The 57671-nt window shown below is 57.2% G+C and carries 55 protein-coding genes and 1 tRNA gene (1 of these 56 cut by a window edge); 37 read left to right on the top strand and 19 right to left on the bottom strand.

Features of this window, described 5'->3' with window-relative positions:
• The 3 genes in view from TG4357_RS01435 to lptF are tightly spaced (each overlapping or abutting the next) and all read right to left on the bottom strand, a layout consistent with a single transcriptional unit that may run on beyond the window.
• Nucleotides 1-1528, bottom strand: partial view of an LPS-assembly protein LptD gene (locus TG4357_RS01435; protein WP_058261083.1) — the 5' portion only. The gene continues 638 nt to the left of window position 1, outside the view; 1528 of the gene's 2166 nt are visible here — the first part of the coding sequence; it begins with the start codon at nt 1526-1528; its stop codon lies beyond the left edge, outside the window.
• Nucleotides 1528-2625 carry an LPS export ABC transporter permease LptG gene (gene lptG / locus TG4357_RS01440; RefSeq protein WP_058261084.1) on the bottom strand — a complete coding sequence of 366 codons (1098 nt, stop codon included), beginning with the start codon at nt 2623-2625 and terminating at the stop codon, nt 1528-1530. The genes TG4357_RS01435 and lptG overlap by 1 nt, the downstream gene beginning before the upstream one ends.
• On the bottom strand, nt 2622-3752 hold the full coding sequence (gene lptF / locus TG4357_RS01445; protein WP_437438299.1) for an LPS export ABC transporter permease LptF: 1131 nt from the start codon (nt 3750-3752) through the stop codon (nt 2622-2624). The genes lptG and lptF overlap by 4 nt, the downstream gene beginning before the upstream one ends.
• A 129-nt stretch (nt 3753-3881) precedes the next feature.
• On the opposite strand from lptF, the gene TG4357_RS01450 reads away from it, so the two are divergent.
• Both TG4357_RS01450 and TG4357_RS01455 read left to right on the top strand, forming a co-directional pair.
• On the top strand, nt 3882-5351 hold the full coding sequence (locus tag TG4357_RS01450; protein ID WP_058261085.1) for a leucyl aminopeptidase: 1470 nt from the start codon (nt 3882-3884) through the stop codon (nt 5349-5351).
• Nucleotides 5352-5357: 6 nt separating this feature from the next.
• On the top strand, nt 5358-5819 hold the full coding sequence (locus TG4357_RS01455; RefSeq protein WP_058261086.1) for a DNA polymerase III subunit chi: 462 nt from the start codon (nt 5358-5360) through the stop codon (nt 5817-5819).
• An 83-nt stretch (nt 5820-5902) separates the two neighbouring features.
• Here TG4357_RS01455 and TG4357_RS01460 read toward each other — a convergent pair whose 3' ends face one another.
• Nucleotides 5903-6463 carry a lipid-binding SYLF domain-containing protein gene (locus TG4357_RS01460; protein WP_058261087.1) on the bottom strand — a complete coding sequence of 187 codons (561 nt, stop codon included), beginning with the start codon at nt 6461-6463 and terminating at the stop codon, nt 5903-5905.
• A 109-nt stretch (nt 6464-6572) separates the two neighbouring features.
• A complete protein-coding gene (gene hemB, locus TG4357_RS01465; protein ID WP_058261088.1) occupies nt 6573-7580 on the bottom strand; it encodes a porphobilinogen synthase in 1008 nt (335 codons plus the stop codon).
• Nucleotides 7581-7696: 116 nt separating this feature from the next.
• Here hemB and TG4357_RS01470 point away from each other — a divergent pair, with 116 nt between their 5' ends.
• Both TG4357_RS01470 and mfd read left to right on the top strand, forming a co-directional pair.
• Nucleotides 7697-8296 (top strand): component of SufBCD complex, encoded by a 600-nt coding sequence (locus TG4357_RS01470; RefSeq protein ID WP_074646791.1) that lies wholly within the window; start codon nt 7697-7699, stop codon nt 8294-8296.
• Nucleotides 8253-11711 carry a transcription-repair coupling factor gene (gene mfd / locus TG4357_RS01475; RefSeq protein ID WP_058261089.1) on the top strand — a complete coding sequence of 1153 codons (3459 nt, stop codon included), beginning with the start codon at nt 8253-8255 and terminating at the stop codon, nt 11709-11711. Before TG4357_RS01470 ends, mfd begins: the two co-directional genes overlap by 44 nt.
• Nucleotides 11712-11820: 109 nt before the next feature.
• On the opposite strand, the gene TG4357_RS01480 is transcribed toward mfd, so the two are convergent.
• The 3 genes from TG4357_RS01480 to TG4357_RS01490 are packed head-to-tail and all read right to left on the bottom strand — an operon-like array spanning nt 11821 to nt 13872.
• Complete coding sequence (locus tag TG4357_RS01480) at nt 11821-12972, bottom strand: HD domain-containing protein (RefSeq protein WP_058261090.1); 1152 nt, start codon at nt 12970-12972, stop codon at nt 11821-11823.
• Nucleotides 12969-13208, bottom strand: a complete 240-nt coding sequence (locus TG4357_RS01485) for a hypothetical protein (protein WP_058261091.1) — start codon at nt 13206-13208, stop codon at nt 12969-12971. Before TG4357_RS01485 ends, TG4357_RS01480 begins: the two co-directional genes overlap by 4 nt.
• 7 nt (nt 13209-13215) lie before the next feature.
• Entirely contained in the window at nt 13216-13872 is a 657-nt protein-coding gene (locus tag TG4357_RS01490; protein WP_058261092.1) for an alpha/beta hydrolase, read from the bottom strand.
• 159 nt (nt 13873-14031) lie between these two features.
• On the opposite strand from TG4357_RS01490, the gene iscR reads away from it, so the two are divergent.
• The 14 genes from iscR to TG4357_RS01560 all read left to right on the top strand — a co-directional run bounded on the left by iscR (nt 14032) and on the right by TG4357_RS01560 (nt 24957).
• Nucleotides 14032-14493: a Fe-S cluster assembly transcriptional regulator IscR gene (gene iscR / locus TG4357_RS01495; RefSeq protein ID WP_058261093.1), complete on the top strand. Its 462-nt coding sequence runs from the start codon at nt 14032-14034 to the stop codon at nt 14491-14493.
• A 106-nt stretch (nt 14494-14599) separates the two neighbouring features.
• Nucleotides 14600-15643 carry a cysteine desulfurase family protein gene (locus tag TG4357_RS01500; RefSeq protein WP_058261094.1) on the top strand — a complete coding sequence of 348 codons (1044 nt, stop codon included), beginning with the start codon at nt 14600-14602 and terminating at the stop codon, nt 15641-15643.
• A 27-nt stretch (nt 15644-15670) separates the two neighbouring features.
• Nucleotides 15671-17206 (top strand): Fe-S cluster assembly protein SufB, encoded by a 1536-nt coding sequence (sufB, locus tag TG4357_RS01505; RefSeq protein ID WP_058261095.1) that lies wholly within the window; start codon nt 15671-15673, stop codon nt 17204-17206.
• Nucleotides 17207-17227: 21 nt separating this feature from the next.
• Nucleotides 17228-18100, top strand: coding sequence for an FkbM family methyltransferase (locus tag TG4357_RS01510; RefSeq protein ID WP_058261096.1), 873 nt, complete (start codon nt 17228-17230; stop codon nt 18098-18100).
• Nucleotides 18097-18303: a hypothetical protein gene (locus TG4357_RS01515; RefSeq protein ID WP_058261097.1), complete on the top strand. Its 207-nt coding sequence runs from the start codon at nt 18097-18099 to the stop codon at nt 18301-18303. Before TG4357_RS01510 ends, TG4357_RS01515 begins: the two co-directional genes overlap by 4 nt.
• Before the next feature lie 4 nt (nt 18304-18307).
• A complete protein-coding gene (locus TG4357_RS01520) occupies nt 18308-18622 on the top strand; it encodes a heavy metal-binding domain-containing protein (RefSeq protein WP_058261098.1) in 315 nt (104 codons plus the stop codon).
• A 2-nt stretch (nt 18623-18624) separates the two neighbouring features.
• Complete coding sequence (locus TG4357_RS01525; RefSeq protein WP_058261099.1) at nt 18625-19224, top strand: class I SAM-dependent methyltransferase; 600 nt, start codon at nt 18625-18627, stop codon at nt 19222-19224.
• Nucleotides 19225-19256: 32 nt separating this feature from the next.
• The gene (gene sufC / locus TG4357_RS01530; protein WP_058261100.1) at nt 19257-20012 is read left to right on the top strand and encodes a Fe-S cluster assembly ATPase SufC; all 756 of its coding nucleotides are present in this window, start codon (nt 19257-19259) and stop codon (nt 20010-20012) included.
• On the top strand, nt 20012-21295 hold the full coding sequence (gene sufD / locus TG4357_RS01535; protein ID WP_058261101.1) for a Fe-S cluster assembly protein SufD: 1284 nt from the start codon (nt 20012-20014) through the stop codon (nt 21293-21295). The genes sufC and sufD overlap by 1 nt, the downstream gene beginning before the upstream one ends.
• Nucleotides 21295-21792, top strand: a complete 498-nt coding sequence (locus tag TG4357_RS01540; protein ID WP_058261102.1) for a hypothetical protein — start codon at nt 21295-21297, stop codon at nt 21790-21792. The genes sufD and TG4357_RS01540 overlap by 1 nt, the downstream gene beginning before the upstream one ends.
• Nucleotides 21779-22360, top strand: a complete 582-nt coding sequence (locus tag TG4357_RS01545; protein WP_058261103.1) for a Yip1 family protein — start codon at nt 21779-21781, stop codon at nt 22358-22360. Before TG4357_RS01540 ends, TG4357_RS01545 begins: the two co-directional genes overlap by 14 nt.
• 2 nt (nt 22361-22362) lie before the next feature.
• Nucleotides 22363-23583 (top strand): cysteine desulfurase, encoded by a 1221-nt coding sequence (locus tag TG4357_RS01550; protein WP_058261104.1) that lies wholly within the window; start codon nt 22363-22365, stop codon nt 23581-23583.
• A 110-nt stretch (nt 23584-23693) separates the two neighbouring features.
• The gene (locus TG4357_RS01555) at nt 23694-24707 is read left to right on the top strand and encodes a class I SAM-dependent methyltransferase (protein WP_058261105.1); all 1014 of its coding nucleotides are present in this window, start codon (nt 23694-23696) and stop codon (nt 24705-24707) included.
• A 173-nt stretch (nt 24708-24880) separates the two neighbouring features.
• Nucleotides 24881-24957: transfer RNA gene (locus tag TG4357_RS01560), tRNA-Arg, on the top strand.
• A gap of 91 nt (nt 24958-25048) precedes the next feature.
• Here the strand turns inward: TG4357_RS01560 and TG4357_RS01565 are convergent.
• The gene (locus TG4357_RS01565) at nt 25049-25786 is read right to left on the bottom strand and encodes a glutamine amidotransferase (RefSeq protein ID WP_058261106.1); all 738 of its coding nucleotides are present in this window, start codon (nt 25784-25786) and stop codon (nt 25049-25051) included.
• Between the two features lie 196 nt (nt 25787-25982).
• On the opposite strand from TG4357_RS01565, the gene TG4357_RS01570 reads away from it, so the two are divergent.
• A complete protein-coding gene (locus tag TG4357_RS01570; RefSeq protein WP_058261107.1) occupies nt 25983-27626 on the top strand; it encodes a tetrathionate reductase family octaheme c-type cytochrome in 1644 nt (547 codons plus the stop codon).
• A complete protein-coding gene (locus TG4357_RS01575) occupies nt 27619-28281 on the top strand; it encodes a cytochrome b/b6 domain-containing protein (RefSeq protein WP_058261108.1) in 663 nt (220 codons plus the stop codon). Before TG4357_RS01570 ends, TG4357_RS01575 begins: the two co-directional genes overlap by 8 nt.
• A 91-nt stretch (nt 28282-28372) precedes the next feature.
• On the opposite strand, the gene mepK is transcribed toward TG4357_RS01575, so the two are convergent.
• The gene (mepK, locus tag TG4357_RS01580) at nt 28373-28942 is read right to left on the bottom strand and encodes a peptidoglycan L,D-endopeptidase MepK (RefSeq protein ID WP_058261109.1); all 570 of its coding nucleotides are present in this window, start codon (nt 28940-28942) and stop codon (nt 28373-28375) included.
• 348 nt (nt 28943-29290) lie between these two features.
• On the opposite strand from mepK, the gene TG4357_RS01585 reads away from it, so the two are divergent.
• Genes TG4357_RS01585 through TG4357_RS01600 form a run of 4 tightly spaced genes read left to right on the top strand, consistent with a single transcriptional unit; the run spans nt 29291 to nt 33535 of the window.
• Nucleotides 29291-30910 carry a L,D-transpeptidase family protein gene (locus TG4357_RS01585; RefSeq protein ID WP_058261110.1) on the top strand — a complete coding sequence of 540 codons (1620 nt, stop codon included), beginning with the start codon at nt 29291-29293 and terminating at the stop codon, nt 30908-30910.
• A gap of 34 nt (nt 30911-30944) precedes the next feature.
• Nucleotides 30945-32036, top strand: a complete 1092-nt coding sequence (gene lpxD / locus TG4357_RS01590) for a UDP-3-O-(3-hydroxymyristoyl)glucosamine N-acyltransferase (RefSeq protein WP_058261111.1) — start codon at nt 30945-30947, stop codon at nt 32034-32036.
• 33 nt (nt 32037-32069) lie between these two features.
• The gene (locus TG4357_RS01595; RefSeq protein WP_058261112.1) at nt 32070-32330 is read left to right on the top strand and encodes an acyl carrier protein; all 261 of its coding nucleotides are present in this window, start codon (nt 32070-32072) and stop codon (nt 32328-32330) included.
• Nucleotides 32327-33535 carry a beta-ketoacyl-[acyl-carrier-protein] synthase family protein gene (locus TG4357_RS01600; protein ID WP_058261113.1) on the top strand — a complete coding sequence of 403 codons (1209 nt, stop codon included), beginning with the start codon at nt 32327-32329 and terminating at the stop codon, nt 33533-33535. Before TG4357_RS01595 ends, TG4357_RS01600 begins: the two co-directional genes overlap by 4 nt.
• Nucleotides 33536-33628: 93 nt before the next feature.
• Here TG4357_RS01600 and TG4357_RS01605 read toward each other — a convergent pair whose 3' ends face one another.
• A complete protein-coding gene (locus tag TG4357_RS01605) occupies nt 33629-34240 on the bottom strand; it encodes an invasion associated locus B family protein (RefSeq protein ID WP_058261114.1) in 612 nt (203 codons plus the stop codon).
• Between the two features lie 424 nt (nt 34241-34664).
• Between TG4357_RS01605 and TG4357_RS01610 the strand changes: the two genes are divergently transcribed.
• Nucleotides 34665-36215, top strand: a complete 1551-nt coding sequence (locus tag TG4357_RS01610) for a helicase HerA-like domain-containing protein (protein WP_058261115.1) — start codon at nt 34665-34667, stop codon at nt 36213-36215.
• Between the two features lie 94 nt (nt 36216-36309).
• On the opposite strand, the gene TG4357_RS01615 is transcribed toward TG4357_RS01610, so the two are convergent.
• From TG4357_RS01615 to TG4357_RS01640, 6 genes are all read right to left on the bottom strand, one after another.
• Nucleotides 36310-37614 (bottom strand): branched-chain amino acid ABC transporter permease, encoded by a 1305-nt coding sequence (locus TG4357_RS01615; protein WP_058261116.1) that lies wholly within the window; start codon nt 37612-37614, stop codon nt 36310-36312.
• Nucleotides 37611-38621 carry a branched-chain amino acid ABC transporter permease gene (locus TG4357_RS01620; RefSeq protein WP_058261117.1) on the bottom strand — a complete coding sequence of 337 codons (1011 nt, stop codon included), beginning with the start codon at nt 38619-38621 and terminating at the stop codon, nt 37611-37613. Before TG4357_RS01620 ends, TG4357_RS01615 begins: the two co-directional genes overlap by 4 nt.
• Nucleotides 38622-38623: 2 nt before the next feature.
• A complete protein-coding gene (locus TG4357_RS01625) occupies nt 38624-39448 on the bottom strand; it encodes an ABC transporter ATP-binding protein (RefSeq protein WP_074646792.1) in 825 nt (274 codons plus the stop codon).
• Nucleotides 39445-40227: an ABC transporter ATP-binding protein gene (locus tag TG4357_RS01630; RefSeq protein ID WP_058261160.1), complete on the bottom strand. Its 783-nt coding sequence runs from the start codon at nt 40225-40227 to the stop codon at nt 39445-39447. Before TG4357_RS01630 ends, TG4357_RS01625 begins: the two co-directional genes overlap by 4 nt.
• A gap of 115 nt (nt 40228-40342) precedes the next feature.
• Entirely contained in the window at nt 40343-41527 is a 1185-nt protein-coding gene (locus TG4357_RS01635) for an ABC transporter substrate-binding protein (protein ID WP_058261118.1), read from the bottom strand.
• Between the two features lie 578 nt (nt 41528-42105).
• Nucleotides 42106-43110 carry a GlxA family transcriptional regulator gene (locus TG4357_RS01640; protein ID WP_058261119.1) on the bottom strand — a complete coding sequence of 335 codons (1005 nt, stop codon included), beginning with the start codon at nt 43108-43110 and terminating at the stop codon, nt 42106-42108.
• A gap of 172 nt (nt 43111-43282) precedes the next feature.
• Here TG4357_RS01640 and TG4357_RS01645 point away from each other — a divergent pair, with 172 nt between their 5' ends.
• On the top strand, nt 43283-44650 hold the full coding sequence (locus TG4357_RS01645; protein WP_058261120.1) for a class II 3-deoxy-7-phosphoheptulonate synthase: 1368 nt from the start codon (nt 43283-43285) through the stop codon (nt 44648-44650).
• A gap of 134 nt (nt 44651-44784) precedes the next feature.
• Here the strand turns inward: TG4357_RS01645 and TG4357_RS01650 are convergent, their stop codons facing one another.
• Entirely contained in the window at nt 44785-45408 is a 624-nt protein-coding gene (locus tag TG4357_RS01650) for a PAS domain-containing protein (protein ID WP_058261121.1), read from the bottom strand.
• Nucleotides 45409-45676: 268 nt separating this feature from the next.
• On the opposite strand from TG4357_RS01650, the gene TG4357_RS01655 reads away from it, so the two are divergent.
• The 10 genes from TG4357_RS01655 (at nt 45677) to phoB (ending at nt 55217) form a co-directional block, all read left to right on the top strand.
• A complete protein-coding gene (locus TG4357_RS01655; RefSeq protein WP_058261122.1) occupies nt 45677-46555 on the top strand; it encodes a YicC/YloC family endoribonuclease in 879 nt (292 codons plus the stop codon).
• Nucleotides 46556-46565: 10 nt separating this feature from the next.
• Nucleotides 46566-47207, top strand: a complete 642-nt coding sequence (gmk, locus tag TG4357_RS01660) for a guanylate kinase (protein ID WP_058261123.1) — start codon at nt 46566-46568, stop codon at nt 47205-47207.
• Nucleotides 47204-47734, top strand: a complete 531-nt coding sequence (locus TG4357_RS01665; RefSeq protein WP_058261124.1) for a gamma carbonic anhydrase family protein — start codon at nt 47204-47206, stop codon at nt 47732-47734. The genes gmk and TG4357_RS01665 overlap by 4 nt, the downstream gene beginning before the upstream one ends.
• Nucleotides 47735-47741: 7 nt before the next feature.
• Nucleotides 47742-48785, top strand: coding sequence for an ATP-binding protein (locus TG4357_RS01670; protein ID WP_058261125.1), 1044 nt, complete (start codon nt 47742-47744; stop codon nt 48783-48785).
• 249 nt (nt 48786-49034) lie between these two features.
• A complete protein-coding gene (locus TG4357_RS01675) occupies nt 49035-50063 on the top strand; it encodes a substrate-binding domain-containing protein (protein WP_058261126.1) in 1029 nt (342 codons plus the stop codon).
• Nucleotides 50064-50142: 79 nt separating this feature from the next.
• Nucleotides 50143-51603 (top strand): phosphate ABC transporter permease subunit PstC, encoded by a 1461-nt coding sequence (pstC, locus tag TG4357_RS01680; protein WP_058261127.1) that lies wholly within the window; start codon nt 50143-50145, stop codon nt 51601-51603.
• Nucleotides 51600-52958 carry a phosphate ABC transporter permease PstA gene (gene pstA / locus TG4357_RS01685; protein ID WP_058261128.1) on the top strand — a complete coding sequence of 453 codons (1359 nt, stop codon included), beginning with the start codon at nt 51600-51602 and terminating at the stop codon, nt 52956-52958. The genes pstC and pstA overlap by 4 nt, the downstream gene beginning before the upstream one ends.
• A gap of 22 nt (nt 52959-52980) precedes the next feature.
• Nucleotides 52981-53778: a phosphate ABC transporter ATP-binding protein PstB gene (gene pstB / locus TG4357_RS01690; RefSeq protein ID WP_058261129.1), complete on the top strand. Its 798-nt coding sequence runs from the start codon at nt 52981-52983 to the stop codon at nt 53776-53778.
• A gap of 29 nt (nt 53779-53807) precedes the next feature.
• The gene (gene phoU / locus TG4357_RS01695) at nt 53808-54524 is read left to right on the top strand and encodes a phosphate signaling complex protein PhoU (protein ID WP_058261130.1); all 717 of its coding nucleotides are present in this window, start codon (nt 53808-53810) and stop codon (nt 54522-54524) included.
• Nucleotides 54525-54527: 3 nt separating this feature from the next.
• On the top strand, nt 54528-55217 hold the full coding sequence (gene phoB / locus TG4357_RS01700) for a phosphate regulon transcriptional regulator PhoB (protein ID WP_058261131.1): 690 nt from the start codon (nt 54528-54530) through the stop codon (nt 55215-55217).
• A 54-nt stretch (nt 55218-55271) separates the two neighbouring features.
• Here phoB and TG4357_RS01705 read toward each other — a convergent pair whose 3' ends face one another.
• Nucleotides 55272-56183, bottom strand: a complete 912-nt coding sequence (locus tag TG4357_RS01705) for a LysR substrate-binding domain-containing protein (RefSeq protein ID WP_058261132.1) — start codon at nt 56181-56183, stop codon at nt 55272-55274.
• Between the two features lie 103 nt (nt 56184-56286).
• On the opposite strand from TG4357_RS01705, the gene TG4357_RS01710 reads away from it, so the two are divergent.
• Entirely contained in the window at nt 56287-57507 is a 1221-nt protein-coding gene (locus tag TG4357_RS01710) for an acyl-CoA dehydrogenase (RefSeq protein ID WP_058261133.1), read from the top strand.
• The last annotated feature ends 164 nt before the right edge of the window (nt 57508-57671 follow it).

Below are 57671 nucleotides of genomic sequence, written 5' to 3' on the forward strand. Positions count from 1 at the left end.
GATACCGCGACAGCGCCAACAGGTTGCTTTCATCAAATTCGACCCGGGTGCTTTCCTCGTTGGGGACATTGGCGTTGGAACCGCCGGTCCAGCCCACCATCGCGACCGGTTCGATCACGTGGATGGAACCGTTTCGGGCGGCTTTCATCCACGGCCAGCGCAGCGTCAGCCGGGTTTGTGGCGTCACCACCGTGTCTTGATCGATCGAACTGCTGTCTTGTTCAACGTTAAAGGCATCAACCGCAACACCGGCGTAATATTCCATCCGCATACCTGCCGGTCCGGTCCAGGTGTTGCGCCAGCTCAGTTCAGTATCCGCCCGACTGATGTCGCGCCCGTCGATATCCAGATCGGAATAGCGGTAGTGTGAATGCGCCCCCAACGACAACCTCACTTCACCGCCGATTGATTTGGGGAAAAATCGCTTTTCGTATTCAATATCGCCGATGATTGTCGGCAGGGTGGAATTGTCTTCACCATCACGCAGCGTCTGGTACGAAGTCAACGCGGCGCGGACATATTCGTCGCGCCGGACCCGGGTCAGCGCGACCTCGCTCTCCAACCGGTCTTTGTCGGAATAGTCGTATTCCACCAGATAAGCGCGGTCGGTGACCGCTTCGACGTTGAAACTCAACTGGAAATTGCGTTTCAGATCGAACAGACCTTCACCGAACAGGTACCCGCGGCGGTCGGATTGAATCGAATCTTCGGACACCGCGCCGTTGAATTCGATCTTTCCATGGCGAAACGCCTGTCGATAGCGCAATTCCAATGTACGCGTTTCGGACGATAAATAGGGGGTCAGAGTCAGATCGCGATGATCGCCCATCTTGATGAAATAAGGCAGTTTCAATCCCAGCCCCAGCAGAGAATTTTGCTTCAGCGAAGGGATCATGAACCCTGTGGCCCGGTCCAGTGTCGGGTCGGGCAGCCGCAGCCGCGGCAGCCAGAACACCGGCACATTCATGATCCGCAATTGGGCGTTTTCGAAATAGAGCTGACGCTCTTCTTGATCATGCGTGGTTTTCGTGGCCCTGATCTGCCAAAGCGGCGGCGTATCGCTGTTACACACCCGGCACGAAGTCGCCGCGACCTTGTAAAGTTGTGAATAGCGCCCGCCGACGCGGCTGATCTGTGCGGCTGCCAATTGAACCTGCTGGTTCATGATCATCCGGGCCCCGCGCAACAACCCGTTTTCCATTTTGGCATCCAATTCACCGGAATCGGCCAAAACGATGGTATCTTCCCCGTCGCTGAGGATAATCGGCCCCTCGATGGTCAGTTTATCCTCGGCCCGGTCATAGATCACCCGCGCGGCCTTCAGGCGCATATCATCATAAAACGCTTCGACATTGCCGTCTGCTATCAGCCGGTTACGACCTTCGACCCGAAGATCGTCAGCGACCAGAACTGCGCTTTTAACCGCTTGTGTGGGCACAGGATTACCCTGCTGCTGCGCCGCGGCAGGCAGGGTATGGCCGGCACAAAGCAACACAACCAACAACAGCGAAGGAAGACGTCGTTTCATCACCCGTCCTCCATATGCAAAAGCAATCCAAGCGCAAGCAGAACCGACGCCGCAGGTGGCGCCCAAGCGGCCAGCATGATCGGTATTTGCCCATTTTCACCAAGAATTTGCGCGAAATTCCTAATGTAATACAGACTGAAACCCAGCATGATCGAAGCCAGAACAGCAATCCCGGTGCGGCCAGACCGGCTGTGGCGCATCGTGAAAGCCGAAGCGATCAATACCATCGCCATCAGAAACATCGGCCGGGCCAGTTCCATTTGCAGCCAAACAGCATGGCGACGGGCGGAAAATCCTGCTTCTTCCAATTGGGCAATATAGCTGGATAAATTCCAGATCGATATCGAACTGGGCAAACCGAAACTGTCGCGGATCCGTTCCCGGGTCAGGGAAGATGGTAGGGTCATGTCAGCGAAAGTTTCTGCAGCACCTTCGGGGTTTAGTTGAGGGTCAAGCGGCCAGACCTTGGCACGGGTCAGGGACCATTGACCTTCTCCTAACACAGCCATATCGGCTTCAATCCGACGCATTGGACCGCCTTCGGCGGAATAACTGAGAAAAGTCACGTCGAAAAACGAAGTGCCTTCGGGATTGGCCCGGGCGGCGCGGATCACCGTCTGGCCGTCTTTCCCGCCCTGACGCAGCCACAACCCTTCCTTACTGATCGAAAACGCGTTGGCCGATCCGCTTTGATAGGCTTCGAACAATTCGTGATACCGTTTCGAAGTTGCCGCGACGATCGGATTGAACATTGCCACGGTGAACGTCCCGATCATCGCCGCCACGATCAACGGCGAAAGCAGGCTGCGCAGGGCAGACCGCCCGGTAGCCCGCACCACCACCAATTCCGACGACCGGGCCAACCCCAAAAACAACGTGATCGTCGCCAGGATCATGACCAGAGGCAGAATGCTGTACAACCCTTCAGGCGTGTTCAGCAATGTCAGTTTGAAAATATCGGTCAAAGAGATACCGCTGGCGGAAAACCGGCTGATTTGTTCGACAAAATCAATCAAAAGCAACAGCAGAAAAAACACACCGGAAATTCCGGCGAAAATGGTGAAGAATTTGCGTGCGAAATAGAGGTCAAGCTTCATGCCGCTGTCGCCTTGCCGTGGGGCTGCCGCCGTCTGCGCGGTTTGGCGGCCCAGTAAAGCAACGTGACAGACATCATTGCGCCGGCCACTGAGGGTCCATACACCAACGGCCAAAGGTCGGCATTGGCGCGCACAGCATCCGTCACCAGCCCCTCGACCAGCTTGATAATCACCAACAGCACCAGAGCCGCCACGATCTGGCGCCAAACGCCAAAACGGGAAAAGCTACCCACCAACAGGGTGGAAAACCCAATCAATGCCGCGACCACACACAGAAACGCTTGGTTCACCCGGTAATGCAATTCTTCGATGGCGCGGCCGATGCTTTCGCCGGTTTCCGCCGCGATCGCCGCCGGTTCCCGTATCAATTCCCAAGTGGGACTGTTCCGGATTTGCCGGACATTCACGTCTGAAACACCGATCAAATCACTGATATCATATGTAAAATCTACAAAATGGGTGGTAAAAAGACGATTACCATCGCGCAAATAGCTTTGTGCCATTCCATCCACCATCACCAGCTTTGTCGCCCCGTCATCATTGATCAGATACGCGCGGTTCGCGGTATAGGTCATCGCCCGGTTGTCGCTGCGCCGATCCGACAGGAACACATCCTCCAGTGCACCATCCAAAGTGATGTCGCGAATATAGAAAGTGATGCCGTCGGCAGGATGTAAAAAGGTCCCTTCGGTCAGCAGTTTGGCTGTGATATTGCGGGATATTTCATTTTCACGCAGCTTCATCTGGCCCAGGCTAATCGGCACCAGAATGTGGGTCAGAATCGTCATCATCAGCCCCACGATCAGCCCGTAATACAGGACCGGGCGCGCCAATCGCCATGGGCTGAAACCGGTGGCCTGCATCACCACGAGTTCGGAATCGCTTGATAACCGGTTGGTAACATAGACAGATCCAGCAAAGACCGCCACCGGCAGCACCAGGCGGATCACATTGGGCAGGGTCAGCGCGGTGAATTCGATAAAGACAAAGGCCGATTGACCGTCACCGATCAATCGGTCGAACAGACGCACGGCCTGGTTGATCCAATAGATCGACACTAGCACCAGCGCGAAGAAGCCGAACAGCACCATTAGCTGCGACATCACATATCTGTCGAATCTGGACACGAGCCCCCCAAGGCAAAGCGCAATTTCAGCCGGACGTTACAAGATGTGGGCCGGGGGGGTAAACTGCTATCTGGCAATGTCGGCGAAGCGGCGCTAGGTATCAAGGCGTATCAACGAGGAGAGCACCAGATGACCGCGCCGATTTCCATCCGTTTTGTTGAAACCGATCTCGATACCATCGCGACCCAGAAAGGCCGGGTGGCGGTAATCGTCGATGGCGAAGGCAAACTGGATCCCGGCGCGCGCCGGGTGAACCGCCTGACCAAAGGGGCGCTGGCCCGCTTCGCTGGATCGGACCGGTTCGCAAAAATGAAGGACGGGCAGATCGCAACGATCGCTTTTCCGGTCGGAATGGAAGCCGAGGCTTTGGATATTTTGCGCCTGCCGCGCAATCCCCAGCCCGATCTCGCCCGCAAGGGCGGTGCGGCTTTGGCCAAAGCGAAAGCAAGCAAGGCACAGCTGATCCTTGCTGGCAATCTGCGCCGTGTCGATGATCTCGCCCTCGGTCTGGCGCTGCGCGGATATGCCTTCACCGACCACAAGACAGATAATCAAGACCCAATGGAAGCCACTGTAATCGCTTGTTCCAAACCGGACGAGGCAAGCGCGGCTGCCGCCCCCTTGCTCAGCGTTGCCGAAGGCGTGTTTTTCACCCGCGATCTGGTCAGCGAACCGGCCAATGTGTTGACGACTACCGAATTCGCCGACCGGCTGCAGGCAATGGCCGATCTAGGCCTGAAGGTGGAGATTCTGGAAGAGGACGCGTTGGAAAAACTGGGCATGGGCAGCCTGTTATCGGTGGGTCAAGGCAGCGTCAGCCCCTCCAAGGTGGTGGTGATGCAGTGGCAAGGTGGTGAAAAGGACGCGGCCCCCTTGGCCTTGGTCGGCAAAGGGGTGGTGTTCGATACCGGCGGGATCAGCCTGAAACCCGCCGCCGGCATGGAAGACATGACCATGGACATGGGCGGCGCGGGCGTGGTCGCGGGCGTGATGCGCGCGCTGGCCTTGCGCAAGGCCAAGGCCAATGTCGTCGGGCTGGTCGGGCTGGTGGAAAATATGCCTTCGGGCAATGCCACTCGTCCCGGCGACGTGGTCAAATCGATGAAGGGCGACACCATCGAAGTGATCAACACCGATGCCGAGGGCCGTTTGGTTCTGGCCGATGTGTTGTGGTATGCACAAGACCGGTTCAATCCGGCCGGTGTGATCGATTTGGCAACCCTGACCGGCGCGATCATCGTCGGATTGGGGCATGAAAATGCCGGCGTGTTTTCCAATGATGACGCCTTGTGCAGGGATTTTCTGAAAGCTGCCGAAGCCGAAGGTGAAGGCGCTTGGCGGATGCCGCTGGGCCAAGCTTATGACGACATGATCAAATCGCAAATTGCGGATATCAAGAATACCGGCGGACGTCCCGCCGGGTCGATCACGGCGGCACAGTTTCTGCAACGCTTCATCAAGGCTGACATGCCTTGGATCCATCTGGATATCGCCGGCGTGGCCAGCGTGAAGGCGGAAACGAAATATGCCCCCAAGGGTGCGACGGGCTGGGGCGTGATGGCGCTGAACCGGCTGGTGGCCGATAAGTTCGAGGGATAATCCCTTATGGGAGCTGCGTTTTTCTATCATCTGACCCGCGCACCGCTAGAAGCGACCCTGCCCATGTTATTGGGCAAATCGCTTGGGGCGGGTTGGAAGGTAGTGGTGCGCGGCCCCAACCGCGCCCGGATGGAATGGCTGGATCAGAAACTTTGGCTAGGGCCAGAGGATGCGTTTTTGCCGCACGGTTTATCGGGTGGGCCGCATGACGCGCACCAACCCGTGTTGTTGACGGTGGCGGGGGAAGCGGCTGGAAATAACCCGGCCTGCCTGATGGCGATCGACGGCGCAGAGGTCGCAACAAAAGAGGTGCAGACGTTGGAACGTGTTTGCATCCTGTTCGACGGCACCGACGAAGAGGCGGTGCAGGTCGCGCGCGGCCAGTGGAAAGCGCTCACCAGCGCGGGCTGTTCGGCGCAATACTGGTCCGAGGAAACGGGCCGGTGGGAGAAAAAAGCGGAAAGCTGAACCCTAAAAGGGCGGCACCGACAACCGTGTTATCCCGATCAGAAAACAGGGCGAAATCCGTGTCAGATTTCACCCATCAGATATCAGGGAATGATCCGCGTGTATTTCACGCCTTCCAAGGTCGCCCCGGCCATCAGCCCGGCTTGGCCAAAGATCACCGCCACGACCGGGCTGGACGATGTCGTGGTTTCGGCCCGCATGTTGCCGCCTTTGTCGTTCAGCGCATACTCCACATCGGCACCCGCCGCCCAGCCGGGGGAATGGCGAAACCGCGTCAGCGCATCTTCGGTCATGAAGAACAGAACATGCGCAAATTGCTGCGCCCCGATCTGCAACCCGATGCTGCCCTTGGTCGACGAATAATAATCCACCGTCACCCCATCGACGCGCAGCGCACCACGGCCATAGCCGCCGCCGATGCCGAAACCAGCCTCGGTAACCAGCGGCATCACCAGTTGTCCATTGGATTTGTCGGCCAGATCCCGTGTGTTGGGGTAAGTGGAATAGAGATAGTCTAGCGTCTTATCGACCCGTGCGTCGATCTTGGGGCCGGCGCTGCTGCCCACGCCATTCCCGCAAGCTGCGGTCACTCCTGCACCTGCCAAAGCCGCAAGCGTAAAGCCGCGTCGTGAAAACTGTGTCATGATATCGCCTGTTCATTGCCTGACTGCTGCCGACTATGCTGCCGGTTCCTGCGTTTAGTATAAACGCAGGAACGCGCCCTGTCACGTCCAACCCTCAAACGTCGGCAGGTTACCGCAGGCCGTGCAATTTCTTCGCAACCGCGGGAGCAAAATAAGTCAGGATGCCATCGCAACCGGCCCGTTTGAAGCACAGCAGGCTTTCCATCATCGCCTTTTCGCCGTCGATCCAGCCGTTCAGGGCGGCGGCCTGTATCATCGCGTATTCGCCCGACACCTGATAGGCATAGGTCGGCACCGCGAAACGGTCCTTCACCCGGCGGCAGATATCCAGATAGGGCATGCCGGGCTTGACCATCACCATGTCGGCGCCTTCGCTCAGATCGCGCTCGATCAGGCGCAAGGCTTCGTCGGTATTGCCGGGGTTCATCTGATAGGTTGTCTTGTCGCCCTTCAGTGCGCCACTGGCGCCCACTGCATCGCGGAACGGACCATAAAAGGCGCTGGCATATTTGGCCGAATAAGACAGCAGCATGGTGTCCTGAAACCCTTCGGATTCCAGCATGTCGCGCATCGCGCCGATGCGGCCATCCATCATGTCCGACGGTCCGATGATATCGATCCCGGCGCGGGCCTGCGATAACGCCTGTTTCACCAAGGCATCAACCGTTTCGTCATTGATGATCTTGCCATCGACAACAAATCCATCATGACCATCGGCACTGTAGGGATCCAGCGCGACATCTGACATGACCGCGATATCAATCCCGGCGTCCTTGATCGCGCGGCTGGCACGGTTGGACAGGTTGTCGGGGTTCCATGCCTCTTCACAGGTCGAGGTCTTCAGCGCCGGGTCGGTATAGGGAAACAGGCAAATCACCGGGATTCCCAGATCGGCGGCTTCGCGTGCCGCCTCGACGATCTTGTCGACAGAACGGCGCATCACGCCGGGCATCGACGCAACCGGTTCTTCCACCCCTTCGCCATCGCGTACGAAGACCGGCCAAATCAGATCACCGACCCCCAAAGTGTTTTCCTGCACCAACGCCCTGATCTGTGGCGATTGACGAGTGCGGCGGAACCGGGTTTTGGGGAAGGGGGCTTGGCCGAGATGTGACATGAACGCGTCCTTTCTGATTGCGACATGGGTGCCATGTAATTTCCCGCATCTCAAGGGTAGGAATTGCCGCGCGGGCAAAGTATGCAGACGATAACGAATTGACGGGAAGCACAAGCTTGAGCTGGTATCAGACGCTGAATGAAGTTTTGGATTTGCGATCCTTTTCGAACCTGTGGTTCTGGATCGCATTGGCCGTAATGTGGTCCAGCGCCAGTCATTGGGTTCTGGGCGTGCCTTTTGACATGGTGATCCGCGCGGCGCGCAATGGCGAACAGGCGCAAATCGATCTGGAAGATATGGCGCGGATCAATATCAACAGACAGCTCTATATCGCGGATGTGTCGGGGCTTTGGATTTTGGGTTTCGCCTGTTTCCTGCTGACATCAATGATGATTCTGGGCTTTTCCTATGATTTGCAGATCGCCCAGGCGCTGTTTTGTCTGGCCTTTCCGATGGCGATTGTCCGGATACTCGCACTAAGAACCGCCCGGTGTATCCACGCCGAAGAAGCCACCGGTGCACTGTTGCGCAAACGATTGAGCCGACAACGACTCTGGACCCAGGTGATTGGAATGATATCCATTTTCATCACCTCGATGTGGGGGATCTATTCCTCTTTGTCGGACCGGTTCAACGAAGACCATTTCAAACCTCTGGGATACAACATCTTCCATGACGCAGAGCAGCCAGATCATCACGGCGGGGGGCGCACCTGAAGGCTTTGACGCCAAGCTGATCCTAGACGAGATCGGCAAAAGCGGCGGCCCGGTGATCCATATTGCCCGTGATGACAAACGCATGGCGGCGATGGAATCTGCGCTCAGATTCTTCGCCCCTGACATGCCGATCCTCAGCTTTCCGGGCTGGGATTGCCTAGCCTATGATCGGGTCAGCCCGCATGCCGACATCTCGGCGGCACGGATGGCGACGCTGGCCGGGCTGGTTCATGGTGCCCCCAAGCAATTTGTATTGCTGACAACCGTCTCGGCGGCGATGCAGCGGATACCGGCGCGCGAGGTGTTGCGCGAAGCGGCCTTTACCGCCCGCGTCGGATACCAGATCGACGAAAAGGCGCTGCGCAATTTCTTGGTACGGATGGGGTTTTCCCAAGCCCCGACGGTGATGGAACCGGGCGATTACGCCATTCGCGGCGGCATCATCGACATTTTCCCCCCCGGCGACGGTGGGCCGGTGAGGTTGGACCTTTTCGGCGACGTACTGGACGGTGCGCGCCGGTTCGATCCGGTCAGTCAGCGCACCACTGAAAAGCTGGACGTGATTGAATTGGCCCCGGTTTCCGAAGTCATTCTGGACGACCCCGCAATCTTGCGATTTCGTCAGAATTACCGGCTGGAATTTGGCGCGGCAGGCACAGACGATCCACTTTACGAAGCGGTCAGTGCCGGGCGTAAACACCAAGGTATCGAACATTGGCTGCCGTTTTTCCATGACAAGCTGGAAGTCCTGTTCGATTACCTGCCCAACGCCAGTGTGACGCTTGACGATCAGGTGACGCCAACGCGGCTCAGCCGATTTGAAATGATCGAAGATCAATATGAAACCCGGCGCATCGCGATGGGACAAAAGGGACGGATGGACACGGTTTACAAACCGGTGCCGCCCGCCCGGTTGTACCTGAACGATGCAGATTGGGAAGCCGCCATCGCGGATCGGCGGGTGGTGCAATTCCATCCGCTGGCACAGGCCTCTGGCCCCGGGGTGATCGATGCGGGCGGCCGTATCGGGCGCAATTTCGCCCCCGAACGGCAACAGGAAAACATAAACCTATTCAGCTCACTAGCAGATCATATTCGTGCAAAAATGGAAAGTGGACCGGTCCTAGTCGCCTCCTATTCCGAAGGCGCGCGTGAACGTCTCGAAGGACTACTGGAAGACGAAGACCTGATCGGCGCGGTTTCGGTGCGTGACGTCAAGGGGATCGGCAAGCACGGGCTGCATCTGACCGTATGGCCGCTGGAACATGGGTTTCACGCCCCCGGTCTGACGGTGATTTCGGAACAGGATGTGCTGGGTGACCGTTTAATCGGCAAACCGCAGCGCAAACGCCGGGCGGAAAACTTCCTGACCGAAACGCAATCGCTGTCGCCCGGCGATCTGGTGGTGCATCTCGATCATGGTATTGGCCGCTACAAGGGCTTGGAAGTCATCACTGCCGCGGGGGCCGCGCATGAGTGCATCGTGCTGGAATACGCGGAACAGGCCAAGCTGTACCTGCCGGTCGAAAATATCGAGCTGCTTACCAAATACGGTCATGACGAAGCGCTTCTCGACCGTTTGGGCGGCGGCGCTTGGCAAGCCAAGAAAGCCAAGCTCAAGGAACGCATCCGTGAAATGGCAGACCGGCTGATCCGGGTCGCCGCCGAACGCGAATTGCGCACCGCCCCGATGCTGGAGGCGCAGCATCACGCCTGGGAAGCCTTCAGCGCCCGTTTCCCGTATCAGGAAACCGACGATCAGCTTCGGGCAATCGAAGACGTTCTCGATGACATGACCTCGGGGCGCCCGATGGACCGGCTGATCTGCGGCGATGTCGGTTTTGGCAAAACCGAAGTGGCGATGCGCGCCGCTTTCGTCGCGGCGATGTCGGGGGTGCAAGTGGCCGTGATCGCACCGACGACGCTGCTGGCGCGCCAGCATTACAAAAGTTTTTCCGAACGGTTTCGCGGATTTCCAATCGAAGTCAGACCCTTGTCACGCTTTGTTACAACCAAGGATGCCAACCTGACCCGTGATGCCATGACCCGTGGCACCGCCGATATCGTGGTCGGAACCCATGCTTTGCTGGCCAAGAATATCCGGTTTAAAAATCTTGGACTGCTGATCATCGACGAAGAACAACATTTCGGCGTCACGCATAAAGAACGGCTCAAGCAGATGCGCACGGACATCCATGTGCTGACCCTGACCGCCACGCCGATTCCGCGCACTCTGCAACTGTCGTTGTCGGGGGTGCGCGACCTGTCGATCATCGGCACACCGCCAGTGGATCGTCTGGCAATCCGCACCTATGTCAGCGAATTCGACGCCGTTACCATCCGCGAAGCGCTGCTGCGCGAACATTATCGTGGCGGGCAAAGCTTTTACGTGGTGCCGCGGATTCGCGATCTGGGTGAAATCGAGGAGTTTCTGCGCGATCAGGTGCCCGAAGTCAGCTTCATCACCGCGCATGGTCAGTTGGCCGCAGGTGATCTCGATGAGAGAATGAATGCCTTTTATGATGGCAGATACGATGTATTGCTGGCGACCACGATTGTTGAAAGCGGGCTGGATATCCCGACCGCCAATACGATGGTGGTCCATCGCGCCGACATGTTCGGGTTGGCGCAGCTCTATCAGATCCGTGGCCGGGTCGGGCGCAGCAAAACCCGCGCCTATGCCTATTTGACGACGAAACCCCGCACCCGATTGACGCCGACGGCGGAAAAGCGGCTGCGGGTGCTGGGCAGTCTCGATTCGCTTGGCGCTGGATTCACCCTGGCCAGTCAGGATCTTGATATCCGTGGGGCGGGCAACCTGTTGGGTGAAGAACAATCCGGCCAGATGCGGGATGTCGGCTATGAACTTTACCAATCGATGCTGGAAGAGGCGATCGCCAAGATCAAGGCAGGAGAGCTTGAAGGTCTGAGCGCATCGGACGATCAATGGGCGCCGCAGATCAATCTGGGCGTGCCGGTTCTGATCCCGGAAACCTATGTGCCCGATCTCGATGTGCGTCTAGGATTGTATCGACGTCTCAGTGGCTTGTCCGGCAAGGTTGAACTGGAAGGCTTCGCCGCGGAACTAATCGACCGCTTTGGTAAACTGCCGAAAGAGGTCAATACACTGATGCTGATCGTGCGCATCAAGGAGATGTGCAAAAAAGCCGGAATTGCCAAACTGGACGGTGGGCCAAAGGGGGCCACGATCCAGTTCCACAATGATAAATTCGCCTCGCCGCAGGGGTTGGTTGAATACATTCAGGCGCAAGACGGGCTTGCCAAGGTCAAGGACAACAAGATCGTCATTCGCCGCGACTGGAAGGCCGATAGCGACAAGATCAAAGGGGCGTTTGGCATCGCTCGCGATCTGGCCGCGAAAGTCATCGAGGCAAAGAAACGCAAAGCCAAATGACGCGGCAAGGCAGGATTTCAGCCCTAAAGCCTTCGCGTTTTACTGTTTGAGCAGTCCAGATAAAGCCTTTTTAGACCTGAAAGTTCCAACGTTGAGTGCAGCGTGCGCTTTAAACTTTTGTCGCCAGAAAATCTTGGATCTTGGGCGCGATCCAGTCCCATAGAACTGGTGCGCCATGGGCGATTTTTGCCCCGACACGGGCCGAAATCGTTTCAAAATCAACGTCATAATCGATCCACGAGCCACCGCCAGACGCCAAGTTCTGGTTCGGCGGCTGGAACCGGTCCAGCGCCTTGGCGAAACGCGCATCCGCCGTTTCGTTTGCTTCGAATTCCAGCCAAAGCGCCAGCAATTCTTCGGCTTGGCCTTCAGGCAGAAGTCCGAAAATCCGTCGCGCCGCCGCCACTTCTTCGGCTTCCTTCACCGCCGCGTCGTAATCGCCGAAAATAGGTGCGTCGCCAGCATCGATTTCGACCAGATCATGGATCAGCAACATCCGGATCACCCGCGCGATATCGACCCCGGTATCGGCGTGTTCGGCCAGGACAAGCGCATAAAGCGCCAGATGCCAGCTATGTTCGGCGCTGTTTTCAAACCGGCTGCCGCCGGCAATCCGGGTAGCGCGGTAAATCGATTTCAACGCATCCGCTTCGTTGAGAAAGGCAATACGCCGGGATAGATCCGAACCGGTCAGTGCGGCATTATCCATCAACACCTGAACCTGCAGGTGCATATCGGACCAATCCCGGTGCAAATGCCGCGCCCGGCCGGTCGCCAGATTGCCCCGTACCACCGCAATCTGATCAATGGGTGGCGTTTCAGGCGATACCGCCTGAATGATCGGTTGAACATGATCCATATGCTTGGCCAGGCGGGCCGCATCGGTGTCACAGGTTTCAAATTCGTCCCACAGCGCGCGCAGTTGCTGCGCCTGATCGCAAGGCAAAAGGCCGAAAAGACGCTCTGCGGCGCGACGTTCAGCCCGGGCAATGGCATCGGGGTCGTGGTCTTCATGGATGGGATGATCACCAGCATCGATTTCGACCAGATCGTGCAGAAGGATCATCGCGATTGCCCGATCCCGCAGCACAGGATCAAAGCCCGGCGGCAGCATCACCAGCGCATACAGCGCCGCGTGCCAACTGTGTTCGGCGGAATTTTCCGGCCGCGACAGATCTTGCAGGCGATTTTGCCGGTCGATCTGTTTCAGCCGACATGCTTCGGTCAGAAAGCCAAGCTGCGCATCGAGCCGCGGATTCATTCCGACGTGTTCTTGGCTTGTGCCAAAGCACGCGCTAGGCGGGTTTCGAGGAATTTTCGCGCCCTCTTTTCCGCCAGACGCACGCGCACGGCTGTCATGAATGCCTCTTGTGTGGTTTGCGATGAGGCCCCCAACTGCTTGGCGACCTGATCGATCAGATCGACATCGTCCAGCGCCTCGACCGCGTCAATCACATCCTTGGCCAGTGCATCGGCAAGATCCTCGGCTACGCTCATCGTGACCTCAACGGGTGTTTTCGGTCAAACGGCGTTTCACATAATCGGAAACGGTGCCGATCATCTGATCCATATGTTCGGGCTTTTCAAAGAAATGACCCGCACCATCCACCTGTTCATGGGTGATGGTGATGCCCTTTTGTTCGTGCAGTTTGTTCACCAGAGACACCGTATCGGCAGGCGGCGCGACGCGGTCGGCGCTGCCATTGATGATCAGACCCGAACTGGGGCAGGGGGCGAGGAAGGAAAAGTCGTACATATTCGCAGGCGGTGCCACCGAGATGAAACCGGTGATTTCTGGACGCCGCATCAAAAGCTGCATGCCGATCCAGGCGCCAAAGCTGAATCCGGCGACCCAGCAATGTTTCGAATTGGAATTCATCGATTGCAGATAATCCAGCGCCGAAGCCGCATCGCTGAGTTCGCCGATGCCCTGATCATATTCGCCCTGGCTGCGCCCGACGCCGCGGAAATTGAACCGCAATACGGTGAAGCCCATATTATAAAAGGCATAATGCAGATTATAGACCACCTTGTTATTCATCGTTCCGCCAAATTGCGGATGCGGGTGCAGAACGATGGCGATCGGCGCATCGCGGTCTTTTTGCGGGTGATAGCGACCTTCAAGACGGCCTTCGGGACCGGGAAAAATAACCTCGGGCATGGGATGCCTGTCTCCTTCAAACAGTGCGGCGGTTATTCTTGACGAATTCGCTCAAGCACTCTAGAATTGTTCTAAATTGTCGGCTATTACGCCGGATGGCTGCAAGCGGGATAAGCCTTGCGGGCGGTATCGTCAATCAGTTCGCAAAGGAAGCGCACGGTGAAACTCAGTACCAAGGGCCGTTATGCCATGGTTGCGCTGGCAGATATCGCATTGCAAGAGGGCGGTGCGCTGGTAACGCTGGGCGACATTTCCAAACGACAGGACATTTCGCTGCCCTATCTGGAACAGTTGTTCGTCAAGTTGAGGCGGGCTGGACTGGTCGAATCGGTGCGTGGTCCCGGGGGCGGATACCGGTTGGCCCGTGCGCCCAGCGATATCCGTGTGGTCGAAGTGTTGGCGGCGGTCGATGAATCGGTAGACGCGATGCACAAAGGGGCTGGCGCCAGCGGCGCGGCGTCAGGATCGAAGGCGCAATCGGTGACCAACCGGCTGTGGCAAAGCCTGTCGGCCCATGTCTATGTCTTCCTGCATCAAGCCCGGCTGTCCGATGTGGTGGAAAACAGCTTGGCCCCTTGCCCGGCAGTACCGCATCTGTTCGACGTGGTGGATGAGGAATGACAGCGCCTTTGGCATATCGGTACGCCTGCTGCGGGCAGGATCAGGGGGCGCTGCCCCCATCGTCCAATGGGCGGAGTATTTCTGCCAAGATGAAACGGGGATTGTGATGGGCCGGGTCTATCTGGATCATAACGCCACCACGCCACTGCACCCAGAGGCACGCGATGCGATGATTGCGGCGATGGATGTCTACGGCAATCCGTCTTCAGTGCATGCCGAAGGACGGGCGTCAAAAGCGTTGATCGAGACGGCGCGTTCAAAGGTTGCGGCGGCGCTTGGCGCGGATGGGGCCGATGTGATCTTTGTGTCCAGTGCGACCGAAGGGGCGGCGTTGTTCTGTTCGGGGCGGCATTTGAGCGGGGCCTTGGTCGAACATGACGCCGTTGGGGCCTGGATCAATGCGGATTTACCGGTTGATAAAACCGGGCGGGTACACGTTGACGATCCCGGATCGTCGGTGCTGCAATTGGCCAATTCCGAAACCGGCATCGTGCAGGATATACCCGAAGGGTTGGCGCTGAGCGACATGACACAAGCCTTTGGCAAGCTGCCGCTAAGCTTCAACTGGACCGGGGTCACCGCGGCATTGGTATCGGCGCATAAATTGGGTGGCCCCAAGGGGATAGGCGCGCTGGTGATCCGGCGCGGCACCGATATCGGGGCGCAGTTGCGGGGTGGCGGGCAGGAAATGGGCCGCCGTGCGGGCACCGAGAACGTGATCGGCATTGCCGGGTTTGGTGCTGCGGCCGAAGCGGCGGCGCGTGATCTGGCCGCCGGTGCCTGGGCGCGGATCGAAGCTTTGCGAGACAAGATGGAAGCGGCAATCGCGGCTCAAGCCCCGGAGACCGTTTTTACCGGTCAGTCGGTACAGCGGTTACCCAATACCAGTTGTTTTGCCACGCCCGGTTGGAAAGGCGAAACGCAGGTAATGCAGATGGATTTGTCGGGCTTTGCCATCAGCGCCGGATCGGCCTGTTCCAGCGGCAAGGTCCGCGCCAGCAAGGTGCTGACCGCGATGGGGTATGGCGATGATGTGGCGACCGGTGCGATCCGGGTGTCGCTGGGTCTGGAAACAACAGAAGATGACGTGATGCGCTTTGCCGAAAACTGGCTGGCGAAACAAAAGAAATTCACCGCCCGCGCTGCGTGAGGCGAGACGCGAACAGGAGTTGAAACGATGACAGTTTTGGAAAACCCGCCGGGCGGAGATCAGGTGAAAGAAGGCGTCGATCAGGAAACGGTCGATGCGGTGCGTGAAGTCGGTGGCAAATACAAATACGGTTGGGAAACCGAGATCGAAATGGAATACGCGCCCAAGGGCGTGAATGCCGATATCGTGCGGTTGATTTCGAACAAGAACGACGAACCGTCCTGGATGACAGATTGGCGGCTGCAGGCGTTGGAACGCTGGCAAAAAATGGAAGAACCCAAATGGGCGATGGTCAAGTACCCGGAAATCGATTTTCAGGATCAGTATTATTATGCCCGTCCGAAATCGATGGAGGAAAAACCGAAATCGCTGGACGAGGTCGATCCGAAACTGTTGGCGACCTATGAAAAGCTGGGAATCCCGCTAAAGGAACAGATGATCCTGGCCGGGATCGAAGGGGCCGAAGATGCGCCCGCAGAGGGCCGTAAGGTTGCAGTCGACGCGGTATTCGACTCCGTGTCCGTGGGCACGACGTTCCAAGCCGAGTTGAAAAAAGCCGGGGTTATTTTCTGTTCGATTTCCGAAGCAATCCGCGAACATCCCGAACTGGTGAAGAAATACCTCGGGTCGGTGGTGCCGCAATCGGACAATTTCTATGCGACGCTGAATAGCGCGGTGTTTTCGGACGGGTCGTTCGTCTATGTGCCGCCCGGGGTTCGCTGCCCGATGGAATTGTCGACCTATTTCCGCATCAACGCGGAAAATACCGGTCAATTCGAACGCACGCTGATCATCGCCGACAAAGGGTCTTATGTCAGCTATCTGGAAGGCTGTACCGCGCCACAGCGCGATGTGGCACAGCTGCATGCAGCCGTGGTGGAAATCATCATCGAAGAAGATGCCGAGGTAAAATATTCGACGGTGCAAAATTGGTATCCGGGCGATGAAAACGGCAAGGGCGGCATTTACAACTTCGTCACCAAACGCGCCGATTGCCGTGGCGACCGGGCCAAGGTGATGTGGACACAGGTTGAAACCGGGTCGGCGGTGACGTGGAAATACCCGTCCTGCATTCTGCGCGGTGACGACAGTCAGGGTGAATTCTATTCGATCGCCATCGCCAATAATTACCAGCAGGCCGATACCGGCACCAAGATGGTGCATCTGGGCAAGAATACCAAGTCGCGCATCGTGTCCAAGGGCATCAGCGCGGGCCATGCCCAAAACACTTATCGCGGACTGGTATCGATGCATCCCAAGGCGAAAAATGCGCGTAATTATACCCAATGCGACAGCTTGCTGATCGGTGACAAATGCGGTGCCCACACGGTTCCTTACATCGAGGTGCGCAACAATTCGGCCCGAGTCGAACACGAAGCGACCACCTCCAAGGTGGATGACGACCAGCTGTTTTATTGTCGCCAGCGCGGCATGGACGAAGAAGAAGCGGTCGCGCTTGTGGTCAATGGGTTCTGTAGGGACGTGTTGCAGGCGCTGCCGATGGAATTCGCCATGGAAGCGCAGCAACTGGTCGCGATTTCGCTGGAGGGATCGGTGGGCTGAGGCCCATCTTTCGGGGAACGCATGGCACATCTGGCGGCGAAATTGCTGACCTATCTGGCGGAGGGGCTTGCCCCTGTCCGGCCGGTCCGCATTGCCGATGTCGGCGCCAACCCCATCGAGGCGCCGCCCTACGGGGCTCTGGCCGCGGCCGGACTGGCCGAAGTATGGGGATTTGAACCCAATGACGCCGCCCGCGCAAAGCTGGAAGCGTCAAAGCCCGATTGGCTACATGTGCTGGGTCAGGCGGTCGGGCGGCCGGGCAGGGCGGTTTTCAACGCCTATCCTGCTTCGGAAATGTCGTCGATATTCAAACTGTCGCGGCAAAGCATCGGCTATCTGGGTCATTTTCGCCGTCATCTGGGCACTGAAACCGAAGTGCCGGTCGATCTTGTGGGGCTGGACCAGCTGGACGATATGCCGCCATTGGATCTGCTGAAAGTCGATGCGCAGGGGGCCGAAGTGCAGGTGCTGCAATCTGGACGGGGCAAGCTGTCAAAAGCCGTCGCGGTGATCGCCGAAATGCGGTTTTATCGCCTCTATGACGGCGAACCGGATTTGCACGAACTCGATGCAGAACTGCGCCAACAGGGTTTTGTTTTGCATAAATTCATCCATCAGAAATCGCGGATGCTGCATAATTCACAAAGCGAACGGCTCAACCGTCGCGCCATCGGCAGTCAATTGATCGACGGCGATGCGGTTTATATTCGTTCGTTGGAGGATCGCATGCAATGGAGCGACGAACAGATCGCGCATCTTGCGTTTCTGGCAGCGGGTGTTTTCGAGAGTCATGACCTTGCTTTGCTATGTCTCGACGAATTGAGCGACCGTAACGCAGTCGCGCCGCTGGCGGCGGGCTATGTCAATCATTTGCCAAAGGAGCTGCGCGCATGAGCCTGGCCTTATTCAAATTCCTTGTCGTGAAATCTGCGGGTGTTGGCCTGGGCATCTTTATTGGTGCGCTGCTCGGGCTGAGCGTACGTAAATCCCGTGGCAACAAGGAAGGGTTGTTGGCCGGGTCGGTTGTCGCGACCTCTGCTGCGGCTGGACTTGCCGCGATGGCCGTTTTCATGCTGATCACCTATTTGGGGCTTTAATATCATGATCGTCACCACCACCAATTCCATCGATGGCCGTAAAATCACCGACTACAAAGGCATCGTCGTCGGCGAAGCCATCATGGGGGCCAATGTCGTGCGCGATATGTTCGCCGGGATCACCGACATCATTGGCGGCCGATCGGGTGCCTATGAAAGCAAATTGCAGGATGGCCGCGACACCGCCTTGCGGGAAATGGAACAGCGAGCTGCAGCACTTGGCGCCAATGCCATCGTGGGGGTAGATCTGGATTACGAAGTGGTCGGCCAATCGATGCTGATGGTTTCCGCCTCTGGCACCGCGGTGGTGGTGGCGTAAACGTGGATAAAACGCCCGATATCCCAAGCCGCCCCGAGCTGACCCTGCCCGAAGCAGAGGCGATTGCGTTGAGCAAGGCTTATGCGCAGGCGGATACCATTCTGGAATATGGCAGCGGCGGATCGACGGTTATCGCAGCGGAGCTGGGCAAAACCGTCTGGTCGGTGGAAAGCGATGCCGATTGGGCGCAGATGATGCGCGATTATTTCGCCGCCCACCCGCCGATGGGGGACGTGCATATCGTACATTCAGATATCGGTCCGACCAAGGAATGGGGTCATCCGGTCGATGACAGCGAATGGAAGAAATTCCCCCGCTACCCATTGCAGATCTGGGACAATCCGGGGTTTGAACATCCCGACGTCGTGTTGGTCGATGGCCGTTTCAGGGTTGGTTGCGCTTTGGCAACAGCGTTTCGCATCACCCGCCCGGTGACGCTTTATTTCGATGATTACAAACGCCGCGAAAGGTTCCACGTCGTCGAAGAATTCTTGGGCCAACCCGAAGACATGATCGGTCGGATGGCCCGTTTCGAAATCACACCCACCCCCGTGCCGCGCAAGAAGCTGCTCAAGGTGGTTCAACTCATGCTGCGGCCCTGATAGGGCGGACGAACAGGAAAAGGAACGACACCATGCTGGAAATCAAGAACCTGCAGGTCAAATTGGAAGATGAGGACAAGCAGATCCTCAAAGGTCTGGATCTGACCGTGGAGACCGGCAAGGTCCATGCGATCATGGGGCCGAACGGATCGGGAAAATCCACCCTGTCTTATGTTTTGTCAGGCAAGGGCGGCTATGAAGTCACCGGCGGTGAAGCATTGCTGGACGGTAAAGACATTTTGGAGATGGAACCCGAAGAACGCGCCGCCGAAGGCTTGTTCTTGGCGTTTCAGTACCCGGTGGAAATCCCCGGCGTCGGCAACATGACCTTCTTGCGCACCGCCGTGAACGCACAGCGCAAGGCGCGTGGTGAAGAAGAAATGTCGTCTACCGAGTTCCTGAAAGTGATCCGGGCCAAGGCCAAGACGCTGAAAATCGATGCCGACATGTTGAAGCGCCCGGTCAATGTCGGTTTTTCCGGTGGCGAGAAGAAGCGCAACGAAATCCTGCAAATGGCGATGCTGGAACCGAAAATGTGCATCTTGGACGAAACCGATTCCGGGCTTGACGTCGATGCGATGAAACTGGTTGCCGAAGGCGTCAACGCGTTGCGCAGCGAAGGCCGCTCGTTCCTGGTCATCACCCATTACCAGCGTCTGCTGGATCACATCAAACCCGATGTGGTGCATATCATGGCCGATGGCAAGATCGTCAAAACCGGTGGCCCCGAGTTGGCATTGGAAGTCGAACAGAACGGCTATGCCGACATCCTGGCGGAGGTGGCGTAATGGCGCTAACGCAAACCAAGCTGGACGCGACCGAGGCGCGGATTTCAGGGCTCAGCCTGCCCAAGGGGCCCGGCTGGTTGACCGAGGCGCGCGAGGCTGCGCTGGTGCGTCTGCGCGCGATGGGCCTGCCCGGACGGCGTGACGAATACTGGAAATACACCCGTCCCGACACGCTGGTGGCCCCCGAGGCGACCCCGGCGGCGCTGTTCGAAACCGAAGAAACCTGCGTCTTCGGCGAAGTCGACCGGTTGCAGATCGTTTTCGTCGATGGCGTCTTCGATGCCGTGGCCAGCGATGAGCTGACCGGCGAAGGCATCGAGATCACGCGCCTTGCCGATGTGAACGCCGATATCCACTGGGCGCAGGGCCTTTACGGCGCGCTGGAAATCAACGGCCAGAAACCGGTGGAACGCCCGCTGGCGGCGCTGAACTCCGCCTTTGCGACCGATGGCGTGCTGATCCGGGTAACCGGGAAGGTAACGAAACCGGTCAACCTGACCTATTTCCACCGGTCGGAAACCTCGGACGAAATCCTGCATCACGTGGTGAAGCTGGAAGAGGGCGCCGAAATGACCTTGTTGGAAAATGGCCCCGCTGCGGCGCGTTTGAACAAGGTGTTGGAAGTCGATGTCGCCGACAGGGCACGTTTTCACCATATCCGCACCCAAGGCCGCGACCACGAACGTCGTGCCGCGACCCATATCTTTGCCCGTCTGGGCCGCGAAAGCCTGTTCAAATCCTTCACCATGACCGCCAATGGCGTGATGACACGCAACGAATGCGTGATCGAATTGACCGGCGATGACGCAGTGGCGCATGTGGCCGGGGTCTGTATGGGCGACGGTGATTTTCACCATGATGACACCGTGTTCATCACCCATGACGCGGTGAATTGCGAAAGCCGTCAGGTGTTCAAGAAGGTGCTGCGCAATGGTGCGACCGGCGTGTTCCAAGGCAAGATTCTTGTCAAGGAAGGTGCGCAGAAAACCGACGGTTACCAGATCAGCCAATCGCTGCTGTTGGACGAAGACAGTCAGTTTCTGGCCAAGCCGGAGCTGGAAATCTATGCCGATGATGTCGCTTGTTCGCACGGATCGACCAGTGGTGCGATCGACGAAACCGCGCTGTTTTACCTGCGGTCCCGCGGTGTGCCCGAAAACGAGGCCACCGATCTTCTGGTGCTGGCCTTTCTGGTCGAAGCGGTCGAGGAAATCGAAAACGAAGGTCTGCGTGAAGAAATTGCCAGTCGGCTGCATGGCTGGCTGGAACGACGGCGCGGCTGATGTCGGTGACCCGCGATATCGTCGCAACCTATCAAGGCCCGGGCCGCGTCATGGCCCGGATGGTTGCGCGTGGCCAACGCGAGGACCGGGCGCTGATCATCCTGATGGTCGGGTGCTTTCTGGTGTTCATTGCGCAATGGCCGCGATTGGCGCGGCAGGCCTATGTGACGGGGCAGGAACTGGACATGCTGTTGGGCGGAACGCTCATGGCGTGGCTGTTCATCATGCCGCTGCTACTTTACCTGATGGCCTTTGTCGTCCATCTGGGGGCGCGAACGCTTGGCGGCAAGGGCAGCAGCTATGGGGCCCGGCTGTCCTTGTTTTGGGCGCTTTTGGCGTCTTCCCCGGTGTTGCTTTTGCATGGGCTGGTGGCCGGTTTCATCGGCGATGGACCGGTTATGGAAGGTGTCGGCCTTCTATGGCTCATGCTGTTTGCCTGGTTCTGGATCGCCGGACTGGTGCGTATTGAATGGGGAGAGCAGAGTGACCCTGCCTGATCTGAAACAACTGGCGCTGGAAACGCTGCGCAACCCGCGGAATGCGGCGCGGCAGATCCTCGACATGCGGCTGGACAGCACGATCCTGTGGACGGCCATGGCGTTGATCGTGGTGTTGAACGCGATCTTGAACGGGATGACCGTACCGTTATTGCCATTACCGGAAACAATGCCAACGATCTTTGCCTCGCCATGGCTGTTCGCGGTTATTCTGGGCGGCGGGATCGTGATCAGCACCTTTCTGCTGACCTGGGTCGGGCGGATGCTGGGAGGACGGGCAGATCTGGTCGATATCCTGGCGCTGATCGTGTGGTTACAGGCCCTGCGTCTGGTCATGCAGGCGTTTGTTTTCGCGCTCTTTTTCTTCTCAACGCTGCTCAGCGACCTGGTGGCGCTGGCTGCCGGGCTGTATGGCCTGTGGATCACCATCGCCTTTCTGGACGAAGCGCAAGGCTTTGGGTCCATTTTCAAGGCAATTCTGGTTCTGGTGCTCACGATGCTGGGTCTGGCCTTTGGCTTGTCTTTCTTTCTGCTCCTGATCGGGGCCTCATCCGCAGGATTGACCTGACCATGTATGACGTCGAAAAAATTCGTTCCGATTTCCCGATCCTGTCACGTCAAGTGAACGGCAAGCCGTTGACTTATCTTGACAACGGGGCTTCGGCGCAGAAACCGCAAGTGGTGATCGACGCGATCACACAAGCCTATTCACACGAATATGCCAACGTGCATCGCGGTCTGCATTTCCTGTCTAACCTTGCGACTGAAAAATACGAAGCTGTGCGCGGCATCATCGCGCGTTTTCTGGGCGCGCCGGATGAAGATGATATCATTCTGAATTCCGGCACCACCGAAGGCATCAACATGGTCGCCTATGGCTGGGCGATGCCCCGGATGCAGCCGGGCGATGAAATCATCCTGTCGGTGATGGAACATCACGCCAATATCGTGCCTTGGCATTTTTTGCGCGAACGGCAAGGCGTGGTGCTGAAATGGGTCGATGTGGACGCCGCCGGCGCTTTGGATCCGCAACAGGTGATCGACGCGATCACGCCTAGGACCAAGCTGATCGCGATCACCCAGTGTTCCAACGTTCTTGGCACCGTGGTCGACGTGAAAACCATTTGCGCCGCAGCGCATGACAAGGGCGTGCCCGTGTTGGTCGACGGATCGCAAGGCGCTGTTCATATGCCGGTGAACGTGACCGACATAGGATGTGATTTCTACGCCATCACCGGACACAAACTATACGGGCCATCCGGGTCCGGTGCGATCTATGTCGCCAAGGACCGGATGGCAGAAATGCGCCCCTTCATGGGCGGCGGCGACATGATCAAGGAAGTTTCGAAAGATGCGGTCGTCTATAACGATCCACCGATGAAATTCGAAGCCGGCACGCCGGGGATCGTGCAGATCATCGGTTTGGGCGTGGCGTTGGACTACATGATGACGCTGGGGATGGAAAACATCGCCGCGCACGAAGCCGAACTGGCCGCCTATGCCCGTGAAAGGCTGACCGGGATCAACTGGCTGACGGTACAGGGTATGGCCGCGCACAAAGCAGCGATCTTTTCTTTCACCATGCAGGGCGCGGCCCACGCGCATGACATTTCGACCATTCTTGACAAAAAGGGCGTGGCGGTACGCGCCGGGCATCATTGCGCCGGGCCGCTGATGGATCACTTGGGCGTGTCCGCCACCTGCCGGGCGTCGTTCGGACTCTATAATACCAAGGCCGAGGTCGACACATTGATCGAGGCGCTGGAATTGGCGCATGACCTCTTTGCCTGATCAATCCTTGGGCACGTAAATATTCTAATTGCGACATCCTGATGTCGCGAATGGTCTTTTCCAGTCTTAGTCGTTAGGGTCCCCCTAACGCAACAGACTGGGGAAGCCATATGACCGTATTGACCGAAGCCGATCAGATTTCCGATATCGCATTTGGGTTCATGGGGTCGAAGGCGTTGTTCGCCGCGCTTGGGGCAGGGGTGTTCACCCATCTTGACGATGGCCCGCTCAGCTGCGCCGAATTGGCCACGCTCTGTCCGCTGGATGAAATCCGTACCGAAATCCTGCTGACCGCGCTGGCTGGGCTTGGTCTGGTCGAAGGTGAAAACGGCAAGTTCAAGAACTCCCCGGCCGCCGAATCCTTCTTGGTCAAAGGGGCGAAATACGATTTCGGCGATTATTTGCGGCTTCAGGTCGGGCAGCAAATGTACGGACTTTTGGATCAGATCGACGACGCGTTGCAGGATAAACTGCCAGACGAAGCGACCGCGTCTTACGCCGAATGGTTTTCCGATCCCGAAGAGGCCAAGATTTATTCCGCCAGCCAACATTCCGGATCGCTTGGACCCGCGCGACAACTGGCGCGCAAGATCGACCTGAGCGATGCGCGCCACCTGCTCGATGTCGGCGGTGGCACCGGGGCCTTTGCCATTACGCTTTGCAAGGCTTTTCCCAACCTGACAGCCACCATTGTCGATTTCCCCAATGTCGCGATTCTGGGACGCGAATACGTGGCCAGGGCGGGGCTTTCAGATCGCATTTCCTATGTTGAAGGCAACGCGCTGGAAACAGAATGGCCCGGCGGACAGGATGTGGTCTTGATGTCCTATCTGTTTTCTGGCGTCCCCGGCGAAGCCCATGATGGGCTACTTGGACGGGCACGGGATCAGTTGAAACCGGGTGGGCGGTTCCTGCTGCATGATTTCGTGGTCCGCGAAGACCGCACAGGGCCAAAATTGGCAGCGCTTTGGCAGTTGCAACACACCGCCTTCACTCCGCGCGCCCGTTCACTGGACGAAGGATGGTTGCGCACATCCTTGGACAAGGCCGGTTTCGAAGATATTTCTGTCGATGTGATGATCCCCGAGATGACCATGCTGGCAAGCGCGGTGAAACCTGCCTGATCGGCTTTGCGACCGGCCCGGTTCGGGTCGGTCGGCCACGGTAAAACCCGCCATGATCGCATCCTTGTTTCAATTTGGTGCATTCACTGCGAGGGCAAACCCTTGGCGCATGGATTCATCTGCATTTTACGATTGCGGTACCAGCGGCTTTCGCCTATATCGCCATTCCACAGGCACCCATAGCTCAGCTGGATAGAGCGCTGCCCTCCGAAGGCAGAGGCCATAGGTTCGAATCCTATTGGGTGCACCAAACTTTCCCGACGATCACATCGAATTTATGACTACAGAGATCCCTTTTTGAAGATGAATCCGCTGCGATAACGGGGCCGCAGCAAATGCGATCACTGGCCGTAGCGCGTCACGAAGTTCCGCAGGATGATTTCCGGTTGTGTCACATTCGCGGCGCGGCACATGGCGACCAGCGTTTCGGCTTCGTCCGGATGGAAATAGCCCTTGTCTTTGTAAAGCCGGATTCGCAACTCGAACACTTCGCTATCGGCTTCGGGGTGAAATTGAGTGGCATAGACATTCGATTTGAAGCGCACCATTTGAAACGGGCAAGGGGTTGAGCGGAGCAGATGCACACCGCCGACGGGTAATTCCTGCAATGCTTCCTTGTGACCGACAAATGCGCCAAAAAGCGGGGCTACCCCCTGCATCAACGGATCTGTTTTACCCGCGTCGGTTACAGTGCATTCCACCGCGCCGACCGGTTCGCCATACTGTTTCTTGCTGACCTCGGCCTTCAGATGATGCCCCAGGATACCGATCCCGTAACAGCAACCCAGAAACGGAATGTCGTCTTCGGTGATTCTTGGCATCAGTGACAATATCTGATCTTCGATCCGCGCTTCGGTCGGGTCTTTCGATTCAGCCGGATCGGAAACGCAACCAGGCCCACCTCCAACGATCACCCCGGCATAATCGGTAAGATCCAGATCAGGCAGATTTTCCTGATCCAGCCGAATGCGATGGGTTTGGTCTTCGTCCAAGCCCCCCTTGCGCAAGAATGCAGCGTATTCATCATCGGCAGCTTCGGTTTCTGGACGTAATTGTAGCAGCAAAAAAGGTTTGGGCATATGATATCGGTTCCTATGGCTGTCATTGGCCGAATATCGCGTTGCGGAAAGGGGATCAATCAAACAGCGAACAAGCGCAACAAATCCGAACGAAGATGAATGTCTTGCGCATCTTTGATCTGAATCAACAAATTTCACACCGGTTTACGTTCATGTGAACGTATTCTAACTTTATATAGCGAGGAGAGGATCAGCTATGCATTTTGACCTCATCGCAAGATCGGTCTTAGTTCTGCTTTTCGGGGTTTCGTCGGCTTGGGCGCAAGACGCGGTTGCACCGGACATACCCGCAAAAGGAAGCACGGCGGATCATTCCAAATTCGAAATTCTGAAAAAGGATTTCAAATCGGGACCTGAAGTGACAGCGGCCTGCCTGTCCTGTCATACCGAAGCCGACGATCAGGTGATGCATTCGATCCATTTCAAATGGGATTTCACCCAACCTGAAACCGGCCAGGTGCTTGGCAAATCACACGTGATCAATTCCTTCTGTGGGTCTGTTGCAGGCAATGAAGCGCGCTGCACCTCCTGCCACGCGGGCTATGGCTGGGAAGACATGTCGCAACCGCCGCCGCAACAATCGACGGCGGTTGATTGTCTGGTCTGTCATGACCGGTCCGGGCAGTATGCAAAATCTTCCACCGGGGCAGGGCATCCACCGCTTGACCCGGTACCGGAAGGTACCAAGACCATCACCGGTGCAACGGCTTGGCCGGTAGACTTGGCCAAATCGGCGCAATCGGTGGGTATGCCGGGGCGGGACAATTGCGGTAACTGCCATTTTTATGGCGGTGGCGGCGATAACGTGAAGCACGGCGATCTGTCCTCGGTTCTCTACAATCCGCCGAAATCGGTTGATGTACACATGTCGCCCGACGGCGAAAATTTCACCTGTTCTACCTGCCATGTCAGCGATCAGCACCAATGGGACGGATCGCGCTATTCCGCACATGCTTCGGACCCGGTGGGCACCGGAAAACCGGGATCGGAACGGACCGTTTCAACCTGTCAAAGCTGCCACGGCACCGAACCGCATCCGGCCAATATCAAAGGGATCAAGCTCAATGATCATACTGACAAGCTGGCCTGTCAGACCTGCCACATTCCCGAATTCGCCCGTGGTGGGGTGGCAACCAAAACGTTTTGGGACTGGTCGACAGCCGGTCGGTTAAGCCCTGAAGGCAAGCCGATCGCAGAACATAACTTCACCCAATCCGACGGACAGGAATTGCACACCTACTTGTCGATCAAAGGCGATTTCAAATGGGAAGAAGACGTGGAACCCTACTATGCTTGGTTCGATGGTCAGGTGGAATACACCACCCAGGACCGCGAAATCGATCCTAGCAAGACAGTCGCGGTGAACCCGATCAAGGGCGATCCCGATGATGGTGTGTCACGGATTTGGCCGTTCAAACGGATGGATGGTCGACAGGCCTATGATTCCGAATTGAACCGGCTGGTCTATACTCATGTCTGGGGACCGACCACTGACACTGCTTTCTGGACCAATTTCGACTGGGCCAAATCGATTGATGCAGGGATGAAAGCCGTCGGCGCGGAGTATTCCGGCAAGTTCGATTTTGTCGATACCTATATGTATTGGCCCACAACCCACATGGTCGCACCTGCTGCCGATGCGGTGGAATGTGAAGAATGCCACGCCAAGGATGGTCGCATGGTCGGGCTGGCCGGGGTGTTCCTGCCCGGCACAGGGGCCAATGGCATTGTTGGTTTGTTGGGGCGCCTGATGGTTCTGGCAGCCTTGGCCGGGGTATTGTTCCATGCTGCGCTCCGGGTGATTTCGGGCAAACGAAAAGGAGGGCAGGATCATGACTAATCGCTGCGTCAAGGTTTACCCGAGGTTCGAACGGTTCTGGCATTGGGCCCAGATGGTGTTGATCATGGTGTTACTGTTCACTGGGCTTGGGTTGAACGGGCTTCATTCCGTGATCCCGTTCGGGCCGGCGGTGATGCTGCACACGATGACCGCGCTGGCGTTGCTGGCTTTGTGGGTTTTTGGGGCGTTCTGGTCATTCACCACGGGCACATGGCGGCAATTCATTCCCACCACCAAAGGAATGATCCCGGTGGCACGCTTCTATGCTTACGGAGTCTTCAAGGGCGAAGAACATCCCTATCAGAAGATATTCTGGCGCAAACACAACCCGTTACAGGCGGCTACCTATTTCGCGCTGAAATGGTTCATCTTTCCGGCGATTTGGGTGACTGGTCTGGCCTATCTCAGCTACAATTTCTGGGGCAACGGGTCGGATGGTGCCCGGGCTTTGTGGGTGATTTCAAACCTGCACCTGCTGACGGCCTATGTGATCGCCGCTTTCATCATCGTGCATGTCTATCTGCTGACCGTTGGTCATGGGTTCCGCCAGCATGTGAAGCCGATGATCACGGGATATGACGATATCGATCTGACCCCAGAACAAGAAGCCTATCTTGAAAAGAACGAACCGGGGCGGCTTAAGCCGGAATGTTGATCGGCCCCAGAATGGCGCTTGTGTGAAACGAAAAAAACCGTCCGGACCGGACGGTTTTTTTAATGATCGGGGATGATTTTATTCTGTTAGCTTACGCACCCCAGTGCCGAACCGGCCCGCAATCCATATGGACAAAGTTCGACCGCGAATAGCGCCCGACGCCGCCAGCTTCGCAGGCCAATGCGGCGCGCGCCATCTGACTGACGGACCGCGATCCCAACCGCAGATCGGCGGCCTGACCCTGCATATGCAACGAATTCTTGGCAACACCGCGCGACCGCGATCGCAGCATGGCGTTGGTTTGTGGGCTACGATAGCCTGACAACAACATAAATGGTTCGGAGACATCCAACAGATTGTGCGAAGCGGCCATGATATCGATGGTACGCGAGTCAATCTTCTTGACGCCATTGGTGCGCCAGTCACGCATGAAATGCGAAACTTCCTTCAGCGCGTCGGCGATATAGTCGCCTTCGATCCAGTAGATCATATCAAGCTTTTCACCGGTGCGGCCCGAATACATCTTGATCCGGCGAATGTCGCCGGAGCCTCGAAGGAAGCCCGCAGCCTTGGAAAAGGTCGGTGCGGCCGTGAGTGTGGTTGCTGCAAAAGCACCAAGCAGCCCACGCCGCGTGAAGCCCAAAGAGCTGTGTTTCGTCATAATAGCGCCCGTCCTGTCGCTTACCTGTTGCCCGCGATGTTACGCGAGGCCTGCCATCTCATCCCCAGATGCAGGCGTTTTATGACATACAAGAAACGTTCCACCAACCGCCCATTTGCCACTTTTTTCCAAGTTCAAGGGGATTCGGCGGTTTTCTGCTTAATAGTGCGCCATTGTGACGGGAAAGCCGAAAATCGTGACGGGAAAGTCGAAAATCCGGTGCATGGCTGCACCAACCCCATAGCTTAGACAGCGATATTACTATTTGTGAATGGACAGAAACTTCAAAATTGGCGAGACAGAAGAACAGTTTATGAAACACAGTGTAATTTCAAAAGGAACGCGCCAATGCTACAAATGACACGTTCTGGGCTTGCCCGCATCGCAGCGGTCGTCGTGACGGCCTGCGCGATCTCGACTATTTCTCCTGCACCGGCCTCAGCCCAAGCCCAGATGACCGGTTTCCGCCAAGCGGTCGCCGAATACGCGTCGGACGACCGTCAACTGGCCAAGTTTTACCGCGAATCGAATTTCGGTGCGGTCTGGACCGGCGAGGGCGCGGACTTCCTGCAACGGCGCAAAGCTCTGATTACAGAACTCAGCCGCGTGGCAACTCATGGATTGCCGCAAAATCGCTATGATGCTGCCGGATTGATCGAACAGATGCGGACGGCCAAGACGCCGCGCGATCTGGGCATGCTGGATGTGGCGCTGTCCAAGGCTTATCTGAGCTACGCCCACGACGTTCAGTCGGGCATCGTGATCCCGTCCAGCGTCGACAAGGGCATCGTGCGCGAAGTGAATTATCACGACCGTGCCGAACTGATGTCAGACCTGATCAATGGCGATGCGGCCGAGGTCATGCGCGCGCTAGCACCGCATTCCCCTGAATACGCCCGTCTTCGCAAAGAAATGATGCGGCTGCACGATCTGATCGCGCTTGGGGGCTGGGGCGCCACGGTTCCGGGCAAGAAGCTGGAACCCGGTGATCAGGGCGCATCGGTGATCAAACTGCGCGATCGCCTGATCGCAATGGGCTATCTCAACCGCAGCGCCACGATGAGCTATGACAAAACCATCGAAGCTGCGGTTCAGCAGTTCCAATCCGATCACGGCCTGACCCCCGATGGCGTGGCAGGCACCGGCACCTTGACGGAAATCAATGTGCCGGCAGAAGACCGCTTGAAATCGGTTCTCGTTGCGATGGAGCGCGAACGCTGGATGAACATGGAACTGGGCGAACGCCACGTTCTTGTCAATCTCACCGATTTTACCGCCAAAATCATTGATGATGGCAAGGTGACCTTCGAAACCAGATCCGTTATCGGGATGAAACAGCTCGACCGTCGCAGCCCGGAATTTTCCGATGTGATGGAACATATGATCATCAATCCGACCTGGAACGTGCCCCGGTCGATCGCGGTCAAAGAATATCTTCCGCAGCTACAGAAGAACCCAAATGCCGCCAGTCATCTGCGGCTGACCGATGTACGCGGTCGTCTGGTTGATCGCGGAGCCGTGGATTTCACCCAATTCAATACCCGAAACTTTCCCTTCGACATGAAACAACCCCCGTCCAGTCGCAACGCGCTGGGATTGGTTAAGTTCATGTTCCCCAATCCGCAGAACGTCTATTTGCACGACACTCCGGCCAAAAGCCTGTTCGGACGTGAAAGCCGCGCCTATAGCCATGGGTGCATCCGTCTTCAGCAACCGTTCGATTTCGCCTATGCGCTGCTGGCGCGACAGACCGACGACCCGAAAGGGCAGTTTCAAAGCATTCTAAAAACCGGTCGCGAAACCAAGGTGGATCTGGAACTGCAGATCCCGGTCCATATCATCTATCGCACCGCGACGATCCCGGCCAAAGGCAAGGCAATTTACCGCCGTGACGTTTATGGCCGCGACGCGCTGATCTGGTCGGAACTGGAACAGGCAGGGGTGGTCTTGGGCGCGGTTCGCGGCTAAGTCTGTCCCCGGATGAAACGCCGGGGACAATTGCATGAGCCACAGCATCAAGGAAATCGCGGCCGCCTTGGGGGCCGAGGCGTTCGGCGATATTGATTTACGGGTGTCCGGCGTTGCCGAACCTGCACTGGCGCAAGACTGCGATCTGGCGCTGGCGATGAAACCCGATTTTGCCGCCGGTTTGCCCGATGGTCAGGCCCGTGCGGCGATGCTTTGGCCCGGAGCGGATTGGCAATCCTTGGGATTGAAGGCTGCGATCGTCGCGACGCGTCCGCGCTTTGCCATGGCAGGGCTCTCTGCGATGATGGACCCGGGGCAGGGTTATGCCTCCGGCATTCATCCATCAGCCGTGATCGACCCCTCTGCACAGTTGGGCAAAGATGTATCTGTCGGGCCGCTCGCGGTGATTTCCGCCGGAACCCGGATTGGTGCCGGATCGGTGATCGGACCGCAGTGTTTCATTGGAACGGATGCGGTTCTGGGCCAAGAGTGTTTTCTGCGTGAGGGCGTAAAAATCGGTGCCCGGGTCAAAATCGGCGACCGGTTCATCGCACAACCCGGCGCAACAGTTGGTGGCGATGGATTTTCCTTTGTGACGCCCGAAGAATCGACCATTGAACGGGTCCGTGACAGCCTTGGTGATCAAGGCGATCTGGCCGCACAAAGCTATGCCCGCATTCATTCCCTTGGCAGTGTCAGCATCGGCAACGATGTCGAACTTGGTGCCAACAGCTGCATCGACCGCGGTACAGTCCGCGATACGCAGATTGGCAACGGGGTCAAATTCGATAATCTGGCCCAGATCGGTCATAACGTGGTCATTGGTGACGATTGTCTGATCTGTGCGCAGGTCGGCGTCGCGGGATCGTCACGTATTGGTCGTAATGTCGTCTTGGGCGGACAGACGGGGGTTAGCGACAACCTGTTCATCGGCGATCACGTGATCACCGGTGGGGCGACCAAAGTGCTGGCAAATGTGCCTGCCGGACGGGTCATGCTGGGTTATCCGGCAATGAAGATGCAGACCCATATCGAGGTCTATAAAGGATTGCGCCGCCTGCCGCGCCTATTCCGCGATGTCGCGGCATTGCAGAAAGCTGTTTCCAAGTCGACCAAGACCGACTAAATCAGCCTCAATCACGAGGAGAAGACCGGGATCATGAGCATCAAGGACAAGGTGATCGGCATCATCGCCGAACAGGCGGTGCTAGAACCATCGGACGTAACGATGGACAGCACATTAGAAGATCTGGGCATCGACAGCCTGGGGCTAGTGGAAAGCATCTTCGCCATCGAAGAAGCCTTCGATATTACGGTGCCGTTCAATGCCAACGAACCCGAGCAGAGCGATTTCGATATCTCCTCGGTGTCAGCAATCATCGCCGGGATCGAAAAATTGGTGACCGAGCAAGACGCATGAACCGAGTAGTGATAACTGGCGCGGGGACGATCAACGCGCTTGGCCATACGGTTCCGGCCACGCTGGACGCCATGAAAGAAGGCCACTGCGGCATCAGCGACTTGGAATTCCGCGATGTGGACCGATTGGCGATCAAGATCGGCGGCCAGGTCAAGGGGTTCGAAGCGGAAGGTCGTTTCAACCGCCAGCAAATGACGCTTTATGACCGCTTCACCCAATTCACCTTGGTCGCAGCAGAAGAAGCCATGGCGCAGGCCGGGTTGGAATTCGTTGGCGAACTGGCCGCCAAGGCTGGTGTCGTGCTGGGTACCGCAGGTGGTGGCGTGTCGACCTGGGATGACAATTACCGCGCCGTATACGAAGAAGGGAAGAACCGGGTTCATCCTTTCGTCGTGCCCAAGCTGATGAACAACGCCGCAGCCAGCCACCTGAGCATGAAATATAACCTGAAAGGCCCGACCTTTACCGTGTCGACGGCTTGTGCGTCTTCGAACCACGCGATGTCGCAGGCGTTCCAGATCGTGCGATCCGGCATGTCCAAGGCGATGGTCACCGGTGGATCGGAATCGATGCTGTGTTTTGGCGGCGTGAAAGCATGGGAAGGTCTGCGGGTGATGTCAAAAGACGCCTGCCGTCCATTCAGCGCCAACCGCAACGGCATGGTTCAGGGCGAAGGTGCAGCCATATTTGTCTTCGAAGAATATGAACATGCCAAGGCGCGCGGGGCCGATATCTTGTGCGAAGTGGTGGGCTTTGCCATGACTTCAGACGCTTCAGATATTGTGATGCCGTCGAAACAGGGGGCCGCGCGGGCCATGTCTGGCGCGTTGCAGGATGCCGGGATCAATGCCGGTCAGGTCGGATATATCAACGCCCACGGAACCGGCACGGCGGCAAATGACAAAACCGAATGTGCGGCGGTTGCCGATGTGTTCGGCCCCCATGCCGACAAGCTGATGATATCGTCGACCAAGGCGATGCATGGCCATTTGATCGGCGCCACGGGGGCTGTCGAATTGTTGGCCTGTATCATGGCACTGCGTGAAGGGGTGGTCGCACCGACCATCGGGTACCAAGAATTCGACCCCGAATGCGCCTTGGACGTGGTGCCGAACGACGCACGCGAAGCGAAAATCGATTTCGCACTGTCTAACGCGTTTGCTTTTGGCGGCTTGAACGCGGTCTTGGCCTTGAAAAAGGTCTGATAGCGCCCCCCGTATCCCAATCGCATTGAAATCCGGTCAGAAACGCAAAAGGCCGCCCCAAGGGGCGGCCTTTGTTGTATTGGGTCGCGCCGATTACTGCGCTTCGACCTCGGTCACCATATCATACCCGGCGGTAAAGCCCTTCAAAGACATATCGACCAAAACACGTTGATCGGGGGCGACGAAGGGCACGATCGAAAGCGTCGCTTTGGCACCTCGTTTGAATTCTGCAATATCTTCGGCGCGAAATCCGATCCGGGCGTAGCAACCCAGCCGATCACAGACGGAAAACGGATATCTTTTTCCCGGATTACTATCCACTGCGATGGTCAGTTGAGCCGTCAGCAAGGTTTCCAGCGGCACCGCGATCATCGCGCCAGCTTCGGCTTCGCCACCATTCTTCAACCGGAACATCCGCACGGTCGCGATCGGGGTGCCGTCTTCACCGTTCAGTTCCTGCATCAATTGGCAGGGTTCTTCATCGGTGCCGGTCCGAAGGCATTCCAGGTTCCAATCGCCAGAGGCTTCTCGAATATAGGGTTCAACCGCCACCTCTTCGCCCAGGCTCAAACCCGGATCGGCGCTTTCGGCAGGGGTGTCGGTCGCAGCATCTGCGGCGGGTGTTTCAGTGCTGTCTTGCGCATATGCCGCCCCGGCAAGGCTCAGCGCGGCCAGAACGGAAACAATATTCAGAAATTTGGGCATGTTACCCCCATCAATTGCTCGGTTTTCATTGCCATGGCTCTACCATGCCAACGGCGGGCTGTCAGGCCGGAAAACACCCGCAAATGGGTTGTGGTGGCGAATTCCTGCCAAGCTCAGCAAACATGGGGTGAAATAATAAAAAGGGGCCACAAACGGACCCCTTTTCATTATTTTTTTCTCCCCGTCGGACTGGCCGACTTAGTCATTAATGGAACGCTAGGGCGTTTACCGCGTTCCGTCAACAGGGTTTGCGCCGGGACGCTTAAAAAATGAACGCCGCCCCGAGATCTGGGGCGGCGCGGTCAACAAGGAGGAAGTCAACCGGCGTCAGTTCCTGTGACATTCCGGTTTTTTCACTGTGACATGAAGAAGTTAACAATGTACTTTGAGGACAGAAGGAATTGCTGAAAAAGAGGGCGGTCGGGTGCGAGACAGTATTTTCATTGGCGGTGGCGGCGACGATTACAGAGAAAAGCAGGGGCTGACGCTGAAATACGCCAACCGCCACGGATTGATCGCCGGGGCAACCGGCACCGGGAAAACCGTCACCCTGCAAATCATGGCCGAAGGCTTTTCCGCCCAAGGCGTGCCGGTGTTCCTATCGGATGTCAAAGGCGACCTGTCTGGATTGGCCGCAGCCGGATCACCGGGTTTCAAACTGCATGACGCTTTCATGGATCGCGCCGCTAAGATCGGCTTTGACGATTACAGCTATCAGGCCTTCCCGGTCACTTTCTGGGATCTTTTTGGTCAACAGGGCCACCCGGTGCGCACCACCGTGGCGGAAATGGGTCCGCTGCTACTGTCTCGGCTGCTGGAACTGTCCGAAGCCCAAGAAGGCATCCTCAACATCGCTTTCCGGCTGGCCGACGAACAGGGATTGCCATTGCTGGACCTGAAGGATTTGCAGGCGCTTTTGGTCTGGGTCGGGGAAAATCGTGCCGATCTGAGCCTGCGCTATGGCAATATCTCGGTTCAGTCGGTGGGCGCGATCCAGCGGCGGCTCTTGGTGTTGGAAAACCAGGGGGCAACGCAGCTGTTCGGTGAACCCGCGCTGAACCTGTCCGACCTGATGCGCACCGATCTGGATGGGCGCGGCCGGATCAACATTTTGGCCGCCGACAAATTAATGGGCTCGCCTCGGCTTTACGCGACTTTCCTGCTGTGGCTGTTGTCGGAACTGTTCGAAGAACTGCCCGAAGTGGGCGACCCGGATAAACCCCGGCTGGTGTTTTTCTTCGACGAGGCGCATCTGCTGTTCGACGACGCGCCCAAAGCACTGGTCGACAAGGTCGAACAGGTTGCACGGCTGATCCGGTCCAAGGGGGTGGGGGTCTATTTCGTCACCCAGAACCCGGCCGATGTGCCCGAAGATGTTCTGGGCCAACTGGGCAACCGGGTTCAACATGCCTTGCGCGCCTTTACCGCGAGGGATCGTAAGGAATTGCGGCTGGCGGCGGAAACCTATCGCGACAATCCCCGTTTTGACACCGAAGAAGCGATCCGCGAGGTCGGCGTCGGCGAAGCGGTGACGTCGTTTCTGCAAAAGAAAGGCGTGCCGGGTATTGTCGAACGCACTCTGATCCGGCCGCCATCGTCACAACTGGGACCGATTGATGAAGCCGAACGCAAAGCGCTGATCGATGCTTCGCCCATCGCCGGAAAATACGAAGTGCTGAACGACCGCCAATCGGCCTATGAAATTCTGACCAAACGGACACAGGATGCGGCCAAGGCGGCGGAACAGGCCGAACAGCGCGAAGAACAAGCCGAAGCGATCGAACGCGAATACAAATCCGCACGCCGGTATTCCGGCAGCCGGGTGAAACGGTCAAGTTCCCGCAGCAGCCGCAGCAATGCGCGTGGCGACACGATTGGCGATGCGCTTGGCAAGGCGTTGGTCAAAGAACTGCGCGGCACCACAGGCAAGCGGATCGTGCGCGGCATATTGGGTGGTTTGTTCGAAGGGAAGTAAAGCGCGGGGCAGGGCGACGTTGCCTCGTCGCGCTTGACACGCATCCCCCTAGATCAGGCTAAAACAAGAAAAGGGCCCCGAAGGGCCCTTTCGATTACTTTTCCGGGATCAGCCCGCGCGGGCTGAACCTGAGCACCAACAGCAGAACCAGCCCCATCGTAAGCAGCCGCATATGCGCGGTGCTGTCCAAGAGATGCGCCTTCAGCGCGCTGTCATCGGCCATGCCGTAGGTGATCACCTGCATCAGAGCCTGCCCCAGAGGTTCAACCTGTACCCAGAGGAACCAGATCAGGAACCCGCCCAGAACCGCGCCCAGATTGTTGCCCGATCCGCCGACGATCACCATCACCCAGATCAGGAAGGTAAAGCGCAACGGCTGGTAGGTGCCCGGCGTCAACTGACCGTCAAGCGTGGTCATCATCGCCCCGGCGATGCCGCAGACGGCCGACCCAAGAATGAAAACCTGCAGGTGGCGCCGGGTCACATCCTTGCCCATCGCTTCGGACGCGACTTCGTTATCGCGGATCGCCCGCATCATCCGGCCCCAAGGCGAATGCAGTGCCTTTTGCGCCATCCACAGCAGGATCAGCAAAACAACGGTGAAAAGCCCGGCATAGAGCAGTTTGACCCAAAGCGTCGAAGCGGTGGTCGCGGTCAGTCCGAAGCTGGTCGCGCGATCGACGAAGGCGGTGCTTTGTTGCAGATCAATTTCATAAGGAACCGGACGGGGCAGGCCGATCACATTTTTCACGCCACGCGCCAGCCAATCTTCGTTTTTCATCACCGCGATGATAATTTCGGCGATCCCCAGCGTTGCAATGGCCAGATAATCCGAACGCAGACCAAGCGCGGTCTTGCCGATGATCCAAGCTACACCGGCCGCAAGCAGCCCGCCCACGGGCCAAGCCAGCACTACCGGCAGGCCCAGCCCGCCAATATTGCCCGCCATCGCCGGATTGATCGCTTCAACAGCTTCCACCGCCGGGTCGAACACCCAGCGATAAAGGAAAAAGCCCACCACCAAGATCGCCAACATCGCCAGCGTCCGTGCCTTTCCCTTGGCAAGCCTTGCATAGCTCAGGACCGCCGCCACCACGGTCGCCGCCCCCAGAACCAGCGCCAGAAGAATGCGGAAGCCACCCGCACTCCATGCCTCGGGCAATGGATCGGTCGAAACCAGCACGGTGGCCAGCCCGCCAAGCGCGACAAAGCCCATGATTCCGACGTTAAAAAGCCCGGCAAAGCCCCATTGCAGATTCACGCCCAAAGCCATGATTGCGCTGATCAGCCCCATGTTCAGGATTTGCAACGCCGTGTTCCAACTTTGAATCACGCCAGTCAGCACAATCAACAGGCCGACAATGGCGAAAAGCCCGATTTTCTTGGTCGTATCGGTCATACTGATTTCCCCTTGAAGAGGCCCGTCGGCTTGAACAGAAGCACGATCACAAGGATTGCGAAACTGACGGCGAATTTATAATCGGTGGACAAAAGCTGCACCAGACCGTCGGGCGCAAGGTTTTCCGGCAGCAGGTAAGTCAGCACTTTTTTCCAAGCATAGGTGATAGTGACCTCGGAAAAGGCGATCACGAAACCGCCGGTGATGGCGCCAAGCGGGCTGCCCAGCCCGCCGACGATCGCCGAGGCAAAGATCGGCAGCAGCAGCTGAAAGTAAGTAAACGGCTTGAAAGTCTTATCAAGCCCGTAAAGCGTACCTGCCACGGTAGCCAGCGCCGCCACGATCAGCCAAGTATACAACACTACCCGTTCAGGGTTGATCCCCGACAGCAACGCCAGATCCTCGTTGTCGGAATAGGCACGCATCGATTTACCGGTGCGGGTGCGGTTGAGGAACCAGAACAGCAACGCCACGACGATCAGCGCGGTGATCACGGTCAATCCTTGCGTGGTCTTGATCGCCAACCCTTCTTGCAGACCGGTCATCTGCTTGAAATCCCGGGCCGAAATGATGAACCGTTCGCCATCGGCAAAACGCTGATCGTTCGGCCCGATGATGAAGCGCACCAATCCGTTCATAATGAACATCACGCCCATTGACACGATCACCAGAATGACCGGCTTGGCCTTTTGTTCGCGGTAGAACTTGTAAACGAGCTTGTCGGTGCCGATCACCAGCGCTGAACAGGCGATAATGCCGAAGGGCAGGGCAAGCAGGGCCGTCGGTAAGGGGCCCAGATTAAGGCCCATCGACTGAAACCACCATGTTACCAAAACAACCACCATGGTCCCAAAGGCCATGGTGTCGCCATGGGCGAAGTTGGAAAACCGCAAGATCCCGTAGATCAGAGTGACCCCAAGCGCACCCAGAGCCAGTTGGCTGCCATAGGCGATGGCGGGGATCAGAACGAAGTTGGAAAGCGCCACGATGGCGTTGAGAAAATCCATGATCAGCCCCCAAGGAAAGATTGGCGCACTTCCGGATCGGCCAGCAATTCCTTGCCGGTTCCGGTATGTGCATTGGCGCCTTGAACGAGAACATAGCCTTTATCCGCGATTTCAAGCGCTTGACGGGCGTTCTGTTCCACCATCAGGACGGAAATTCCGCTGCGCGCCACTTCGATGATGCGGTCGAACAATTCGTCCATCACGATCGGACTGACGCCTGCGGTGGGTTCATCGAGCAGCAAAACCTTGGGCTGGGTCATCAGCGCCCGGCCGACCGCCACCTGCTGGCGCTGCCCCCCCGACAATTCACCCGCCGCCTGATGGCGCTTGTCTTTCAGAATCGGGAACAGGTTATAGACCTGCGCCAAGGTATCGCTGAAATCATCGGTTCGGATGAACGCACCCATTTCCAGATTTTCCTGAACCGTCATCGATGTGAAGATATTGCTTGTCTGCGGCACGAACCCCATGCCTTGTCTGACACGCGCCTGCGGGGACAGACGAGTGATGTCCTGACCATCCAATCGCACCGATCCAGCGCGCAGATGCAACATGCCGAAGGTCGCCTTCATCGCGGTCGATTTTCCAGCACCGTTGGGGCCGACGATGACCGCGATTTCGCCCTTATTCACGGCGATGGTGCAATCATGCAGGATGTCTGGCCCGGTCTTGCCATAGCCGCCCGTCATGCTATCGCCGATCAGGAAAGCTTCGCCAGTATGTTTGTCCTGTTCGGTTCCGGTATCGACGTTCAATGTTCCGCCACCCGATTTTGTGATCGTGCGGTCCTTGTTGCCGCGACCGTCCTGATAGGGGTTGCTGCTCATACGCCCACCTTGTCTTTATTCTTCAACCCGGTGCCAAGATAGGCTTCGATCACCTGATCATTGGCCTTGATTTCAGCAAGGGTGCCTTGGGCCAGAACCTTGCCTTCGGCCATGCAGATCACCGGATCGCAAAGTTTTTCGATAAAATCCATGTCGTGTTCGATCACCACGAAGGTGTAACCGCGTTCCTGATTCAACTGCTTGATCGCGTCGGCAATGGTATAAAGAAGGGTGCGGTTCACCCCGGCGCCAACCTCGTCCAGAAAGACGATCTTGGTATCGACCATCATGGTGCGCCCAAGTTCCAGCAGTTTTTTCTGGCCTCCGGACACCTCTCCTGCCTTCAGGTCTGCGATATGACCGATGGTGAGGAATTCCAAAACCTCGTCGGCCTTGGCACGCAGCGCGCGTTCCTCGTCAGCGATCCGCTTGCGCCCGAACCAAGTGTTCCACAGGGTTTCGCCCGATTGGCCGCCCGGCACCATCATCAGGTTTTCGCGGCAAGTCATGGACGAAAATTCATGCGCGATCTGGAACGTGCGCAGCAATCCCTTGTGAAACAGCTCATGCGGCGGCAATCCGGTGATGTCTTCGCCATCCATCGTGACCCGACCCGAAGTCGGCGGAAGAACGCCCGCGATCACATTGAAAAGAGTCGTTTTTCCGGCACCATTCGGACCGATTAGCCCGGTAATGGAGCCCTGTTCGATGGTCAGGGACGCGCCATCTACGGCGTGAAAACCACCGAAATGCTTATGGACGTCTTCTACGACGATCATCAAGCTTTCCCCCGTCTTGGCACGGTTTCCGCGCCTTTTCATTATTCTTTAACAGCGGTTATATCAGAACAGCCCGGCAACTGGGCCGGGCTGTTCGCATTTTCAAGGCCGGATCTTAGCGGAATTTAACCGTGGTGATCTTGCCGTCTTTGAATTCGATCTCGCGGTACCCACCCGCAGCTTCGCCGCCGCCGATCATTTCCACTGCGGTTGCACCGACATAGTCGATTTCACCGCCGCCTGCGAGGATCTCCAAAGCTTTGGACAATTCACCGGGGAAAATCTGTTCGCCCGGCGCGTTCGCCACATCCATGATCTTGGCTTTGTAGTCGCCCGGTTCGACCGAACCGGCAGCCTGCATCGACAACAGGATCAGCGCCGCTGCGTCATAGCTTTCGCCAACATAGGGGCCCGAACCGTCGATGCCTGCGGCTTCGGTCAGCTTGGCCATAATGCTTGCGCCTTCGCTTTCAGTGCCGGGCACCGTACCGATGGACCCATCGATTTCGGAGCCGAAGTTTTCTTCCAGCGCCGACCCGATCATGCCATCAGGCAGAACGAAAGTGTCAAACGCACCAGCGTCCAGCGCCGCGCGGATCACACCGGGGCCACCCTGATCGACATAGCCCGCCACAACCAGTGCATCACCACCAGCAGAGGCAAGCGCACCAACTTCAGCGGTGTAGTCGGCTTTGCCGTCTTCATGTGCCGTGTTGATGGTCACAGCGCCGCCCATGCCTTCGTAAGCGGATTTGAAGCTGTCAGCCAGACCCTTGCCATAGTCGTTATTGGTATAGGTCAGAGCGACAGATTTGATCCCTTTTTCCATCAGCACATCGGCCAGAACCTGACCTTGGCGCGCGTCGGACGGCGCAGTGCGGAAGAACAATCCGCCGTCGTCAACAGACGACAGGGCAGGCGAAGTGGCCGAAGGTGAAATCATCACCATGCCGTTCGGCACCGCGACGTTGGCCAGAACCGCGCCGGTCACGCCGGAACAATCCGCCCCCATGATGCCCTTGATCCCGTCCGAGGTGATCAGGCGTTCGGCCGCAGCAGTCGCGGCACCTGCATCGACGCAGGTCGAATCTGCACGAACCGGGGCAACGGTCGAACCGCCCAGCAACTTGCCGCTGTCCGACACTTCTTTCATTGCCATTTCAGCACCGGCCGCCATCGACGGTGTCAGCGATTCAATCGGGCCGGTGAAACCGAGGATAATCCCCAGCTTGACTTCATCGGCCATTGCGCCACCCGTCATCAAAGCGGTTGCAGCGGTCGCCATCAAAAACTTCTTCATTATTTTACTCCCATGTTGGAACAAAGGTCCGGGTCGAACCCTATAACCGGATTTTGAAAATGAAAAGCGTCATGATTCATAGCTGTTACACTTTTCAAGCAAGCTGGTGTTTCGTGCGAATGCGCGCACTCAGTTATCCCGTTTCACCAACGATTTTGCACCGGATTGCGACTATGCTCGTCCGTTTTGCGGCGCTTTGTGCCGCCTTTATCGGTACGCTTTCGCCAATGTCGGCGCACTCTGTAATCCCACCCTCATTGCCGAAACGGTCGCCGGCCCATGGTCTTGGGCTTGCTGACCTTACGGAAGCAGTTGGGTGACAGAAAGACAGGACAGGCACAGGCGAATCCCTGCCTCCGGGGCAGGGTAGGGGACTAAATATCGTCATCGTGCGCACTTTCACCAAGAAACACCGGTTGACAGGCCGATCTGAACAACGATTTCGGTCAAAGCCCCGCGCTTTATGGAAAGAAGGGGTTAGGCCGTTATATGCGCCGACGCATCAGCCGGAAACGGATTTCGTAGGGAGAAAGTTCAGTCTGAACAGCAGTCTCGACACTATCTTGTCGCACGCCTAATCACTCCTGCGCCGGGCTCGCTTGGCTGCCACGTTCGCGGTAGGGCGTAGTTTTATAGTGTGCCCGGTAGCATTTCGAAAAATGCGACGGCGACGCGAAACCGCAGGCCAGCGCGACATTGATCACGCTCATATCGGTCTGCATCAGAAGATTACGCGCTTTTTGCAGCCGCAATTCCATATAATAACGCTTCGGGCTGCGGTTGAGGTAGCGGCGAAACAACCGTTCCAACTGACGTGTCGACATGCCGACTTCTTTCGCCAGGGTCGAGGGGCTGATCGGTTCTTCGATATTGGCTTCCATTTCGCGGATCACTTGGCTCAGCTTGGGGTGGCGCACACCGATCCGCGACGGCACGGACAGACGCTGGGTGTCTTGATCGGTGCGGATGGTGGAATAGATCATCTGATCGGCTACCGCATTTGCCAAATCCGACCCGTAATCGGATGCGATCCGATTCAATATAAGGTCGATCGCTGCGGTACCGCCGGCCGTGCTCATCCGGTTGCCATCGATGACGAAAACCGATTTTGTCAATTCGACCTCATCGAACTCCTCGATGAAACTGTCATGGTTTTCCCAATGGATCGTGGCGCGTTTGCCATCCAAAAGCCCGGCTTTGGCCATCGCATAAGACGCGGTGCAAAGCCCACCAATAGCGATGCCTTTGCGCGCCTCGCGGCGCAGCCAGGATATCAATTTCTTGGTGGTCGCCTTTTGCACATCGATCCCGCCGCACAGGATCAAAGTGTCGTCGCGGGTCAGTTCACAAAAACCGCTATCAAGCTTGAATTCGGTCCCCGCCGAACAACGCACGGTTTCACCGTGTTCGCCGACTAGGGTCCAATCATACAGTTGCTGCCCCGACATCCGGTTCGCCAGACGGATGCATTCAAGTGCTGCCGAAAAGCTCATCAGCGTAAAATTTTCCATCAAAACAAAGACAAACCGCTTGGGTTTACCCGTGACACCGGACACTTCAACAGGTTTGCGCGATGTTTCCATGACAAGTGTCCTTTGATAGAATGTCGAAAACCACAACAGTTTTTTCTACGCCGCGCAAGGGGCCGCAGGCATGGACAGAAGTCTTAGCCGAAGTTTTCGAATCCCATATGGTCAGCGACCGACGCTTTCTGTATAGAAAAGCGACTTTAATTGACCAACCGGAGTACCGACCATGAGCGAGTGGCAAAAAACCAATTGGCGCGCCAAGCCCAGGGTTCAGATGCCCGATTATACGGATCAGGCCGCGCTGCACACAGTCGAAGCGCAACTGGCCAAGTATCCGCCTTTGGTCTTTGCCGGTGAGGCGCGTAGACTGAAATCCGCTCTCGGGGCCGCCTCGCGCGGTGAAGCGTTTTTGTTGCAGGGCGGCGATTGCGCAGAAAGCTTCGATCAATTCAGCGCCAATGCGATCCGCGACACCTTCAAGGTGATGCTGCAAATGGCGATGGTGCTGACCTATGGTGCTAAGGTGCCGGTGGTGAAGGTCGGCCGCATGGCTGGTCAATTCGCCAAACCGCGTTCGGCCCCGACCGAAACGGTGGGCGGCATCGAACTGCCCAGCTATCGCGGTGATATCATCAATGAATTGGCCTTCACGCCCGAATCCCGGATCCCCGATCCGTCGAAAATGTTGCAGGCCTATACCCAGGCGGCGGCAACGCTGAACCTGCTGCGAGCCTTTTCCACCGGCGGCTATGCCGATGTAAATCAGGTACACCAGTGGACGCTCGGCTTTACCGAAGGTGAAAAGGCCGCAAAATACCGCGATCTGGCCAACCGGATCAGCGACACGCTGGATTTCATGAAAGCCGCGGGGCTGAACAGTGATCAGGAACCATCGCTGCAAACGGTGGATTTCTACACCAGCCACGAAGCTCTGTTGCTGGAATACGAAGAGGCGCTGTGTCGGCTCGATTCCACGTCCGGCAAATGGCTGGCCGGGTCGGGACACATGATCTGGATTGGCGACCGCACCCGACAACCCGACGGGGCGCATGTGGAATTCGCCCGCGGCGTATTGAACCCGGTCGGGCTTAAATGCGGCCCCACCACGACAGCCGAAGACCTCAAGGTGTTAATGGCCAAGCTGAACCCGGAAAACGAAGAGGGCCGTCTGACGCTGATCGCCCGGTTCGGTGCTGGCAATGTCGGCGACCACCTGCCGCGGCTGATCAAGACGGTTCAGAACGAAGGCGCCAAGGTGCTGTGGACCTGCGATCCGATGCACGGCAACACGATCAAATCGGCCACTGGTTATAAAACCAGGCCCTTTGAATCTGTGTTGCGCGAAGTGCAGGATTTCTTTGCCATCCACCGCGCCGAAGGCACCATTCCGGGCGGCGTGCATTTCGAAATGACTGGTCAGGACGTGACCGAATGCACCGGCGGGGTACGCGCCGTTACCGACGAAGACCTGTCGGCCCGCTACCATACCGCCTGCGACCCGCGCCTGAATGCCAGCCAATCGCTGGAACTGGCTTTCCTAGTGGCCGAAGAACTGTCGGCGCTGCGCGAAAACCGTCAGGCCGCTGTGGTCTGATGGGCGAAAGGTGCGCCCGAAACCGGCGCACCTTTTCATAAACTCTGCATGCTTTGAAACAGCGGCGATTTCATCTTGGCCTCAATATTCCGGGGTAAATGCGTGGCGAAATCAACGCAGAAGGGCCGCGCCATTCATTGCGCCTTGACCAGCCGCAGATACGGCACGCGACCTGAACCTTGATCCGATCGTGGTGCCGCGATGAACGGCGTGGCCGGTTCCGCGAATTCGCTGCTTTCTGGTGCCCCCAACCCGCCTATTGGTCTCAGGCTTGACGTTACGACCATGAACCGGCGCGGGGCCTGTCCGATGACACCGCGAAACGACAGCCCGCCCAAAATCCGCTTGGGTCGCCCCTGCGCATCGCTCAGGGGCCATAGTTTCATCCGCGCCTCGATGCTTGGGCGTCCGGCCCCATGTTCTGCGTGCAGGGTAATATTGCCGATACCGGGGCTGGTGCAGACCTGATCGATCAAGTCTTCCATCCGGGCGCGGTCTGACAATGAAATCAGAGCGGTCAGCGGCATGGCGCGCAATTCCATCCCAATCAGGTCCTTCAACCGCTGCCCAGCCAACCGTATCCGCGCTGTACCCGGCGCGATCCGTTCCAAAATGAAGGTATGTGACAGCGCCCCGTCGATCCCGCGCGGATTGATTTCGGACCGCGCCGGCATCTTCCGCGTGCCTTTCAACGCCGTCCAATAGGCGTCAAGCTCGGCAAGTTCCGGAAAGCGTTTATCGGTCAGGAAAGAAGACATCTCAATCACGTTTCACCCGTTCGCCGCCATCTGACACCAGATCATGCCGCAGATATCGAAATTTCCGCCCACTCGCGCATGCCGGTGTCGATCACCCTTAAGGATAGTTGGTTACTCAAAGGTATACATGGCACAAATTTTCGCAAATTTGTTAGGAATTCTCGCTAAATGGTTAACTCCACCGAACGGTGCGCGGCGCTGGCCTCTTGTTGCGATCTGGGCTAATGGCTAAGAAAAGTTAAGCGCGGAGGGGCCTTTGTTACAATCGATGACAGGATTTGCGTCCGGGACGGGCGCGCTGGTGCCGTTCAGCTGGACTTGGGATTTGCGGTCAGTCAATGCCAAGGGGCTGGATCTGCGCCTGCGCGTTCCGGACTGGATTGAAGGTCTGGAAACCGCGTTGCGGGCCAAATTGAGCAAGGCACTTGGCCGCGGAAACGTGACGCTGACGCTGCGGGTGCAGCGGCAGGAAACCACGGGCGATCTGGCGGTTAATGAATATGTTCTGGCCTCGGTCCTGTCGGCTTTGGCGGTGGTTGAACACAAGGCCAAGGAACGCGGTCTGTCGCTTGCCCCGACATCGGCTGCTGATATTCTGTCAACGCGCGGGGTGCTTGAACATGCCTCTGTAGAAGACGAAACCAATGCGTTGGCAGGCGCTTTGATCGCTGATTTCGACATATTGCTGGGGCATTTTTTAACGATGCGCGCCAGCGAAGGCAAAGCCTTGCAAACCGTTCTGGACCGGCAAATCGGTGAAATCGAAACACTGGTATCGCAGGCCGAAACAGCGATCAAAGACCGGCAGTCGGACATGGCAGAATCGCTGCGCAATTCGCTGCTGCGAGTGACCCAGAACAGCGATGCGGTGGATGATCATCGCATCGCTCAGGAATTGGCGTTGATCGCGGTAAAATCGGATGTGACCGAAGAAATGGACCGGTTGAACGCGCATATCGACGCCGCGCGTGCGCTTTTGCAAGATCGCAAACCTGTAGGGCGAAAATTCGACTTCCTGATGCAGGAATTCAACCGCGAAGCCAATACCCTGTGTTCCAAGTCGCAAAATAGCGCCCTAACCCGGATCGGGCTGGACCTGAAAACCGTGATCGATCAAATGCGTGAACAAGTGCAGAATGTGGAGTGACAGTAGAACCATGAGCCAACGACGCGGTCTTTTGATCATCCTGTCTTCGCCATCGGGCGCGGGCAAATCGACCCTGACCCGGCGGCTGCGCGACTGGGACCCGACGATCCGTTTTTCGGTGTCCGCCACGACCCGCGCACCACGGCCGGGCGAAGTCGACGGTCAAGATTACCATTTTCTGAGCGAAGACCAGTTCAAGCGAGACGTGACCGAAGGCGACATGCTGGAACACGCCCATGTGTTCGGCAATTTCTACGGCTCACCCAAAGGACCGGTTCAAGCCGCGATTGAAGACGGCCAGGACGTGCTGTTCGATATCGATTGGCAAGGCGCGGAGCAGATCCGAAATTCGTCGCTTGCCGCGCATACGCTGTCCATTTTCATCCTGCCGCCTTCGATCAAGGAATTGCACCGCCGTCTGGTCAGTCGCGGTCAGGACAGCGACGATGTGATCGCCCGGCGGATGCAGAAAAGCTGGGACGAGATCAGCCATTGGGGCAGCTATGATTTCGTACTGGTCAATGACAATCTGGACCAGACCTCCGAGGATCTGAAAACCATTGTGCAGGCAACCCGGCTACGACGGCTGCAACAACCGGCGCTGGTCGAACATGTGCGCAATCTTCAAACTGAATTCGAGGAAATATCATGACCCTCTATGCATTGGACGGCGTCGCGCCGATCACCCCAGACAGCGGCGATTTCTGGGTCGCTCCGGATGCCAATGTAATCGGCAAGGTCGTGCTGGAAGACGGGGCTTCGGTCTGGTTTGGCTGCACTTTGCGCGGCGATAACGAAGAAATTCGCATCTGTGCAGGCAGCAACGTGCAGGAAAACACCGTGATGCATAGCGATATGGGCTATCCGCTGACCATCGGCGCGGGCTGCACCATTGGGCACAAGGCGATGCTGCATGGCTGCACCATCGGTGAAAACAGCCTGATCGGCATGGGGGCCACGGTCCTAAATGGGGCCAAGATCGGCAAAAACTGTCTGATCGGTGCCAATGCCCTGATCACCGAAGGTAAGGAAATCCCCGACGGGTCGCTGGTGATGGGGGCCCCGGGCAAAGTCGTGCGGCAACTCGATGTCAACGCCATCGAGGGACTGAAATGGAGCGCCCGTCATTATCAGGACAACATGCGGCGTTTCCGCGCCGGTTTAACCGTAATCGGATGATTTTATCATGACATTTGACGTCATTCAGGGCTTGCTTGACGCTTTGCCTGTGCCAACCTTGTTGGTTTCCAAGGGCGAACGCGTCATCGGGGCGAATGCACGGGTCGAAACCTTGCTGGGACAGGGGTTATCCGGGCGTCATCTGATCACGGTTTTGCGCCAACCCTCGGTTCTGGATGCGATTGAAGCTTGCGAAGCTTCGCGCCAGACACAAACCACCCGCTATCTGACCAGCACAGACCGCAATGAAATGACCTATCAGGTCCATTGCGGCTATGTCGAAATCGCAGATGCCAAAGGTGTTCTGGTCAGTTTCGAAGACATCACCCATGTCGAAGCCATAAGCCAGATGCGGCGCGATTTCGTCGCCAATGTCAGCCATGAATTGCGCACCCCGCTGACCGCGCTGATGGGCTTCATCGAAACCCTGCAAGGCCCGGCCAAGAACGATCCCGTCGCACAGGAAAGATTCCTGGGCATCATGATGACAGAAGCAAGCCGGATGAACCGTTTGGTCAGTGATCTGCTGTCACTGAGTCAAGTGGAGTCCGAAGAACGCATTCGTCCGTCCCTCAGTATCGACCTGACCCTGCTGATCGGATCGATACTGCGCAGTATCGGCCCGGTCGCGGAAAAGGCGCGGGTAGCCTTGGTAAAGGAAGCCCCTTCCGATCCGATCCTGGTGCCGGGTGACGAAGACCAGTTGCGGCAGGTCTTCACCAACCTGATCGAAAATGCCATCAAATATGGCGGCAACGATCAAACCGTTACGGTCAAACTAACCCAAATGGAACGCGACCCGGCGCTGCGCGGTCCGGGCGTGCGGGTCGAAGTCTGTGATACCGGGCCTGGCATAGATCAGGTGCATCTGCCCCGGCTCACCGAAAGATTTTACCGCGTTGATAGCCATCGTTCGCGCGAAATGGGTGGTACCGGTTTGGGGCTGGCCATCGTCAAGCATATCGTCAACCGTCATCGCGGCAGACTGAAGATCGACAGCTCGCCCGAAGAGGGCAGTCGTTTCACCGTGATTCTTCCAGCGCTAGACTAACGTTGTAACTTGTCTAGATGCCGCGCTGGCGCCGCAGATATTTGAACCCATCAATTTAATTTTTTATGGTTCATATTCAGACCCTTACAAATAACGCATAATGACATGTGACAATGTTGCCCCGAAAATATGACGGTTGTCATATAGCTGTTACACTTCTGTCACAAAAGCATTGCGCAAGATCGGTACGTCCCCCGGTAAGGCCATCATGGGATGGTCCATCTAAAAAACGAAATCAGGAGTTTCCTTATGTCCTTCGTGAAACTGACCGCCTCGGCTCTGGCGATCGCTGCCGTTTCCGCAACCACCGCTTCGGCCCGTGATCAGATCCAGGTCGCCGGATCGTCGACCGTGCTGCCCTATGCAACCATCGTTGCCGAAGCCTTCGGCGAAAACTTCGACTTCCCGACCCCCGTGGTCGAAGGTGGCGGTTCCGGCGCCGGTCGCAAGAAAATGTGTGAAGGCGTGGGTGAAAACACCATCGACATCGCCGACTCCTCGTCGCGTATCAAGCAGTCGGATATCGACCTTTGCGCCTCGAATGGCGTGAACGAAATCATGGAAGTCCGTATCGGCTATGACGGCATCGTCTTTGCTTCGGACATCAACGGCGCAGAATTCGTCTTCACCCCGGCCGACTGGTATAACGCACTGGCCGCCAAGGTGATGGTTGACGGCAAATTGGTCGACAACACCAACAAAACCTGGGCAGACGTGAATGCCGCTCTGCCGGCTCAGGATATCCTGGCCTTCATCCCCGGCACCAAGCACGGCACCCGCGAAGTGTTCGACGTGAAGGTTTTGGAAGCCGGCTGTGAATCCACTGGCGCCGAAGAAGCCTATAAGGCGATGGGCGACGAAAAAGCGAAAGGTTGCACCGCATTGCGCACCGACGGCGTTTCGATCGACATCGATGGCGACTATACCGAAACCTTGGCTCGTCTGACTGCAAACCCGCAGGCAATCGGCGTGTTCGGCCTGTCGTTCTATGAAAACAACACCGACAAGCTTCGTGTTGCCACCATGGGCGGCATCGTTCCTTCGACTGAATCGATCGCAACCGGCGAATACCCGGTATCGCGTCCGCTGTTCTTCTACGTGAAGAAAGCACATCTGGGCGTGATCCCTGGCCTGCAGGAATACATCGATTTCTTCGTGTCGGATGAAATCGCCGGCCCCGATGGCCCGCTGGCTGCATACGGTCTGGTTTCGGATCCGGAACTGGCCAAGACACAGGAAATGGTTGCTGCTGGCACTGCAATGGGTCCGCTGAACTAATCCTATCGATCTTGCAGGTGGCGCCGGCCTGGCGCCACCTGTTTCCATTATCCAATTTGATATCCGCGATGGAGCAGCCATGAGCGCCGGTCTCGTCATTCTTATCGTCCTGCTGATTGCATTCGTCGGCTTCTTCCTCGGTCGTACTCGTGCGTACAAATCGGCTGGCGGCGATATCCGAAAGCTGCATTCACGGCCTAACTATTACGGTCTAACAGTCGCAATTTATGCTGCTGTGCCTGCGCTTTTATTCACCATTCTCTGGCTGCTTTTGCAGCCCCTCTATATCGAAAGCCAAGTGTCGAAAATGATCGACGCGGTCGATATCCCCGATGGCGGGTCTCTCGATCTGGTGATGACGGATGTGCGCCGAATTTCGGACGGTTTAGATGTCGCGGTCAATGCCGGGACGATGACCGAAGACCAGATCGCCACCATGCGCGCGGATCTGTCCGACCTGCGCGCTCGCTTGGGGGAAGTGGGGATTGCGGTTGCTTCGGACGTCCAGCAAAACGTACTGGACGCCGCCCGGGAATACCGCAAGCTATCTACCAAGCTGCAAATCGCAATGAGCGTTATCGTGATTGGTCTAAGCCTTGCCGGTGCCTTCATTTCCATGATGCGCATTCAACCCGACTATCGCGCACGCAACACTTCGGAACATGCGATCAAGGCGCTATTGATTTTGTCTTCCTTCGTGGCGATCCTGACCACGCTCGGCATCATTTCGTCGCTGCTGTTTGAGACTGTGCATTTTTTCCAGCTCTATCGGGCAAGTGATTTCTTCTTCAACCTGACTTGGAACCCGCAATTCCGCGGCGGTTCCGACCTCGGTATTCTGCCGCTTCTTTGGGGGACGCTCTATGTTTCCTTCGTCGCGCTAATCTTCGCGGTTCCAATCGGGCTGTTGGCGGCGATCTATCTTTCCGAATACGCCAGTAAAAATGTTCGGTCGTTCGCCAAGCCCGCTATCGAGGTGCTGGCCGGTATTCCGACCATCGTTTACGGTCTGTTCGCTCTCATCACCGTCGGTCCGCTTTTGCGCGATTATTTCGCACAGCCGCTAGGTATGGGAAATTCATCTTCCTCGGTGCTGACTGCTGGTATCGTGTTGGGGGTGATGCTTATCCCCTTTGTGTCGTCGCTTTCCGATGATGTGATCAACGCGGTGCCACAGGCAATGCGCGACGGGTCTTATGGGCTTGGTGCGACCAAATCCGAAACCATTAAGCAAGTGATCCTGCCCGCCGCTTTGCCGGGGGTTGTCGGGGCCGTCCTGCTGGCCGCAAGCCGCGCCATCGGCGAGACGATGATTGTGGTGATGGGCGCCGGTGCCGCCGCCAAGCTAAGCCTCAATCCATTCGAGGCGATGACGACGATCACCGTAAAAATCGTAAGCCAGTTGACTGGTGACACTGAATTCGCAAGCCCCGAAACACTGGTCGCCTTTGCGCTTGGCCTGTCGCTGTTCGTTGTCACATTGGGGCTGAATATTCTCGCACTCTATATCGTGCGCAAATACCGGGAGCAGTACGAATGACTGACCTTTCGACGTCCGGGGCCGCCGCACCGCGCGGTCCGCATTCAAGTTCTCTGCTGGTTCAGGATGCCAATACCCGCAAGCGTAACGCCGCTGAAAGCAGGTTTCGCCTGTATGGCGTGATCGCCATCGCCATCGCCATCCTGGCCTTGTTCGCTTTGTTGGGGTCGATCCTCTACAATGGCAGTTCGTCCTTTCGACAAGCCTTTGTCGTGCTCGATGTGTATCTTGATCCAGCCAAGCTGGACAAAGACGGCACCCGCGATCTGGAAAAAATCGCCAAAGTTTCGACATTCGGATATGCACCGCTGATCGCGGCGGCTTTCGAAACGAAATTCGAAGATCCAGAAATTGGCGTCGAAGGGTTGTCTGCGAAAAATGCCGCCAAGCTGATTTCCAAGGAAGGCCCTGCCGAGCTGCGCCGCTATGTTCTGGCCAATCCCGACATGATTGGCGAAACGGTTCAATTCGAATTCCTCGCCTCTGGCCGGATCGACGGCTATTACAAGGGCCGGGTAACGATGGAAACCGCAAAGCTGGACAAGAACGTTTCACCTGAACAACTGCAACTGGCGGATCAGTTGAAAGAAGCCGGCGTCTTGGCCATCAAGTTCAATACCGGTTTCCTGACCCGGGCGGACGCATCGGAAAACCGACCCGAAGCTGCGGGCCTTGGCGTGGCGATCCTGGGATCGTTCTACATGATGATCGTGGTGCTGTGCCTGGCCTTGCCAATCGGTGTGGCCGCGTCGATCTATCTGGAAGAATTCGCCCCCAAGAACTGGATCACCGACATCATCGAGGTGAATATTTCCAACCTTGCGGCGGTCCCGTCGATCGTGTTCGGGATCCTTGGGCTTGCGATTTTCATCAATTTCGCCGGTCTGCCGCAATCTGCCCCGATCGTCGGCGGGCTGGTGCTGACGCTGATGACACTGCCGACCATCATCATCGCGACCCGCGCTTCGTTGAAGGCGGTGCCGCCGTCGATCCGCGATGCCGCACTGGGGATCGGCGCTTCGAAAATGCAGGCAGTGTTTCATCATGTGTTACCCTTGGCCGCGCCGGGCATTCTGACCGGGACCATCATCGGTCTGGCCCAAGCTTTGGGCGAAACCGCGCCGCTGCTGCTGATCGGCATGGTGGCCTTTGTGCGTGACTTTCCCTCAGCACCGCCGGAAGGTTTTTTTGATCCCGCCGCCGCGCTTCCAGTTCAGGTTTACAATTGGACTCAGCGGTCTGACCCGGCCTTCGTCGAACGGGCCTCCGGCGCAATCATCGTCCTGATGGTGTTCCTGCTGATCATGAATGCCATAGCGATTGTTCTTCGCCGCCGGTTCGAACGCCGCTGGTAAGCTAAAAAAACGGATAAACCCAATGTATGATGCACCGAATCTGGAGAAGACCGTGGACCAGAAAGAATTCAAGATAACCGCAGACAACGTTCAGGTTTTCTATGGCGACACCCATGCGATCAAGGACGTATCAGTCCAGATCGAAGACAACACCGTCACCGCTTTCATCGGTCCCTCGGGCTGTGGCAAGTCGACGTTCCTGCGGTGCCTGAACCGGATGAACGACACCATCGATATCTGCCGGGTCGAAGGCAACATTCTGCTGGATGGTGAAAACATCTATGACAAAAAGGTCGACCCGGTGCAATTGCGCGCCAAGGTGGGCATGGTGTTCCAGAAACCAAACCCGTTCCCGAAATCGATCTACGATAACATCGCCTATGGCCCGCGGATTCACGGACTGACCCGGAACAAGGCCGATCTGGACATCATCGTGGAAAAGTCGCTGCGTCGCGGCGCGATCTGGGACGAAGTCAAAGATCGACTGGATCAACCCGGCACCGGCTTGTCAGGCGGTCAGCAACAGCGCCTGTGCATTGCCCGCGCCATTGCCACCGAACCCGAAGTCCTGCTGATGGACGAACCTTGTTCGGCGCTTGACCCGATCGCCACCGCACAGGTCGAAGAACTGATCGACGAATTGCGGCAGGACTATTCAGTGGTGATCGTGACCCACTCGATGCAACAGGCCGCACGGGTCAGCCAGAAAACCGCCTTTTTCCATCTTGGAAACCTGGTGGAATACGGTGAAACCAGCCAGATCTTTACCAACCCGATAGACCCGCGCACAGAAAGCTACATCACCGGCCGTATCGGCTGAGCAAACGGATTTTGACTGAGGATTCAGTAATGAGCGAAGAACATATCGTAAAATCCTTCGATCGCGACCTGGAAGCCATTCAGGCCCAGATCATGAAGATGGGCGGTTTGGTCGAAGAATCGATCTTGAAAGCATCCCAATCTTTGGATGACCGCGACGAGGAACTGGCCGAACAGGTGCGCAACAGCGATAAGGCAATCGATGGCCTGGAATTTCTGATCAACGAAAACTGTGCCCGGTTGATCGCACTGCGCGCCCCGGCCGCGTCTGACCTGCGGGTGATCCTCAGCGTGATGAAAATCGCCGGTAATCTGGAACGGATCGGCGATTACGCCAATAACATGGCCAAACGAACCGGAGTTCTGGTTCAGATGTCCCCGATCAACGGGTCGCATGCTGCCCTGCGTCGGATGGCGCGCGAAGTTCAACTGATGCTGAAAGACGCGCTGGACGCCTATATTCAGCGTGACGCGGAACTTGCGATGGATGTGATCCACCGCGACGAAGACGTCGACCAGATGTATAACGCCCTGTTTCGCGAATTCCTGACCTTCATGATGGAAGACCCGCGCAATATCACCGCCTGCATGCATCTGCATTTCATCGCCAAGAATACCGAACGGATGGGCGATCACGTCACTTCGATCGCCGAACAGGTGATCTATCTCGTCGAAGGCGAAATTCCCGACATTGGCCGCCCAAAAGGCGATCTCACCTCGGTTGATCCGCAACTCGGAAAGGTCTGATCCATGTCGACATCGCAGCCGACGGTGCTGGTGGTTGAAGACGAACCTGCGCAACGAGAAGTGTTGGCTTATAATCTTGAAGCCGAAGGGTTTCGTGTCACCAAAGCCGAAAACGGCGAAGAAGCACTGATCATGGTGGACGAAGAAAATCCCGATATCATCGTGCTGGATTGGATGCTGCCCAACGTGTCAGGGATCGAGGTTTGCCGCCGCTTGAAAACCCGGACGGAAACCCGTGGTGTGCCGATCATCATGCTGTCGGCCCGATCCGAAGAAGTGGACAAGGTGCGCGGGCTGGAAACCGGGGCGGACGATTACGTGGTCAAACCCTATTCGCTGGTCGAATTGATGGCGCGGGTGCGCGCACAGTTGCGCCGCACCCGTCCGGCGACTGTGGGCGAACGGCTGGAATACGAAGATATCGTTCTGGATGCTGAAACCCACCGGGTGACTCGCGACGGCGAAGCCTTGAAGTTGGGACCGACGGAATTCCGGCTGCTTTCGACGTTCATGGAAAAACCCGGCCGGGTCTGGAGCCGCGAACAGTTGCTTGATCGGGTCTGGGGCCGTGACATCTATGTCGATACCCGCACGGTGGACGTGCATATCGGTCGGTTGCGCAAGGCACTGACCCTTCATGGCGGCGTCGATCCGCTGCGCACGGTACGCGGGGCCGGGTACGCCTTGGGCTAAAGGCGAATTCCGACACGGGATTTTCCAGCCGGAACAGGCATTATTATCGAAGCGCTAACGGGGCAGGGGGTCTTCATCCTCTGCCTGCGTTGCCAGCCAGGTCCGAAAAATCTTCAGGGACCGGTCTTCGGACCGTTCGGTCGGCCAGACCAGATAATAGGCCCCCAGCGGCCGCGTTGCACCACCATAAGCGACCACCAGATTGCCGTTCTTCAGATCCTGCTGCACAAGGTAATCGGGCATCAAGGCAACCCCCAGCCCATGTATCGCCGCCTGCAAGATCGTTGAGAACTGGTCGAAGATCGTACCGGAAACAGTGCCCGGCGACACGCCATAGCTGTCGAACCACTGAGACCACGCTGTGGGCCGGGTTTCGATATGCAGCAGCGGCAGATCCAACAAATCGCGCGGATGGGCAACGGTAACATTGTTCAGAACCTGCGGTGCGCAGACCGGCAACATGTTTTCCGGCCGCAGTTTCAGATGCGACGTCCCCGGCCATTCTGCATTGCCGAAATGGATCGCCGCATCAAAAGGTTCAAAGGCAAAATCAAACGGTTTCAACCGGGTCGCCATGTTGATGGTGATTTCTGGATGACGGGCCGCGAAATCGGGCAGGCGGGGCACCAGCCAACGCATCCCAAAGGTCGGCAGGATCGCCAGATTCAGACTGCCGCCCCTCGGATTGACCTGCACTTTCAATGACGCCTGCGCGATCGTTTGCAGCGCCCCCCGGATCGTTGCGGCATATTCTTTGGCTGCCGGTGTCAATCGCATGGTCTTGCGTTCGCGGATGATCAGCGACGTGCCCAGTTGCGCCTCAAGCGCCTGCAACTGCCGACTGACCGCGCTTTGGGTCTGGTTCAGTTCTTCCGCCGCCGCCGTAGCGCTACCCAATCGGTCCAGCGCTTCCAACGCACGCAGCGACGCGATCGATGGAAGAAATCGCCGTTGCGCTCCATTCATTCTGTTTACTCATATGTTGATGCGAATTAGTCGCTATTTTCCTTATCTTTATTGGCGTAACATAAAAAATGAAGCAAGCAATACTCATAAATGAGGCCCCGAAATGACCGACCGTCCGTCCCTACGCGCCAAAGACGCCCCGGATCTGAATGCCTTTGACTGGGCCGATCCGTTCAAATTGAACGATCAGCTCAGCGAAGATGAACGCATGATCCGCGACAGCGCCCATGCCTATTGTCAGGAAAAATTGCAGCCACGGATTCTGAAAGCCTTTGCAGAAGAACAGACCGATCCCGATATTTTCCGCGAAATGGGCGAAATGGGCCTGTTGGGCGTCACCGTGCCGGAACAATACGGGGGCATCGGTGCGGGCTATGTCAGCTATGGTCTGGTCGCGCGCGAAGTCGAACGGGTCGATTCCGGCTATCGGTCGATGATGTCGGTGCAATCGAGCCTGGTGATGTACCCGATCTATGCCTATGGCAGCGAAGAACAGCGGCAGAAATACCTGCCGAAACTGTCCAGCGGCGAATGGATTGGCTGTTTCGGACTGACCGAACCGGATGCCGGGTCCGATCCGGGGGGGATGAAAACCCGTGCCACCAAGACCGATGGCGGCTATGTGCTGAACGGGTCGAAAATGTGGATTTCAAACAGCCCGATTGCAGATGTTTTCGTCGTCTGGGCCAAATCCGACGCCCATGGCGGCAAAATCCGCGGCTTCGTGCTGGAAAAAGGCATGAAGGGGCTGTCAGCACCGAAAATTCAAAACAAGATGAGCCTGCGCGCCTCGATCACCGGGGAAATCGTTCTGGACAATGTGGAAGTCGGCGAAGACGCCCTGCTGCCGCATGTCGAAGGCCTGAAGGGACCGTTCGGCTGTCTGAACCGGGCGCGTTATGGTATCAGCTGGGGCGTCTTGGGGGCGGCCGAATTCTGCTGGCACGCGGCGCGGCAATACGGGCTGGACCGGCACCAATTTAAACGTCCGCTGGCACAGACCCAACTGTATCAGAAAAAGCTGGCCGATATGCAGACCGAAATCGCTCTGGGCCTGCAAGCGTCATTGCAAGTGGGCCGGTTGATGGACAAGGCTGAAGCGGCGCCCGAAATGATCAGCATCGTCAAGCGGAACAATTGCGGCAAATGCCTGGATATTGCGCGGATGTCCCGCGACATGCATGGCGGCAACGGCATCAGTCTTGAATTCGGTGTCATTCGCCACTTGGTCAATCTGGAAACCGTGAACACGTATGAAGGGGCGCATGACGTTCACGCTCTGATCCTGGGCCGGGCGCAGACCGGGTTGCAGGCGTTTTTCTGACAAGGGCAGGGCGCGCGGGTTCGATCCGCGCGCCTTCCCGGTTTTGTTCCGGCCGGTACGTGATCGGTGAAACCACTGCTGGCCTGCACCTGCCTGCTTCGCAAGCCGAAATCAGTACCGCCAAACATGTTGTATTTTCAACCAACCGGTGTCAGCGCCTCCCG

Origin of the sequence: Thalassovita gelatinovora (genome assembly GCF_001458355.1) — a bacterium.
GTDB lineage: Bacteria > Pseudomonadota > Alphaproteobacteria > Rhodobacterales > Rhodobacteraceae > Thalassobius > Thalassobius gelatinovorus.

Bases quoted from the DNA above. Each gene is read 5' to 3' on its own strand.
- TG4357_RS01665 (WP_058261124.1), top strand. From the start codon at position 47,204: ATGACCCTCTATGCATTGGACGGCGTCGCGCCGATCACCCCAGACAGC.
- TG4357_RS01705 (WP_058261132.1), bottom strand. From the start codon at position 56,183: ATGAATGGAGCGCAACGGCGATTTCTTCCATCGATCGCGTCGCTGCGT.
- TG4357_RS01640 (WP_058261119.1), bottom strand. From the start codon at position 43,110: ATGGAAACATCGCGCAAACCTGTTGAAGTGTCCGGTGTCACGGGTAAA.
- TG4357_RS01565 (WP_058261106.1), bottom strand. From the start codon at position 25,786: ATGCCCAAACCTTTTTTGCTGCTACAATTACGTCCAGAAACCGAAGCT.
- TG4357_RS01625 (WP_074646792.1), bottom strand. From the start codon at position 39,448: ATGAGCAGCAACCCCTATCAGGACGGTCGCGGCAACAAGGACCGCACG.
- TG4357_RS01630 (WP_058261160.1), bottom strand. From the start codon at position 40,227: ATGATCGTCGTAGAAGACGTCCATAAGCATTTCGGTGGTTTTCACGCC.
- gmk (WP_058261123.1), top strand. From the start codon at position 46,566: ATGAGCCAACGACGCGGTCTTTTGATCATCCTGTCTTCGCCATCGGGC.
- TG4357_RS01500 (WP_058261094.1), top strand. From the start codon at position 14,600: ATGGGCCGGGTCTATCTGGATCATAACGCCACCACGCCACTGCACCCA.
- TG4357_RS01650 (WP_058261121.1), bottom strand. From the start codon at position 45,408: ATGTCTTCTTTCCTGACCGATAAACGCTTTCCGGAACTTGCCGAGCTT.
- TG4357_RS01455 (WP_058261086.1), top strand. From the start codon at position 5,358: ATGGGAGCTGCGTTTTTCTATCATCTGACCCGCGCACCGCTAGAAGCG.
- sufB (WP_058261095.1), top strand. From the start codon at position 15,671: ATGACAGTTTTGGAAAACCCGCCGGGCGGAGATCAGGTGAAAGAAGGC.
- lpxD (WP_058261111.1), top strand. From the start codon at position 30,945: ATGAGCCACAGCATCAAGGAAATCGCGGCCGCCTTGGGGGCCGAGGCG.
- mfd (WP_058261089.1), top strand. From the start codon at position 8,253: ATGACGCAGAGCAGCCAGATCATCACGGCGGGGGGCGCACCTGAAGGC.
- phoB (WP_058261131.1), top strand. From the start codon at position 54,528: ATGTCGACATCGCAGCCGACGGTGCTGGTGGTTGAAGACGAACCTGCG.
- TG4357_RS01670 (WP_058261125.1), top strand. From the start codon at position 47,742: ATGACATTTGACGTCATTCAGGGCTTGCTTGACGCTTTGCCTGTGCCA.
- sufC (WP_058261100.1), top strand. From the start codon at position 19,257: ATGCTGGAAATCAAGAACCTGCAGGTCAAATTGGAAGATGAGGACAAG.
- TG4357_RS01675 (WP_058261126.1), top strand. From the start codon at position 49,035: ATGTCCTTCGTGAAACTGACCGCCTCGGCTCTGGCGATCGCTGCCGTT.
- hemB (WP_058261088.1), bottom strand. From the start codon at position 7,580: ATGTCACATCTCGGCCAAGCCCCCTTCCCCAAAACCCGGTTCCGCCGC.
- lptG (WP_058261084.1), bottom strand. From the start codon at position 2,625: ATGAAGCTTGACCTCTATTTCGCACGCAAATTCTTCACCATTTTCGCC.
- TG4357_RS01550 (WP_058261104.1), top strand. From the start codon at position 22,363: ATGTATGACGTCGAAAAAATTCGTTCCGATTTCCCGATCCTGTCACGT.
- TG4357_RS01515 (WP_058261097.1), top strand. From the start codon at position 18,097: ATGAGCCTGGCCTTATTCAAATTCCTTGTCGTGAAATCTGCGGGTGTT.
- pstA (WP_058261128.1), top strand. From the start codon at position 51,600: ATGACTGACCTTTCGACGTCCGGGGCCGCCGCACCGCGCGGTCCGCAT.
- TG4357_RS01510 (WP_058261096.1), top strand. From the start codon at position 17,228: ATGGCACATCTGGCGGCGAAATTGCTGACCTATCTGGCGGAGGGGCTT.
- TG4357_RS01450 (WP_058261085.1), top strand. From the start codon at position 3,882: ATGACCGCGCCGATTTCCATCCGTTTTGTTGAAACCGATCTCGATACC.
- TG4357_RS01555 (WP_058261105.1), top strand. From the start codon at position 23,694: ATGACCGTATTGACCGAAGCCGATCAGATTTCCGATATCGCATTTGGG.
- phoU (WP_058261130.1), top strand. From the start codon at position 53,808: ATGAGCGAAGAACATATCGTAAAATCCTTCGATCGCGACCTGGAAGCC.
- TG4357_RS01600 (WP_058261113.1), top strand. From the start codon at position 32,327: ATGAACCGAGTAGTGATAACTGGCGCGGGGACGATCAACGCGCTTGGC.
- mepK (WP_058261109.1), bottom strand. From the start codon at position 28,942: ATGACGAAACACAGCTCTTTGGGCTTCACGCGGCGTGGGCTGCTTGGT.
- TG4357_RS01485 (WP_058261091.1), bottom strand. From the start codon at position 13,208: ATGAGCGTAGCCGAGGATCTTGCCGATGCACTGGCCAAGGATGTGATT.
- pstC (WP_058261127.1), top strand. From the start codon at position 50,143: ATGAGCGCCGGTCTCGTCATTCTTATCGTCCTGCTGATTGCATTCGTC.
- sufD (WP_058261101.1), top strand. From the start codon at position 20,012: ATGGCGCTAACGCAAACCAAGCTGGACGCGACCGAGGCGCGGATTTCA.
- TG4357_RS01480 (WP_058261090.1), bottom strand. From the start codon at position 12,972: ATGAATCCGCGGCTCGATGCGCAGCTTGGCTTTCTGACCGAAGCATGT.
- TG4357_RS01490 (WP_058261092.1), bottom strand. From the start codon at position 13,872: ATGCCCGAGGTTATTTTTCCCGGTCCCGAAGGCCGTCTTGAAGGTCGC.
- TG4357_RS01615 (WP_058261116.1), bottom strand. From the start codon at position 37,614: ATGACCGATACGACCAAGAAAATCGGGCTTTTCGCCATTGTCGGCCTG.
- TG4357_RS01655 (WP_058261122.1), top strand. From the start codon at position 45,677: ATGACAGGATTTGCGTCCGGGACGGGCGCGCTGGTGCCGTTCAGCTGG.
- TG4357_RS01460 (WP_058261087.1), bottom strand. From the start codon at position 6,463: ATGACACAGTTTTCACGACGCGGCTTTACGCTTGCGGCTTTGGCAGGT.
- TG4357_RS01520 (WP_058261098.1), top strand. From the start codon at position 18,308: ATGATCGTCACCACCACCAATTCCATCGATGGCCGTAAAATCACCGAC.
- TG4357_RS01575 (WP_058261108.1), top strand. From the start codon at position 27,619: ATGACTAATCGCTGCGTCAAGGTTTACCCGAGGTTCGAACGGTTCTGG.
- TG4357_RS01585 (WP_058261110.1), top strand. From the start codon at position 29,291: ATGCTACAAATGACACGTTCTGGGCTTGCCCGCATCGCAGCGGTCGTC.
- TG4357_RS01620 (WP_058261117.1), bottom strand. From the start codon at position 38,621: ATGGATTTTCTCAACGCCATCGTGGCGCTTTCCAACTTCGTTCTGATC.
- TG4357_RS01595 (WP_058261112.1), top strand. From the start codon at position 32,070: ATGAGCATCAAGGACAAGGTGATCGGCATCATCGCCGAACAGGCGGTG.
- TG4357_RS01540 (WP_058261102.1), top strand. From the start codon at position 21,295: ATGTCGGTGACCCGCGATATCGTCGCAACCTATCAAGGCCCGGGCCGC.
- TG4357_RS01605 (WP_058261114.1), bottom strand. From the start codon at position 34,240: ATGCCCAAATTTCTGAATATTGTTTCCGTTCTGGCCGCGCTGAGCCTT.
- TG4357_RS01570 (WP_058261107.1), top strand. From the start codon at position 25,983: ATGCATTTTGACCTCATCGCAAGATCGGTCTTAGTTCTGCTTTTCGGG.
- TG4357_RS01645 (WP_058261120.1), top strand. From the start codon at position 43,283: ATGAGCGAGTGGCAAAAAACCAATTGGCGCGCCAAGCCCAGGGTTCAG.
- TG4357_RS01710 (WP_058261133.1), top strand. From the start codon at position 56,287: ATGACCGACCGTCCGTCCCTACGCGCCAAAGACGCCCCGGATCTGAAT.
- pstB (WP_058261129.1), top strand. From the start codon at position 52,981: ATGTATGATGCACCGAATCTGGAGAAGACCGTGGACCAGAAAGAATTC.
- TG4357_RS01635 (WP_058261118.1), bottom strand. From the start codon at position 41,527: ATGAAGAAGTTTTTGATGGCGACCGCTGCAACCGCTTTGATGACGGGT.